Annotated in this window: 51 protein-coding genes and 1 tRNA gene; 32 read left to right on the top strand and 20 right to left on the bottom strand. The window is 49.2% G+C overall.

All coding sequences use genetic code 11. The features are described 5' to 3' along the window. The first annotated feature begins 304 nt into the window (after positions 1 to 304). The 22 genes from GX659_03615 (at position 305) to GX659_03510 (ending at position 17,112) form a co-directional block, all read left to right on the top strand. Positions 305 to 604 carry a hypothetical protein gene (locus GX659_03615; protein NLD27876.1) on the top strand — a complete coding sequence of 100 codons (300 nt, stop codon included), beginning with the start codon at positions 305 to 307 and terminating at the stop codon, positions 602 to 604. Between the two features lie 204 nt (positions 605 to 808). Next, positions 809 to 1,327 carry a hypothetical protein gene (locus GX659_03610; protein ID NLD27875.1) on the top strand — a complete coding sequence of 173 codons (519 nt, stop codon included), beginning with the start codon at positions 809 to 811 and terminating at the stop codon, positions 1,325 to 1,327. A gap of 108 nt (positions 1,328 to 1,435) precedes the next feature. After that, positions 1,436 to 1,849, top strand: a complete 414-nt coding sequence (locus tag GX659_03605; protein ID NLD27874.1) for a tetratricopeptide repeat protein — start codon at positions 1,436 to 1,438, stop codon at positions 1,847 to 1,849. Beyond that, entirely contained in the window at positions 1,846 to 2,802 is a 957-nt protein-coding gene (locus GX659_03600) for a hypothetical protein (GenBank protein ID NLD27873.1), read from the top strand. Before GX659_03605 ends, GX659_03600 begins: the two co-directional genes overlap by 4 nt. A gap of 208 nt (positions 2,803 to 3,010) precedes the next feature. Beyond that, positions 3,011 to 3,436 (top strand): hypothetical protein, encoded by a 426-nt coding sequence (locus GX659_03595; GenBank protein ID NLD27872.1) that lies wholly within the window; start codon positions 3,011 to 3,013, stop codon positions 3,434 to 3,436. A 233-nt stretch (positions 3,437 to 3,669) separates the two neighbouring features. Beyond that, positions 3,670 to 4,551, top strand: a complete 882-nt coding sequence (locus GX659_03590) for a sigma-70 family RNA polymerase sigma factor (GenBank protein NLD27871.1) — start codon at positions 3,670 to 3,672, stop codon at positions 4,549 to 4,551. A 2-nt stretch (positions 4,552 to 4,553) separates the two neighbouring features. Beyond that, positions 4,554 to 5,048: a hypothetical protein gene (locus GX659_03585; GenBank protein ID NLD27870.1), complete on the top strand. Its 495-nt coding sequence runs from the start codon at positions 4,554 to 4,556 to the stop codon at positions 5,046 to 5,048. Positions 5,049 to 5,060: 12 nt separating this feature from the next. Continuing rightward, on the top strand, positions 5,061 to 6,119 hold the full coding sequence (locus GX659_03580) for a hypothetical protein (GenBank protein ID NLD27869.1): 1,059 nt from the start codon (positions 5,061 to 5,063) through the stop codon (positions 6,117 to 6,119). Positions 6,120 to 6,204: 85 nt separating this feature from the next. Beyond that, positions 6,205 to 6,849, top strand: a complete 645-nt coding sequence (locus GX659_03575; protein NLD27868.1) for a hypothetical protein — start codon at positions 6,205 to 6,207, stop codon at positions 6,847 to 6,849. 1 nt (position 6,850) lies between these two features. Beyond that, positions 6,851 to 8,209 (top strand): flagellar protein export ATPase FliI, encoded by a 1,359-nt coding sequence (gene fliI / locus GX659_03570; GenBank protein NLD27867.1) that lies wholly within the window; start codon positions 6,851 to 6,853, stop codon positions 8,207 to 8,209. An 18-nt stretch (positions 8,210 to 8,227) separates the two neighbouring features. Further along, entirely contained in the window at positions 8,228 to 8,740 is a 513-nt protein-coding gene (gene fliJ / locus GX659_03565; GenBank protein NLD27866.1) for a flagellar export protein FliJ, read from the top strand. Between the two features lie 12 nt (positions 8,741 to 8,752). Beyond that, entirely contained in the window at positions 8,753 to 9,538 is a 786-nt protein-coding gene (locus tag GX659_03560) for a flagellar hook-length control protein FliK (protein ID NLD27865.1), read from the top strand. A gap of 54 nt (positions 9,539 to 9,592) precedes the next feature. Then, positions 9,593 to 10,510, top strand: a complete 918-nt coding sequence (locus GX659_03555) for a hypothetical protein (protein NLD27864.1) — start codon at positions 9,593 to 9,595, stop codon at positions 10,508 to 10,510. A 15-nt stretch (positions 10,511 to 10,525) separates the two neighbouring features. After that, on the top strand, positions 10,526 to 11,077 hold the full coding sequence (locus tag GX659_03550) for a hypothetical protein (protein ID NLD27863.1): 552 nt from the start codon (positions 10,526 to 10,528) through the stop codon (positions 11,075 to 11,077). Between the two features lie 10 nt (positions 11,078 to 11,087). Further along, complete coding sequence (locus GX659_03545) at positions 11,088 to 11,468, top strand: FliO/MopB family protein (GenBank protein NLD27862.1); 381 nt, start codon at positions 11,088 to 11,090, stop codon at positions 11,466 to 11,468. Then, positions 11,452 to 12,228 carry a type III secretion system export apparatus subunit SctR gene (gene sctR, locus GX659_03540; protein ID NLD27861.1) on the top strand — a complete coding sequence of 259 codons (777 nt, stop codon included), beginning with the start codon at positions 11,452 to 11,454 and terminating at the stop codon, positions 12,226 to 12,228. Before GX659_03545 ends, sctR begins: the two co-directional genes overlap by 17 nt. 21 nt (positions 12,229 to 12,249) lie before the next feature. Beyond that, positions 12,250 to 12,516 (top strand): flagellar biosynthesis protein FliQ, encoded by a 267-nt coding sequence (gene fliQ, locus GX659_03535; protein ID NLD27860.1) that lies wholly within the window; start codon positions 12,250 to 12,252, stop codon positions 12,514 to 12,516. A gap of 21 nt (positions 12,517 to 12,537) precedes the next feature. Continuing rightward, a complete protein-coding gene (locus GX659_03530) occupies positions 12,538 to 13,443 on the top strand; it encodes a flagellar biosynthetic protein FliR (GenBank protein NLD27859.1) in 906 nt (301 codons plus the stop codon). A gap of 232 nt (positions 13,444 to 13,675) precedes the next feature. Continuing rightward, positions 13,676 to 14,743, top strand: a complete 1,068-nt coding sequence (locus GX659_03525) for a hypothetical protein (GenBank protein ID NLD27858.1) — start codon at positions 13,676 to 13,678, stop codon at positions 14,741 to 14,743. A gap of 177 nt (positions 14,744 to 14,920) precedes the next feature. Then, complete coding sequence (locus GX659_03520; GenBank protein ID NLD27857.1) at positions 14,921 to 15,538, top strand: tetratricopeptide repeat protein; 618 nt, start codon at positions 14,921 to 14,923, stop codon at positions 15,536 to 15,538. Positions 15,539 to 15,577: 39 nt separating this feature from the next. Then, on the top strand, positions 15,578 to 16,528 hold the full coding sequence (locus GX659_03515) for a hypothetical protein (GenBank protein ID NLD27856.1): 951 nt from the start codon (positions 15,578 to 15,580) through the stop codon (positions 16,526 to 16,528). A 14-nt stretch (positions 16,529 to 16,542) separates the two neighbouring features. Then, the gene (locus tag GX659_03510) at positions 16,543 to 17,112 is read left to right on the top strand and encodes a tetratricopeptide repeat protein (GenBank protein ID NLD27855.1); all 570 of its coding nucleotides are present in this window, start codon (positions 16,543 to 16,545) and stop codon (positions 17,110 to 17,112) included. Between the two features lie 235 nt (positions 17,113 to 17,347). On the opposite strand, the gene GX659_03505 is transcribed toward GX659_03510, so the two are convergent. From GX659_03505 to GX659_03465, 9 genes are all read right to left on the bottom strand, one after another. Then, on the bottom strand, positions 17,348 to 18,697 hold the full coding sequence (locus GX659_03505) for a sigma 54-interacting transcriptional regulator (GenBank protein NLD27854.1): 1,350 nt from the start codon (positions 18,695 to 18,697) through the stop codon (positions 17,348 to 17,350). A gap of 65 nt (positions 18,698 to 18,762) precedes the next feature. Then, entirely contained in the window at positions 18,763 to 21,519 is a 2,757-nt protein-coding gene (locus GX659_03500; GenBank protein ID NLD27853.1) for a PEGA domain-containing protein, read from the bottom strand. A gap of 75 nt (positions 21,520 to 21,594) precedes the next feature. Continuing rightward, on the bottom strand, positions 21,595 to 22,218 hold the full coding sequence (locus GX659_03495) for a hypothetical protein (protein ID NLD27852.1): 624 nt from the start codon (positions 22,216 to 22,218) through the stop codon (positions 21,595 to 21,597). 16 nt (positions 22,219 to 22,234) lie between these two features. Beyond that, positions 22,235 to 22,489, bottom strand: a complete 255-nt coding sequence (locus tag GX659_03490) for a zinc ribbon domain-containing protein (protein NLD27851.1) — start codon at positions 22,487 to 22,489, stop codon at positions 22,235 to 22,237. A 140-nt stretch (positions 22,490 to 22,629) separates the two neighbouring features. Continuing rightward, entirely contained in the window at positions 22,630 to 22,911 is a 282-nt protein-coding gene (locus tag GX659_03485) for a DUF167 domain-containing protein (protein NLD27850.1), read from the bottom strand. Positions 22,912 to 22,915: 4 nt separating this feature from the next. Beyond that, positions 22,916 to 23,227 (bottom strand): YggT family protein, encoded by a 312-nt coding sequence (locus tag GX659_03480; GenBank protein NLD27849.1) that lies wholly within the window; start codon positions 23,225 to 23,227, stop codon positions 22,916 to 22,918. A gap of 9 nt (positions 23,228 to 23,236) precedes the next feature. Beyond that, positions 23,237 to 24,223 (bottom strand): flippase-like domain-containing protein, encoded by a 987-nt coding sequence (locus GX659_03475; GenBank protein NLD27848.1) that lies wholly within the window; start codon positions 24,221 to 24,223, stop codon positions 23,237 to 23,239. Then, positions 24,220 to 24,918: a polysaccharide deacetylase family protein gene (locus GX659_03470; protein NLD27847.1), complete on the bottom strand. Its 699-nt coding sequence runs from the start codon at positions 24,916 to 24,918 to the stop codon at positions 24,220 to 24,222. The genes GX659_03475 and GX659_03470 overlap by 4 nt, the downstream gene beginning before the upstream one ends. After that, positions 24,915 to 26,054, bottom strand: a complete 1,140-nt coding sequence (locus tag GX659_03465) for a glycosyltransferase family 4 protein (GenBank protein NLD27846.1) — start codon at positions 26,052 to 26,054, stop codon at positions 24,915 to 24,917. Before GX659_03465 ends, GX659_03470 begins: the two co-directional genes overlap by 4 nt. A 244-nt stretch (positions 26,055 to 26,298) precedes the next feature. Here GX659_03465 and GX659_03460 point away from each other — a divergent pair, with 244 nt between their 5' ends. From GX659_03460 to GX659_03445, 4 genes are read left to right on the top strand one after another with little or no spacing between them, the layout of a single operon-like run. Next, positions 26,299 to 27,333 carry an inositol phosphorylceramide synthase gene (locus tag GX659_03460; protein NLD27845.1) on the top strand — a complete coding sequence of 345 codons (1,035 nt, stop codon included), beginning with the start codon at positions 26,299 to 26,301 and terminating at the stop codon, positions 27,331 to 27,333. Positions 27,334 to 27,378: 45 nt separating this feature from the next. Further along, the gene (locus GX659_03455) at positions 27,379 to 29,802 is read left to right on the top strand and encodes an MMPL family transporter (protein NLD27844.1); all 2,424 of its coding nucleotides are present in this window, start codon (positions 27,379 to 27,381) and stop codon (positions 29,800 to 29,802) included. A 1-nt stretch (position 29,803) separates the two neighbouring features. Beyond that, positions 29,804 to 31,519 (top strand): capsule assembly Wzi family protein, encoded by a 1,716-nt coding sequence (locus GX659_03450; GenBank protein ID NLD27843.1) that lies wholly within the window; start codon positions 29,804 to 29,806, stop codon positions 31,517 to 31,519. Positions 31,520 to 31,524: 5 nt separating this feature from the next. Next, on the top strand, positions 31,525 to 33,138 hold the full coding sequence (locus GX659_03445) for a ChaN family lipoprotein (GenBank protein NLD27842.1): 1,614 nt from the start codon (positions 31,525 to 31,527) through the stop codon (positions 33,136 to 33,138). Positions 33,139 to 33,190: 52 nt separating this feature from the next. Here the strand turns inward: GX659_03445 and GX659_03440 are convergent, their stop codons facing one another. Further along, entirely contained in the window at positions 33,191 to 34,459 is a 1,269-nt protein-coding gene (locus GX659_03440) for an inositol-3-phosphate synthase (GenBank protein NLD27841.1), read from the bottom strand. A gap of 147 nt (positions 34,460 to 34,606) precedes the next feature. On the opposite strand from GX659_03440, the gene GX659_03435 reads away from it, so the two are divergent. Both GX659_03435 and GX659_03430 read left to right on the top strand, forming a co-directional pair. Then, positions 34,607 to 35,467 (top strand): LysR family transcriptional regulator, encoded by an 861-nt coding sequence (locus GX659_03435; GenBank protein ID NLD27840.1) that lies wholly within the window; start codon positions 34,607 to 34,609, stop codon positions 35,465 to 35,467. A 114-nt stretch (positions 35,468 to 35,581) separates the two neighbouring features. Beyond that, the gene (locus GX659_03430; protein ID NLD27839.1) at positions 35,582 to 35,941 is read left to right on the top strand and encodes a hypothetical protein; all 360 of its coding nucleotides are present in this window, start codon (positions 35,582 to 35,584) and stop codon (positions 35,939 to 35,941) included. Positions 35,942 to 36,194: 253 nt separating this feature from the next. On the opposite strand, the gene GX659_03425 is transcribed toward GX659_03430, so the two are convergent. The 5 genes from GX659_03425 to GX659_03405 are packed head-to-tail and all read right to left on the bottom strand — an operon-like array spanning position 36,195 to position 40,676. Continuing rightward, on the bottom strand, positions 36,195 to 36,878 hold the full coding sequence (locus GX659_03425) for a class II aldolase/adducin family protein (GenBank protein ID NLD27838.1): 684 nt from the start codon (positions 36,876 to 36,878) through the stop codon (positions 36,195 to 36,197). A gap of 21 nt (positions 36,879 to 36,899) precedes the next feature. Beyond that, entirely contained in the window at positions 36,900 to 37,916 is a 1,017-nt protein-coding gene (locus GX659_03420) for a flippase-like domain-containing protein (GenBank protein ID NLD27837.1), read from the bottom strand. Further along, a complete protein-coding gene (locus tag GX659_03415) occupies positions 37,913 to 38,635 on the bottom strand; it encodes an NTP transferase domain-containing protein (protein NLD27836.1) in 723 nt (240 codons plus the stop codon). The genes GX659_03420 and GX659_03415 overlap by 4 nt, the downstream gene beginning before the upstream one ends. Next, positions 38,635 to 39,342 carry an HAD family hydrolase gene (locus GX659_03410; protein NLD27835.1) on the bottom strand — a complete coding sequence of 236 codons (708 nt, stop codon included), beginning with the start codon at positions 39,340 to 39,342 and terminating at the stop codon, positions 38,635 to 38,637. Before GX659_03410 ends, GX659_03415 begins: the two co-directional genes overlap by 1 nt. Further along, complete coding sequence (locus tag GX659_03405) at positions 39,339 to 40,676, bottom strand: CDP-alcohol phosphatidyltransferase family protein (protein NLD27834.1); 1,338 nt, start codon at positions 40,674 to 40,676, stop codon at positions 39,339 to 39,341. The genes GX659_03410 and GX659_03405 overlap by 4 nt, the downstream gene beginning before the upstream one ends. 175 nt (positions 40,677 to 40,851) lie before the next feature. Between GX659_03405 and GX659_03400 the strand changes: the two genes are divergently transcribed. From GX659_03400 to GX659_03385, 4 genes are all read left to right on the top strand, one after another. Further along, complete coding sequence (locus GX659_03400; protein ID NLD27833.1) at positions 40,852 to 41,805, top strand: radical SAM protein; 954 nt, start codon at positions 40,852 to 40,854, stop codon at positions 41,803 to 41,805. Between the two features lie 80 nt (positions 41,806 to 41,885). Beyond that, positions 41,886 to 42,068, top strand: coding sequence for a hypothetical protein (locus tag GX659_03395; protein ID NLD27832.1), 183 nt, complete (start codon positions 41,886 to 41,888; stop codon positions 42,066 to 42,068). Positions 42,069 to 42,765: 697 nt separating this feature from the next. After that, complete coding sequence (locus tag GX659_03390) at positions 42,766 to 44,094, top strand: SLC45 family MFS transporter (protein ID NLD27831.1); 1,329 nt, start codon at positions 42,766 to 42,768, stop codon at positions 44,092 to 44,094. A gap of 166 nt (positions 44,095 to 44,260) precedes the next feature. Beyond that, complete coding sequence (locus GX659_03385) at positions 44,261 to 45,724, top strand: hypothetical protein (GenBank protein ID NLD27830.1); 1,464 nt, start codon at positions 44,261 to 44,263, stop codon at positions 45,722 to 45,724. 3 nt (positions 45,725 to 45,727) lie between these two features. On the opposite strand, the gene GX659_03380 is transcribed toward GX659_03385, so the two are convergent. The 5 genes from GX659_03380 to GX659_03360 form a co-directional block, all read right to left on the bottom strand. Next, positions 45,728 to 46,567, bottom strand: a complete 840-nt coding sequence (locus GX659_03380; protein ID NLD27829.1) for an SET domain-containing protein — start codon at positions 46,565 to 46,567, stop codon at positions 45,728 to 45,730. Between the two features lie 243 nt (positions 46,568 to 46,810). Next, a complete protein-coding gene (locus GX659_03375; protein NLD27828.1) occupies positions 46,811 to 48,712 on the bottom strand; it encodes a DUF3990 domain-containing protein in 1,902 nt (633 codons plus the stop codon). A gap of 219 nt (positions 48,713 to 48,931) precedes the next feature. Further along, entirely contained in the window at positions 48,932 to 49,591 is a 660-nt protein-coding gene (locus GX659_03370) for a hypothetical protein (protein ID NLD27827.1), read from the bottom strand. A gap of 51 nt (positions 49,592 to 49,642) precedes the next feature. Further along, positions 49,643 to 49,849: a hypothetical protein gene (locus GX659_03365; protein ID NLD27826.1), complete on the bottom strand. Its 207-nt coding sequence runs from the start codon at positions 49,847 to 49,849 to the stop codon at positions 49,643 to 49,645. Positions 49,850 to 50,146: 297 nt separating this feature from the next. Beyond that, a tRNA-Thr gene (locus tag GX659_03360) sits at positions 50,147 to 50,219 on the bottom strand. Positions 50,220 to 50,449 lie beyond the last annotated feature (230 nt).

Below are 50,449 nucleotides of genomic sequence, written 5' to 3'. Positions count from 1 at the left end.
CAGGACCCCGATGCAAACGCTCTTGGACAATTTACCGGCTGCGAGAGAAAAACTGATCGCGGCTTAAACTGACAGACACCCGGGAGGGTGCCGACTGTCAGATCAAGTCTTGGCTACTACATATAATGAGCAATAATCATGCCGCGTGCGAGACTTTTTCGAGGGCAATTTCTAACACACGGAGATGAAGGATAAAAGGATTATCTGCAATGAAGGGGGGAAAGGTGAGCTTTTTTCATCCTGAATCGACTTCAACTTTTAGTAATCATTGCGAATTGGCGGCGGGTTTGATATTTATCGGGGTATGAAAAATACCAATTCTACCCCAGTTCAGGCGGAGCGCTATGGTCAGGCCGGTTATCCAACCGTAGAAAAACTGATAGATACCGAGGACTTTGATGCCATAAATCTGGCATTTGAGGAGGCCTATGGGGAACTCTTCGAGATGTCCAAAAAGAGGAAGAGTTTCGGCACCCAGCGCGACATCAAACGCATGATGAGGGCGCTGGAGCTCACCCTCGATCTTTTCCGCGAGCTGCTCGCTATAAAATACAGGCTTCAGGATGAAATGGCCAAGGCTAAGAAAAAGCCGCAACAGCCGTGACTGGTGAACGGTCGGAACCCCGCGGTAGCGGCGGCTTAGTGCCGCGGGAATGACAGTGTGGTCGTCCTCCCCGAATGGCGCAAATTAAAAAGACAATAAAAATCAAACAGCTAGGCTGAACGAACTTTTTTTTCGTACATTAGCAACTTGCGCTTTTGCCCCGGCCGATAACACAAGTGGAAGGTGATGCTCTGGAGGTTTCATATGACTTTAGAAACTATAAACACGATGGCGATAAAACAGGGGGCCAAGGCATCCAAGGCCAAGGGTGCATATGGTACCAGCTACGGCGGGGCTTCATCGCCACAGTTTGGCAATGCGATGCTGGATGCAGTCGGCGCCTTTGAGGGAACAGCGGCTACCGCGATGAACCTCTATGGCGGCGTTAATTCTTCGACGGTTCTTGCGGCAGCCTTTTCCGGCGTCAACTCCTATAATGCTCAGGCGGCAGGGGGCGGCGTCCCGTATTTCGCCAGCGGCGGCGGAAACGCGCTTACAGCGCAGGGGCTCCTTCCAACTTCAGGAAATACGCCTGTCATCCCTGGCGCGGAAGGATTCAGCCACATGGATATGATAAACACGATGAACCAGAATAACCTTCAGCTCCTCGAGTTGCAGGCCGTCATGCAGAGCAATATGCAGGGATGGAATACCAAGTCGAACATACTATCTGCTGATCACCGCGCCAGGATGGCGATGATCGAAAAATTTACGACGAGATAATTAAAACAGGGTTGGAATTCCCACCGCGGATTGCATATAATGCAGTCCGCGGTTTTTTATGTGCGCGTCTGGTCGTCACCGAAAGATTCGGCGAATTGGGAGAGGCTCATGATAGAGATGAACAGGGAACATCTGGCAGCGATGATGGAGGCGGGCTACATTTATCTGGGGATGAAAAGGTTTAAAGAGGCCCGCGAGCTCTTCGAGGGGCTGCTCGTGCTGGCTCCTGAAAGCGAAATTCCATCGGTCGCCCTTGGAAATGTCGAGTTTTGCGAGGGAAAACTCGCGCGTGCTATAAAGCATTACAAGGTCGCCCTGAAGAAGGATCCAAAAAGCTATTTTGCGAAGGTCTATTATGGAGAGGCCCTCTTTTTTTCGGGAAAAAGGGAGGAGGCGCTGGAGCTCATCAATGAGGTTGCATCTTCGGACAAGTCAGGCGCGGGGGAGTTCGCAAGGGCGCTCCTTCAGGCGATAGAGGGCGGTTTCGAGCCCAAGAAGGGGAAGGGAAAGGTGTCCAAATGAAGAAAAACAGTTGCGCGCTGATCATCCTATTCGTTGCGGCCCTTTTTCTACTCATCTCCTGCAGTCGCATCGAGCTTTATCAAAATCTCAGTGAGGAGGATGCCAACGAGATGCTCGTTCTGCTCGCTGAAAACAATATCAAGGCTGTGAAGAAAAAAGACATAGTTCAAAATGAGGTTACCTACTCCATAGTCGTCTCTGAGGATGAGTTGGTAAAGGCCCGCGCCCTTCTCGTGCGGCATAACCTTCCGAGAAAGAGGGAGCTGGGGCTTACCGGCGTCTATAAGGAAAAGGGTTTGATACCGACTCCTGATGAACAAAAGGCGCGATTTCTGTTGGCGCTGAAGGGTGAAATAATAAACTCACTTCACAGGATTCCTCAGGTGGTCGATGCCGACGTCGTTTTGAACGTCCCTACGAGAGGGGAATTTGCCGATGCGGAGACGCGCCACCGTCAGAGGCCTACCGCCTCGGTAGTCGTTAAGGCAAAGCCTCTTGAGGGGGGAGAATCGGCCCTTTCCGAGGCAAAGATACAGCAGTTCGTCTCCAACGCCGTGGAGGAGATGAATCCTAGGGATGTCACGGTAATAATAACCTACATCACCTCTGATGGCAGGGTCCCGAAATCCGACGATGTGAAGAGCTTGGGAGCGGCCTCCGTTATGCCATCTCCGACGAGTGCGGTTCGCTCAAGCCAGCCGCGCCCTGTCGTTCATTCCGATGAGCTGGTCGGGCTCAAGATGGATGCCGAATCCAAGGAGAAGCTGAAGGTCTATATACTGATCTTCTTTGTCCTGCTCATATTGCTTTCCTCTGCGCTGATAGTCGTCATCATTCAGGGGAGCCGGATGCGGAGGATTATAGGCCAGTTGAAGAGCCACGTTGGGGATCATCCTGCCATAGAGGGGCATATAATGGATGAAGGACCGAAAGGGCTGCCCCACGGCCAGTGACCCCGATTCCGGGGATACAAGCGGCTTGTCTCCCCAAAAATTGTGCGTTTGCCAGAGATATATTTATAACTCATTGATATTTAATGTTTTTAATTGGTGGCACAGGCGGCTTGTGTCACCGGATTAAATTTTTCAGATTAGCAACTTGGCCTTATCCATTCACCGATAATAGTAGTGAGAGGATGATCCTCTACAGGAGGTTGTCGAAGTGGCGCTGCGTACTATTAAAACTGACTTGGTTAGATATGAGATGCGGATGGTTCAGGGACAGGATCCCAACTTCCGCGAGGCAAAAAAACCAGGGGCCTTTGGGAGATTTCTTTCCGGTTTCGGAAAGGTGCTTGGATCGATGACCATGCCGCTTTCATTTTTATTCCCGCCCGCTGCCATCGGAGCGGCCGGCATGTACGGCGTTGGCGCCATCGGAGATGGGATGCAGAGAAGGGCATATGCCAATGCGGTGGAGAAGGCTCAGCGCGATCAGATGACACAGGTGGCCTTCCCGGGTCTGCAGTTCGGTGCCATGTCGCAGCTTCAACCCGCCGCAGGAACTATGGCAGCCAATGACCAGCAGATCATGCAGGTTCTTGAGGCGCGGGGAGGATCGATGACGGAGATGACTCATAGGATCTGATGTAAGGGATTAAATTTAATGTGCGGGCTCTTTGGCGACCTCCCTTGAAAGAGGGGGGTCGCTTTCTCGTTTTGGTGACTGATCTCTCCATTTGCCCCTTATACGAAGCAAAATCGCCTCCCGAATTTCTGCATAACTTATTGATATCTAATGAAAAAATTGACTGATTTCCCTCTAATTGGGATGGCATGTAAAGTGCATGTATAGCCGCCGAGGGCATTGTAGGGGGGCAAATGTCAAAGACGGCGGTCAAAAATGATAGGAAGTTATCCGCAAAGAGGGATCTCGAAGCCCGCGCCAGGGTCAGGGCCTCTGTCGCCGCTAAAAAGGCAGCAGATGAGGTTAGAGCCCTCTTTGGCAATAAGCAGGCAACCAAGAAGGAGATTGCGGAGCTCAGGCGCAGGGATGATCTTATCAACCAATACATGCCCTATGCCGCTTCAATCGCAAACAGGGTCTGTCAGTCCCTCTCCTCAGCGGTCGATTATGAAGAGGTTCTTTGCAATGCCAGACTTGGACTCCTTGAAGCGGCCAAGCGCTTCGATGACACTCAGGAGGTCGATTTCCGCACCTTCGCGTATTATCGTATCAAAGGGGCCATCTACGATGGCCTTCGCAGGAGCGGATGGCTTCCTAGAACTCTCTACGCCAAGATCAAATTCGAGGAAGCCGCGAACGAATATCTGCAGAATAAATCGCTCAATCATTCCGGGACCATCGCAGCCGAAGCCAGAAGGAAAGAGGGGGATAAGGGCGAGGAAAATGCGGTCGCCGAGACCGTCAATAGCATTGCATCCATATACATCATATCGCTCGATGCCCATGAGGAGATGGAGGTCGAGGATGCCGATGCTGTCAATGTGGAACACCGTGCCGAGTTCATGCAGATTCGCAGACATATGCGCGATGCGATCGGCAGCCTTCCTGAAAAGGAGAAGCAGCTGATTATGATGTACTACTTTCAAAATAGAACTCTGGAAGAGGTCGGCGTGAAGCTGGGGCTGTCGAAGTCATGGACATCGAGGCTTCATGCAAGAGCGCTTTCGCTGCTTTTCAAGAGGATAAGAAACAGGGCGGTTGGCGGGCAGGGCAACGAAGTGATGGATGAGGAGTGATTATGTCAATCGACGCGATTGTTGGAAAACTCAATCAGGAAGCATTGAACAAGGCGGTCGGACGTTCCGAAGGGCTCGCGCAAGAGGTGAGCGGCGGCAACAAGTTCAAGGATGTGATGAGCAAGATGGAGTCCGGCGCGGAATTCGCCGATGCGCTCGGAGTCGGAGCGCAGCAGGATGTAACGCCGGTCAATCAGATGCAGGCCTTAAACGGCGAAGCGGTTTCATTTTCTCCGGCCGATCAGGTCACGGGGCTGTCGCAGCCCGAGACATCCAAAAAGGTTATGGAGATGCTCGGCGACGTCAATCGCGGGCAGATGCAGATGAATAGCCTCGTAAACCACGTCCTTTACAGCGGGAAAAAGTTCAGCAATCAGGAGCTCCTTGTAATCCAGGCCCACGTTTTTCACTTCGCCCAGATGACGGAACTCACCGTAAAGGTCGCGGAGCAGAGTGTGTCCTCTGTAAAATCGGTCCTCAACACACAGGTTCAGTGAGGATAAGCTATAATGGACCAGGCCCTGAATAATAGACAGCGCATCGTTGCGGCGATGTCAGTGCTGGGCGACGGAGAGGAAGCCGCCGCCTTGGCGCATTTTATGTGCGAGAGCGATGCCAGCGCTCATGCGACTCTTGTGGGGAGGTACGCGCGCGAAAACGATCGTGAACTTGCGATGAAGAGGATGGTTAAAAATCTTATCTCCCTCGATTCATTTTCGAGCCTCGCTGAAATACATCCTGCGTGGATACTTGAAAAGTTAAAGGATGAGCCGCCGAGGGTAATAGGTATAATACTTCGCTTTCTGCCGTCGAGTCATGTCAGGTACATTCTCAAGAACCTCTCTCCCATCATCTGCAAACAGGTTCCCAATATGGTTGAATCTTTTTCCGTGCATCCGGACGTTCTCGATACCATCCGCAGGAAATTTGAAGGCAATTTCCTGCCCATGAGAATATCGCGGCTGATAGGCAATCCGGGATTTGAGAATCTTTACTATCTGAAAGAGCCTGAGCTGGAAGAACTGTTTGTGGAACTCGGTTTAACGGAACTCGCCATCGCGCTTTCAGAGATGTCCCCTAACGTCCTCAAAATAATCTACAACAGACTGGATATAAAAGAAGCCAAGAAATTGAAGGCCAGGGTAGATGCCCTTCCGCCTGAAGTTGCGCCTGAATTTGTTAGGCAGGCTAAGGCTACTTTTATGAAATTAGAGAGCGAAAGGATGGGATCGAAGCAGTTCCTGAAGACCATAGGGCTTGGCGCATTTGCCGATGCGATGGATGAAGACACTGTCGATCTGATGCGGCTCATCCTGCAGCGGCTCGATCCCAAGGACGGCTATAAATTGAAGCGCTTCGTAGATGAGAGGCGCATCCGCCATAACTTCGTTTCATCGGAGCAGCGCCGCGATATGGTCCTCAGTGCGGTGAGGTTTCTTGCACAGGAGGGGCGTGTAGATAGAGCCTGGCTCGGGGAATTTGAAGATGGCGGCGATAATATCGAAAATAAGTCCGCGGAATCCGATCCGTGGGAAGAAGAGACAAAAACCCTCCATCAGTTGGCATAAATCTCTCCCTGTGCTATTAATCTACCGATGCGGCCGTGTTTTGGCACCGACTGCGCTTTGATGCTTTGGGAAAGGATTATCCGATATGTCAAAAATCGTTAAAGGTCGTGGGGTTGCACAATCTTCCCCCTCCTCGGATCGCCTGCTCGACTCCGGCGGGGTCATCCATAAAAGGGTTATGGATGCCCGGAGCAAGGCAGACCAGATAGTCAAGGATGCGCTCAAGCAGTCCGCCGATATAAAGGCTCAGGCCGAGTCGGTGCTTGCGGATGGCAAAAAACGGGCTGAAGAGGCGGTAAAGAAGGGGTATGCCGAGGGGCAGTCCAAGGGGCTAGCTGCGGTGACAGAGAAGCTTTTGATGCTTGAGACGTTGAAGGAGAAATTTTACGCCGAGGTGGAATCCGATGTTGTGAAGCTTGCGATGATGATCGCCGAAAAGATAATAGGTGATTTGACAATTCAAAATACCGAACTCGTCAAGGCTGTTGCCAAGCAGGCTCTTGAAAAAACTCTCGGCGATAGAATCGTGATAAGGTTCAACCCCGAGGACTATAAACTTCTCATCGAAGAGGGTTCCGATTTCAGGCAGTATGTGGATAAGACGAAGAGATTGACCATTCGCCCTGACGATGGGGTTTCCAAGGGAGGTTGCATAGTCGAGTCTGAAGTCGGAACGATAGATGCGCAGCTCGAACCGCAGCTTTCTGCCATCAGAAAGGCCCTTTGCTGATATGTCACAACACGACGATCAAAAGAAAAAAGAGAATGATTTGCCGAAGGTGGATTTCCACAAATACAGGCATCTCCTTGCCAATGTTTCCACTTACAATATCAAAGGAAAAGTGACCGAGCTTACCGGGATAGTGGTTCGCGCGGTGGTGCCGGGGGTGAGGATCGGGGAGCTCTGTTTCATAATCCCGCATCATGGACAGGCTCCGATCAAGTCCGAGGTGGTGGGTTTCCGCGATCAGGAAGTTTTGTTGATGCCTCTGGGAGAGCTTGAGGGCATAGGACTTGGAAACGATGTAATACCGACGGGCCACGTCCTCACGGTGCGCGTCGGTCATGGGCTTCTCGGTCGCGTGCTGGATGGTCTGGGAGAGCCTCTCGATGCAGAGACCAATGGTCCTCTGGTTTTTGATGAAGAATATCCTGTTACAGCGAATCCCCCAAAGGCTTTAAAACGCGAGAGGGTTACGAAGAAGCTCTCGGTGGGAATAAAGGCAATCGATGCGATGCTGACCGTAGGCGAGGGGCAGCGAATTGGTTTTTTTGCGGCGGCCGGCGTAGGAAAGTCAACCCTCATAGGCATGATCGCAAGAAATACCGAGGCTGAGGTCAACGTCATCTGTCTGGTTGGAGAACGCGGACGCGAGGTGAGAGACTTTCTTGAGGAAGCTCTGGGCGCGGAGGGTTTGGCCAGATCTGTCGTGGTGGTTTCGACCTCCGATCAACCCTCCCTCGTCAGGCTCAAGGCTGCCTACGTGGCCACCGCTATCGCGGAATATTTCAGAGACAAGGGCAAGAAGGTGATGCTGATGATGGATTCCATCACCAGGTTTGCAAGGGCCCTTCGCGAGGTCGGGCTTGCGGTGGGGGAACCCCCGGCGCGACAGGGATATACCCCTTCGGTCTTTTCAACATTGCCAAGGCTCCTTGAAAGGTCTGGAAACTCCGACAAGGGATCCATAACCGCGTTTTATACAATACTCGTTGCCGGCGACGACATGAACGAGCCGGTTGCGGATGAAAGCAGGTCGATACTTGATGGCCACATTATTCTTTCAAGGGCGCTTGCTACCCGTGGCCATTATCCTGCGATAGATATCTCGGAGAGCGTGAGCCGCGTGATGGACTCGATCATTGATTCCGATCATCGTGAAGCCGCCATAAAACTACGCGAGGTGGTGGCCAATTATGAGAAGGAGAGAGACCTGATCCTCATAGGCGCTTACGAGGAGGGGAGCGATCCCAAGGTCGATTACGCGATCGAGAAAATTGAGGAGGTCAACAACTTCCTCAAGCAGGATAGCGACGAGAAGGTCGATGGCGAAGAGGCCTCACAGATGCTGAAGGATCTTTTTTCCTGAGTTTTGGAGCCTTGAGAAATGGCGAAGCAAAAATACAGGCTGCAGGCTCTTTTAAATCTGAAGGAGCGGCTTAAGCGAAGGGCCGAAATAGCTCTTGCCAAGGCTATAAATGAATTGAACGAGGCAAGAAAAAAACTTGAGCAGCTCGAAGAGGAGAAGGAAAAGATAATCGAAAAGTGGAAGGCAGCCCGAAAAGAGATGCGGATCCAGATGGATCTCGGGGTGGCCGTTGGCAAGGGAAATGTTCATGTAAATTTCATAAAGAAATTGAAAGAGGATCAGGAAGAAAAGGAAGAGGAGATAGAGGATCAGAAAGCAGTGATAGAGGATTGCGAGGGGAAGGTGGCTTTGGCGAGACGAAACTACATAGATGCGGCCAAGGAGCTGCAGGTCATGGAGAAACACAAGGAGCTCTGGCAGAAAAAAGTCAAAGAGGAGTTGAATGCCAAGGAACAGAAGGAGATGGACGACCTGGGTTCGACGATTCATCAATTGAAGAAATGGCGGGGAGAAAAAAACGTTTTCGAATAACGGAGAGAAGATATGGTTGATAGCGTAGAAAGATCCGATCAGCTGAGGGCTGAACGAATGAAGGAGCTTCAGAAGGAAAAGGAGCGGCCTCGCCAGAAGGAGAGCGAATTTGATCAACTTCTCAGGCAGAATCAGGTCCCCGCCAAGCCCATACAGACCAGCCAGGTAGAGTCCAGGGTGGCCACCGAATACGCGATAAAAGAGGCTGTCAAGGAGGAGGATCGTCGCGGCGATGACGGAAAAAAAGATGAGAAGGAGGAGAAGGAGAAGGGGCGCGATTCCAAGCAGGAGAGCGGTCGCGCGGAGGGGAAAGTCGCCGATCAGAAGGTCATAGCCAAGGGCCGACTCAGGCAGGGACAGCAAGGTTTTCAGGGGGGGCGTCAAGGCTACGGCGGCTCGGCGAGTTCGCGCAAGGAGATGGGCAAGAGGCTGGAGAAATCCGGCGCAAAATCCCTCCCGCTCGATCTTCGCGGGAATTTTGCCAGCAAGCTGGTTTCGGCGATGAAGGCAGATGATCCATCCAAAAATCCGGCGATGAGCCAGCAGGTTCTCAATAAGATAGTCCAATATGTCAAGATAGGCATAAATAAACAGGGCGAAAAGGAGATCCAGGTCGATCTCCATGAGAGGATATTCAGGGGGCTTAAACTCAGGGTTATCGCCAGGGGTGGAAAGGTTGCGGTCCGCTTCGCCTCAACCGATCCGAAAAGCCGGGAGGTCCTTGAAAAGAACCGGGATGGGATTCAAAAAGCCCTGAAGGATAAAGGGATAGATGTTGAAGACATTGAAATTACTTGATATAGACGTGTAAGCAGTTTTTGAACTCCCTCTCACTGTAGGGGTCCATATTCGATGGCGATCAGACCGTTCAAGTTCAAGCTGAAGAAAATCACGAAAAGAGAGGGCGATCTCGTCGGCGCTCTTTACGAATTTCTTCCCGCAACTGGCATGAAGGAGAATTTTCTCAGCGGAGTTATAGATGCCTTGGAAAGTCATCTTGGACAGAGCGTCGAGATTTCGATGGAGTCCTTTCACTATCAGCGAGTTTCCGAGTATCTTCCCAATGTCGCGGACAGCAGCGTCGTGGCGACCTTCGGCATGAATCCGGTGCACAGGAAAGCCTTGTGTGAAATAGACCCTTTGATCGCAATCGCCGCGGTTGAGTATCTCCTTGGCGGGCGTCCGAAGGGGGGTGCGATGAGGAAGCTCAGCGAAACCGAACTCGGTGTCTTGCAGTATTTGATTTTGCAGATACTTTCTTCCATCTATCGTCTCTCCGGTCAGAATCCCCGTGTGCATTTTCGCTTCGATAGATTCATCTCCGGCTCGAGGGAGCTCGCCGGAATCGCCGACCCGGAGGATGGGGTGGCAGTTCTTATCTTCAGGATAAGGTTTGGCAAACTGGCCGGTTTTTTCCGGTTGATCCTGCCGGATCCGTTCATAGAAGAGAACTTTCTTCCCGCGCTCCCTGCCGGGAAGGTTGATGCTGTGAGGGGGAATCAGTTTCTGGAAAGCGTATCGCGTTATTCATATGTCAGGTTTCCTCTATACGCCGAAATCGGCAGGACGGAACTCAGCCCGGCGGATCTCGGAAGCGTCGAAGAGGGTGATGTCATAATTTTGGACGAGGCTTATCTTAAACATGCCGCAGAGAGTTCATCGGGGAAAGCGGTGATAAGATTCGGCGATGGCAGATGCGGAGGGATAGAAAGCGAGTTCGAACAAGATGGCCATCTTCTCAAATGCAAACTCATGGGATTTCATGAATAGCTTTAGGAGGTTTCTATGAAAAAACGCGACGGTGATTCTTCGCAGGAGCTTTCACTTGAAGAGGATATGGACATATTCGATGAACTCGAATCCGGCGATTCTTCCGCCGATGACGATATAGATGTTCCAGTCATAGAGGAGGAAAAGACGGAGCCTGATACTCCGCATCTTTTTTCTGACGAAGTTGCAGAAGATGGCGAGGCTGACGATTTCGAAATTACAGAGCAGCCTCCCTTGCCTTCGGAGGAGGGGGCCGGGCACTCCGAAGATTTTGAAGAGGAACCATCCGTATCCGAGAAGATCGCCGATGAACCTGCCAGCGTAGGGCTGGCTCATGAGTTGATGAAGCTCGCTCCAGATATCCCTGTCAACATCGTCGCTGTGATAGGAAAGACTATGAGCAACATAGGCGACGTAGTGAAATACCGCCCAGGTCAGGTCATCGACCTAGCTCGCCCCCCATCTGAAACGGTCGACCTCGTGGCGAACGGCAAGTTGATAGCAAGAGGTGAGCTGGTCGATATGGACGGCAGGTTGGGCGTCAGGATTCTCAAACTGCTAAGATAGGAGTTTTTCGATGATGGCCATGAGCGCTCTTGTGCTGGCTGTTGAAACTGTTCCAGCGACAGCATCTACAGCCGGGGATTTTACGTGGTTGTTCATAAAGATGATGCTCTTCCTCGGCATCGTCACCATAGCTGCAGTTATTATTCTGAAATATGCGGTTCCAAAAATTGGATTTATGCGTCGTTTTCAGCAAGGCAGCTATTTCAGAGTGCATGGGCGATATCAGCTTGAACCGAGGAAAGCGCTCTATCTCATCGAAGTCTGCAATAGATATTTGGTGATTGCTTCCGGAGATCATGCTATAAACTTCATCGCGGAGCTGTCGGCGAAAGATGTCCTGTCCAGTTGCGAAGACGGCCCAGGAAAGATCAGGGATGATAATAAAGCATAAAAAAAGATTCGTTGTCGGCCTCGTGTCGGCTCTTGTATGTCTTGGCATCAGCGCAGGGGCCTATGCACAGACCGCCACCGGAGGGGTGGGGGTTTCCAGGCCGCTTGTGATGCTGATGGTGCTGGCGTCGCTGGCGATGGTCCCATTCATCGTCATGATGGTGACATCCTTCGTCAAGATAGCGGTCGTCCTGGCTCTGATCAGAAACGCGATGGGAACACAGCAGGTTCCGCCAAACGTCATCATCACCGGGTTGGCGTTGATTCTTACAATCTATATCATGGTTCCTGTCGGATACGAAGTTTACAGGATTTCAGGGTCGGTGCTCAATCAGGGTACGAACCAGCCGCTTCTCTCGCAGGCCTCCGTTCAGATTCTGGCGGAGGGGGTGAAGGCCGGGAAAGAACCCGTGCGCAGTTTTCTGCTGAAACATGTTCATCAGAAAGAGCGGGTGCTTTTTTACAATCTAGCTTTGAAACTCAGGACTAGTGAAGAGGATAGGGCTCAGGTAAAGGATGATGATTTTATAAATTTGATTCCAGCCTTCGTTGTGAGCGAGCTTTCGGAAGCCTTCCAGGTCGGCTTTATAATATTTCTCCCGTTCGTAGTGATCGATCTCGTGATAGCCAATATCCTTCTTGCGCTCGGGATGTTCCAAATTTCACCAATTACGATTTCCCTTCCGTTTAAGCTGCTGCTCTTCGTCCTGGTGGACGGCTGGCACATTATCGCGAAGGGTTTGATCCTCGGATACGTTTAATAACGGTGGAGATATTTTGAGATGCCCGAATATTTTATAGGTATTGCTAAACAGGCTCTCTTCCTTTCGCTCATATTGACCGGCCCTCCGGTTATGGCGGCGATGCTCGTTGGTCTTGTCATAAGTATTTTGCAGGCCACGACGCAGATTCAGGAGCAGACGCTTACCTTCGTGCCGAAGCTTTTTACCGTTGTCGCGGTTCTGGCCATCGCGGGTCCGTGGATGCTGGCTCAGATGGTAGCCTTCACCTCTTCGATCTTTGATTCAATTCCAACCTACATTCATTGAGTCTCGGAAAGGCCTTAAGGGATGCAGGAACTTCTACAAAGAATAGGCGTCACGATCGATGTCGCCTTCTTCATAGTTTTTTTCTCTTTGATATGGGTCAGAATTCTGATGATGACCTCAATCACGCCTTTTCTTTTCGGAAAGCCTGTTCCCAGATACGTTCTTGTCGCAGCCTCATTTGTGCTCGCGGCATTCGCATTCCCTAATCTTGTTCCCAAAACCCCGCCCGCGCTTTCCGAAGACAGGTTGCAGCTCGTGATGCTTTTTCTGAAGGAAATTTTTTATGGTCTTTCGATAGGCATGGCCGTCTCCGTCATCTTTCACGCATTTTCATCGGTAGGTCAGATGGTTGACAATCAGAGAGGTATGTCCATAGCCAGGGTCCTCATCCCGCAGCTCGGCGAACAGGGATCGGTGACGGGGTTGTTTCTCTTTCAATTTGCCATCGTGATATATCTTTCAATGGGAGGGCATCTCGTATTTCTCGATACATTTTTTCAGAGTTTCCGCTCCCTTCCTCTTCTAGAATTTCCTGAAGCGGGTCCGGGGATGTTGGCCTTTGCGGACTTCTTCATAAAGCTTACGGGAGAAGTTGTATATATAGCTCTACAGCTTTCAATGCCCGTTATAATAGCTATCTTTCTGGCCGATCTTATCTTAGGGCTTGCCAACAGGATAGCCCCCCAGATTAACGTTTGGATGCTCGGCTTTCAGATTAAAGGATATCTGGGTATATTGATGGTTTTTGTAGCCATTACCATGATAGGCGAACAGATTGAGAGCTATACGAATAAAGCGAATGATTATACGGGGGAGGCGGTTCAGTTTCTCGAGGGGAAAATTCCCGAGGGCTTTGAAGAGATATCCCTTCCCAATGAGGGGATGCCCGACACGGATCTTGGCCCTGTTCCCGTCATCACCAAGTGATTTTTATACCCCTTAAAGGGGGCTTAAGACCCCATTTATAGCCTATCTTATCGGGTCAGGTCTCCTTTCGGATATTTTGTGTTTGTAATTACATGATATCATTAGTAAAATACCTTTCAGGGCGATCGGAGCTTCAAAGGTTTTGGCATTTTGATTGCATATAGGAGCTGCAGCGGGGGAATGCTGATTCGCCGCCCGTCTCTCAGGACAAGGGACGGTAAAGGAGGCAAAGATGGTAAGCCAGATCAAAAAAATAGATACCAACAGAGATGGGCGCATAAGCACCGAGGAATATAAGCAGCACTGGGACGGCGTTAAAGCAAAATGGGATTTGGGCGCCAGGCAGGCCAGCGCCTATAGCAGCTCCTCTTCCAGTTCTGCATTGGGGACCTTTGCGGATCTCGCTGCTGCAAGGAGCCCCACGGCCAATGAGCTATCCAACATAGAAAATCAGGTGCATAGCCTTCTCATGCAGATGGAGCAGACCAAAGCGTCGGACAAGAGAAGCGAAGAGCTCAGACAGCAGTATGAAAATCTCATTTCGCAGTACGACGGTCTTCATCAAAAGAGCGCTAGCAGCTCCGCCAACAAGTCGGCGACCGCCTCGGCTGCCGCGGCGCATGGCAAATCAAAGGGTTTTTTTGGAGCGGGTGGGCTGAGGGGATCCGGAGGGAAGGCTAAGAGCCCTTCTTTGAATCCGGCCTCAGCACAGGAGCAGACCTACGGTTCAGGTTCTTCCAAAGCGTTGACTTTTTCAGCTCCTGCACAATGGGGAGATGTTGATTATGATTTGTCCAGCCCGAATGCCTCGACGCTTCTGCAGAGTTCTTTGATGAAAGAGACATACATACAGAACGCGTGGGATGACGTTAACAATAGCAGTAGAAAGGGCAAAGAGCTGATGATGCTTTTCTTCTATTATGCCCGAATGGCCGAATCAGGCGACATGGGCGCCGTCTATCAGTTCATGAAGTTCATCACCTACATAATCTCCAAGGACAAGGCCAAGCAGCAGATAGAGATGGGCAAAAAACTGATCGAGCTTCAGGAGCTTTCGAGAAGGTGGACCAACAAGCTCCTCAATCTCGAATCAAACTCCACCGACTCGTCGGCCTCCGGCGAACTGATGAAGACGATGACCATCGTCAAGAGCGAGACCGATGCCATTGCGACATCGCAGAAACTCATCAGCCAGATGATGGAAGAGTTTGCGCAGGTCGTGGAAACCCTCACGAATACCACAAAGGGCGCCCTTGAGACGCAGGGCAGGATGCTCAGGACAGTTTCCACATTCAGATAAAATCGATCGGGGGCGGTTGATTTTGAAAAAGGGGGAAGGAGTTTGGGGGGCTCTGCCGATGGGCGGGGCCTTTTCTTTTGGGTGTAAACATTGAGTGATAATATAAAAACCTTGCGGGACTGCGATTTAGATGTTAATTTTCAAATAAATATTAAGCAGTTGGGGAATTTAGCCGCCATGGCAGATAAAAAGACAAAAAAAGTCGCCAAAAAGAAGTGGGAGTTTCCCGTCGGCATCGCCGAAATTTCTCAGGATGAGGCCGATGCCGAGCTCTCCGGGTTTATCAAAAAGCTGGAGGAGCGCTTCAAGGATATCCCTGAAGATGAAATAATCAGGGGCGCTGAAAAAATAAAGGGGTTTGTTAAAGGCGATATCAACTGGGCCGAGCTGTTCAGCTTTACGCCCGAGATGCTCTTCCAGATGGCGGACTTCGGTTTTACCCAATTCAAAGTGGGACGCTATTCCGATGCTGAAAGGGTCTTTAAGGTCCTCACCGTTCTTGATTGGAAAAATCCTTACTACCACTCGGTCATGGGCTCCATTCTCCATAGGCAGAAGAGGTACGGGGAGGCGATTGCCGAATATTCTCAGGCCATAGATCTGGATGATAAAGATATCGTCAGTTACACCAATCGCGGCGAGATTTTTATGCAGCATGGTTTGATGGAGGAGGCCAGGTCCGACCTTGAGAAGGCGGTCGGCCTGGATCCTGAAGAAAAAGATATTTTTGCAGGAAGGGCCCGCAAGCTTCTCAAACAGCTTTTGATTCTTGGCAAGGAGTCCGGGGGGAAGTGAATTTCCAAGGGATGACTTTTTATCCCCGCGGAGTGAAATATGGCGCAGGTTTCAAAGATGAGGACGCTCGGCGAGAAGGATATGAAATCCTATCTCGATCGTATGGAAAATCATATGATCGAAGAGCTTCGTCATGGCGACATCTTCAAAGTATTTGTAAATTCCAAGTTCAAAATTTCCGATTTTCAGGATTTCTTCGCGGATCAATGGAAGATGTGGAAGGGGAACGTCATTCAGGATGAACAGATAATGGCCTCCTATTCCAGTTTTCACGAGCCGAACATCAATCATTTTCCTATTCACAGCAGGTCGAACATCCTTACAAGTGAAGAAAGAAGCGAACTAGCGGCTGGATTCGAGCGGCAGATGACCGGTGGTGGCAAGCTAAGCTCTTCCAGAGTCGTCAAATCAGGTGAGAGCAGAGAGGCCGATGTTGAAGGGGAAGGGCAGAAAAAACAGCATGGCCCGATGGACAATGCCGAGCTCGAAGAAGCTGCGCGAGGTGCAATGAGTGACTGGGATAGCTTTCTGAGTGATATGTGGATAGACATCCTCGACAACCAGATGATCACCGATTATAGGTCCAAGATGGATGAGGTTGAGAAGGAGGCCCAGCGCATTATAACCCTGGCCAAGCAGGGAGCCATAGGTGCTGAATTCGTCCTTGTTGCGCTGGCCAAAGTCAATGCGACGAAAAACGGGGTTTTGCTTAGTTGGGTCGGCAAAAAGGCGTTCGGCGTCAACGAATCTATAAATCGGGTCGCCGATGATCTGAACAAGGTCGATCCTTCGAGTTCGAATTATGTGGGACAGCTGCAGTACGCACAGAATCAGACGCGCGACAAATCGTTTCAGTTGAACCTTCTCACCCAGGATATGCAGAAGATCACGCAGGATATGGCCTCCGTTATGGACCAGTGCAAGTCGATGATGGATGAAATCAACAGAGTAAAACGAGAGATCGTTTCCAAGATCGGCCTCAGGAGCTAGCAGGGGAAGGGAATATGTCCGAAGAAAAAAATGCAGAAGTCGGCCTGCCGCAGGGGAAGAGAAGTCAGATCATCGATCCTTCTCCGATGCGCAGGAAGCATATCACTGAACTCTTGTACGCCTTTCTTGAAGATAAAGTCAGCATCGCCGAATTGAGGGGAATATCGAGGGAGCAGCTTTACCAGCTCGCCGATGCCGGACATGTCAAATTCAAGCACGGAAGGATAGACGAAGCCGAGAAGATTTTTCAGGGGCTTATAGTTCTCGATCACAGAAATGCGTATTTTCACGGGATGATGGGCGCTGTTCATCAGAAGAGGGAGCGTCCCATCGAAGCTATTCTCGAATATACCCAGGCGTTAAAGATAGACAAACGCGACATCGCTACATATGTCAATCGCGGTGAGATATACCTTCGGCATAAGAACTACAAAAAGGCCGCCGAGGATTTCAGAAATGCCATCTTGCTGGATCGCAGCGGTATCAATCTTTGGGCCAACAGGGCCAGATCCCTCGTTATAGCTATCAAACGCTCGATCGACGCCGACAGAGAGGCGCCGGTGGGTGTCAGACGAAGCAGATAAACTGAAATGATCGTCGAATCCTGATCCCTGATCTTTGATCAGCCTTTTGTAAGACTAACTTATATTCGAAAATATCCTTATTAAGATTAAGATCAAGATCAGAATCAGGACTAAGATGAAGATTAAGAATCAAGACGAAGATGAAGATTTCTCCCGCTTTCTAGCTTCTAGCCTCTCGCTTCTGGCTTCTGTTTTTCCCAATCGCGGAATTTTCGGGATGACGAGCGTCATTCTGTTATCCATCATCTTGATCCGTCAGGCCATATTTTTTCAGCAGATTTCGCAGGTGTTTGCGGTCGATTTTGGCTTCGCGGGCAGCCTTTGAAAGGTTGTGACGGTGCTTTTCAAGCAGGCCGGCCAGATATTCTTTTTCAAAATTTTCCACGATCTGCTGCTTTGCATCCTTGAACGGGATATCCGGGTCTACCGTCATCCTCTCGGTCTTATCCTCACCGTGTTCCATTTCAGCGAATATGAAGTCTATGTTGGCTTTTGTTATGGAATTTCCCTCGGCAAAGGATACTGCGCGCTGTATGACGTTGGAAAGTTCGCGCACGTTGCCGGGCCATTCGTATCTGCTGAGGACCTTGAGGGCGTCATCTTCAACGCGCGTGACCATGAAGGATCCGTCCGGCTTCTTGTTGAATGCGCCAGCGCTGAGGAACCTCTCTATTATGAGCGGGATGTCCTCCGGGCGTTCTCGCAGCGGGGGCAATAAAACTTTGACGACGGAGAGCCTGTAGTAGAGATCCTCCCTGAATCTGCCGTCATCTACCTCGCGCCTGAGATTTTTGTTGGTGGCGCATACCACTCTGACGTCTATCTTTACAGGAATATTTCCGCCGACCCTTTTGATTTCGCGCTGCTCGAGAGCACGCAGCAGCTTTGGTTGGAGATCCGATGTCAACTCTCCTATTTCATCGAGAAATATAGTGCCCCCGTTGGCGGCCTCGAAAGCCCCTCGTCTGGCTTTCACGGCCCCTGTGAATGCCCCCTTTTCGTGGCCGAAGAGTTCGGACTCGATCAGGTTCGGTGCGACGGCAGAACAGTCGAAGACGATAAACGGGTTTTCTTTCCGTGTGCTCTGAGAGTGTATCGCTTGCGCGACCAGGTCTTTGCCTGTTCCGGTTTCGCCCTCTATGATGACGGTGGCGTTGGTAGGGGATATCTTTTCAAGGATTGAAAAAATCTGGCGCATCCTCCTGCTTTTGCCGACCATCGCCTCGAACTCCTCCTTGTCGGAGGGCTCTATCTTGACCTTCTCATCGTAGGCGATGAATTCTATCGTGGTGTTTCCAATTTTGATCAGATCGCCGGGCGTAAGATATACCTCCTTCACCTTGGAACCGTTCAAGAAGGTGCCGTTGGTGGAGCCGAGGTCTCTCAGAAGAAAACTGTCTGACGCATATTCGATCTCTACGTGGTTTCTCGATACTGTCTTATCCGCCAGAATGAGGTCGTTACTTTCCCTTTTTCCTACCTTCGTTATATTTTTATTGAGCGTCAGCTTTTTACCCCTGTTGGGTCCGTCTACGACTACGAGCTGGCATTTGCGGAGGGAGACCACATCCGGAATTTCATCCATTTTAAGAAGTTCGGTTTTTCCCTCGAAATCTTTTGCTACCATTTTAAGGCTCCTTTCGATCTATCTCACTGCGGTTCCAGTACCACGTTGAATGATGTGTTGGAACCCGTCATTGAAAAAGTCCTGCTCCAAGCCCTGTAGCCGGGAAGAGTCACGACGACGGTATGCTGTCTGTCCGTCCTAACTTTCCTGATGGTAACAGGAGTTTTTGCCGGAATCGTTTGCCCGTCAAATGTCACTGTCGCCAGTGGCGGGGTTGTAGTTATGCTGACATCGCCATAGAGCTCTCCAAGTTTGATGGTGCTCAGGTTCGTCGTCTGGCCGGGGTTAACCGTGACGGTCTGGCTTGATCTGGAGAGCCCTTCTTTGTTCACCAGAACGTGCGCTGTGCCGGCCGGTGCAGATACGGTTATCGGAGTTTTTCCCTTGTATTCTGAGTTGACGAATACATCCGCGCCCGATGGGTCAGAGGAGATTCTTATCTTTCCCGGTTCGGCGCCTGGTATCTGTTTTGGAGTTGGGATCGCTGACGGAGGGGGCTGCGATGCTATTGGTGCTGTTCGCGTTGCAGGGGGTTCCTCTCTCTTTGTCACCTTGGACTTTAACACGACCGAAACCGATTCTGAGTCTTTCCTCACCGTTTTTTTGCGATACGCACTTTCATATCCATCCAGATCCAGCCTGATGTTATAGGTGGCGCCGAGCTTCAGATCGGCGATGGTCGCGGGGGTTTTCTTGTCCGACGCGCGACCGTCCAGAAATATCGATGCGCCGGAGGGTGTAGAGGTGACCGAGAGTGCGGCGGTTTTTTTCTCGTCCCTCTCGGTTGGCTCTGGCTCCGTCCTTGGTTCCTCTGTGGTCGGTGCTTCTGCTGCCTTTGCAATTTCAGCTACAGCCGCCTTGGTCCTGACCAAATTTATTGTCACGTTTTTCGTTTCGTCAGCTGCGAGGTCGTAATTGGCTTTCCACTCTTCATATCCTTCCATTCTGACCGAAAGGAGATAAGCTCCTGGCTCAATGCCAGTCAGAGTGGCCGGGGTGTTTCTCTTGATATCCTTGCCGTTTAGATATATGGCCGCGCCGGGAGGGGTCGAAGTTATCGAGAAGGTTCCTGCCTGTTCTGATATCTCGATTAATTTGGTGGATATTTTTTGAGGTTTCGACGATGAAAGTTTGATGATCTGTTCGAAGTCTTCAAAACCGGGTTTGGTGATAGTTATTCTTACATCCTGACCCAGCGGAATTTTTTCCAGCATCGCCGGTGTCGAAAGGCCGGTTAGCCTGTTGTCCAACATGATAACTGCGCCTGGCGGGTCAGTTATGACATTTATTATTCCTGTGTGTTCATCCATTTCGAGTTCAACGTCGATCCTGTCGGACGAGGAGACATAGACCTTTTCAGATGCAGGGCCAAAGTCGTCCTTTTGAACAGATATCTCGTAGGTTTTTCCGACCTCGAGGTCCTCGAGCGTCGATGGAGTCGTCAACCCTGAATCCTTGCCGTCTACGAGTATCTTTGCTCCTTCTGGCTTTGATGTCACAAGCACCATGCCGGTTCCCTCATCTGCGACGGGTTTTTCTTCCTTCGATGTCTCATCATTTATTGCGGAGGATATGCTTTCCCATATTCTGGCAATTGGAATATACTTTACAGCGGTATAAACCCCAGCGCCCAACGCAAGGAGGATGAGCATGGCAGCTATGAATTTTTTGCCGACTCTGCGCCCAGCGGTTTCGACGGTAGATGGCATTTCAGGAAGGGGTTGGGTCCCTCGTCTTGTTCCTGTCAGCGACGATTCTCCAAGTGGAGGAGGGGAAGCTGTTTCTCCGCCTTCCGATTGCTCGTAGATATTTTCCCGCTTAACTATGTCAAACTGTTTTGTCTCCTCAGCGACGTTTATGGAACTGGTCATCTCACCTAGTGAGAATCTTCTTGATGCCTCGGAGCGTTCCTCCTTGATCTCTGCTGAAAAAAGCTTGGCCACGAATGAAGAAAGTTTGCGCGGAGAAAAATCAACGTAGGTTGAATACAGGTACTTGGTGAGCTCTATCTGCATGTCGCCGGCGTGCTGAAACCTGTCTTCCGGTCTGTAGGCCAGCGCCTTGGCGACCACCTTCTTGAGTCCGTCCGGTATGGAGTCGGGCAGATTTTTCTCATTGATCTGTGTGGTGCGTATTTTTTTCAGGATTTCAAACTGCGATTCTCCCGTGTAGAGCTTCTGCCCGGTGAGCATCTCGTAGAGAAGTATGCCGGCGGAGAAGATATCAGTCCTTCTGTCCAATGAATGTCCTGTGGCCTGTTCGGGAGACATATATGCGATCTTCCCCTTCAGGATGCCGGCCATGGTATGCGAGATGTTCATCGCGGCCTTGGCTATTCCAAAATCCACGATTTTAACTTCGCCTTCGTACGATATGAGGATGTTTTGAGGGCTTATATCTCTATGGACTATCTCTAGCGGTTTGTTGTTGTGATCCGTTTTGCGATGTGCGTAATCGAGTCCCTTGCATATTTCCGAAGCTATGTAGCATGCGATTTCGGTGGGGAGGATGATTTTTTCCTCTCTGCATTTGTATAATGTGTCGCGAAGGTTGACCCCGTTTATGAGCTCCATCGATATGTAATAATCTTCGCCTACCTTCCCTAGGTCGTAAACCTGTACGATATTGGCGTGCGATAGAAGAACCGAGAGCTTTGCTTCGTCGACGAGCATCGTTACGAAATCCATGTCGGCGGAGCAGTGGGGGAGGATCCTCTTTATACAGAGAAGTTTTTCAAATCCGTCAACGCCATAGGTTTTGGCCACATAGATTTCTGCCATGCCGCCTACAGCCAGCTTCTTCAATAAGAAATATTTCCCGAATTGTTTTGGTTCGAAGTCGTTCATATGTCTGGTTTACCTGTTTACCATGATTCCGATTATTATTGCAGCGACGATCGCTGCGTAAACGATAACTGCCCCCCAGTTAATTTTCCCGGTTTTTCTGTTTATGATGCCCATCGCTGTCATAAGTCCCGGGGAAGTTGTACTTTTTGCGCTGCCAGCATCTGTCATCCCCGAGATTCCTCCCGATGGGAACGGGCCGCTGTGGGCTATATATTGGGGGATGCCAAGTTCGATTTCGTGTTTTTTCGCCCAGCTCTCGCGCGGTATTTCCTGCCCCGCGGATATTCTTTTGAACCGGATGTACTCCTCCATAGATGAGAGCTTCATCAGCGCATCTGGCGTCTTTCTTCCGTCCTTCCACAGCAATGTGACGTGCAGTATGCCGACGCCCTTGTGCAGCATAACGTTCTTGAGCAGCATCGCGGAGATGTTCGCAACCGGAATCTTGATCGATCTTATTATGAATGACCGGTTTTCAAACTTGCTCCAATTCTTTCCCTCCAACTCTTCCTTGTAGCGCTTTTCGGCGTCCTCGCGCGGATTTTGCTGCTGATGCTGATCCTCATGGGTGCCCTTGGACTCCCTGATTTCATAGATCGGCTTTGATTCCGGCCTGTCGACTTTATCTACCATCAGCGCCTTTCAGTTTTTATTTTTCAGAAGATTTTTTGTGTTGATCACATCCGCCCGAACATGAGCATTCTTTGTCTGAGCTCTTGCCCCCCTTGCAGGAATATCCATCCTTATACCAGCCGCCTCCCTTCAGCGCGAAGGATGTCTGGGAGATGATTCTTTCGGCGGTCGCATCGCAAGCTGGACACTTCGCCGAAGGGGCGTCAGTGCTTTTTTGAAAAATTTCGAACTTTTTGCTGCATGACTTGCACTCGTACTCGTAGATCGGCATAAACTGGAAAGCTCCTTTCATTTTGCAGGATTCTCTACCCCATGAAAATGTGGGTTTTGAGACCCCATACTAGTTTATCTATCCATTATGTAAAGACTTTTTAGGAGACAGGCTTTCTCGGCCAATTTTCTGCTGCGCGGCTATTTGAATACGAGATCTTTCTCTGTAACACCTTGGAATAAAACGGACTTATCTCTTCCAGCTAGCCCTTTTATTATGAGTATCCTGCTTTTTGGAATCCCCGTCGATTTGGATAGCAGGCGTATCAATTCCTCATTGGCCTTTCCATCGACGGGGGGGGCGTTTAGTGCCACCTGAAGCACGCCGAGCCTTTCACCTTTGATGGCGCTTTTCTTGGCTCGGGGCGTAACCCGGCAGTTCAGCACTATCCCATCCGAAGTTTTTCTGAAATTCAGATCCATATTTTTAAGGAGCTACGATAGCTGCTGCTGCCATATGGAACAGGCGCATGAGCACGGCCTCGGCTATTGTCAAAAACAGAAGCAGTATAATTGGTGATATATCGATCCTCAGCATACGAAGTCTTGTCGGGAGAAGCCTTCTTATGAATCGGAAGGTCGGCTCGGTGAGCGTCTGCAGCATCCTGACTATCGGGTTGTAGGGATCTGGACTGACCCATGAGATGAGGGCGGCTACTATCACGATCATCGTGTAGATATTTATCGCTAGGCCGAATAGTTTTGCGATTCCCATTATGATGGATGCTAGAAAGGGCATTTCCTCTCCTTAAATTTTATATTCCGATGCAGCGGAGTCATCTGAGATGAGGGCATTTTTCGTTATCCTGACCTTTTCGCCGGCGGTGAGGGAGATCGCGTAGAAAGCCGCTCCCAGTATGGTAGTCGGGATCAGCTGTATCGCATGATATGCTATCGCTATAGCCAGGGCGATGCTTGCAGGAATTCCGAGCCAAGCATATGCTAACACAGCCGCGGCTTCAAAGGGGCCGACTCCGCTTGGAGCGGCCGGAACCATGATGGCCAGATTGATCGCTATGTAAACCAGCGCCGGCACAATAGCGTCGAGCCTCTCTCCAAAGGCCATCTGTGTGCACCATACCATGACTATCTGTGCGATGCACGTGACTAGCGAAACGATGAATGTGTATCCGGCGATTTTTGCGCTAGTCAGGGCTTTGAGGCCGGAGGCCAGTCGCATGAAGAACTGTACTGTCTTGCTCGGTTTTTTTTCTTCCAGCCTTCCGGATCTCGCGAGAATTATTACGGAGGCCGTTATCAGGATGAGGAGTGCGATTGAGAATATGATGGTCCCATCCTTCACCCACTTCGGAAACTGCGACCGAAGCGATATCGCTGCAAAGAGAATCAGCAGGGTAAGGCCATCGAAGATTTTATCGAGCGCAGTGACGGAAAACAGCATCGTCTTGCTCACCCCTTCCCATTTATGAACGAGGAATATCTTTAAAAGGTCGCCTCCTCTTGCAGGGAGGATGTTGTTTGCCGCGTAACCTATAGTCGTTGCCTTGAACATCCCCCAAAAGGCGGTTTTTTTCTGAGGAAGGATCAGTAGCTGCCAGCGAATTCCCTTCAGTGCGAGCACTCCGATATTGATGATCGTAGCAAGGGCCAGATACCATATGTCGGTGCTGGCGAAACTTCCTATGAGCTCCGATATGTTAGCTGTTCCGAGCAGGTATGCCGTCACCGCTATCGAGATGAGCCAGCCGGTTACGGTCAGTGCTTTGCGCTTCATAAATCTCCGATCAGGCGAAATTCATATTCGGATTTTTTGTACTTCTCGATTATCTTAGGGAGAACTTGAACTGTGGAGCTGCGGCTTTCATTCGCAGATGCCTGGGCGATTCCGTCGTGCAGAAGCAGAATCTCAAGCCTTTGAAATTTTTTTGAGAAGCGTTTTAAAAGGAGATCCGGACCTGCTCCGTCGGTATCAAATATTCCTTTCGTCCATGGGACTAGCTGCATGCCCAGTCGCTTGGCCGTTTTATTTATAAAGGGGCGGCGAAAGCCGTGCGGCGTTCTTACCAGACGCGGCATGTCGCCAGCCGCGCCGGCTATCTCGTTCGAGGTAGAGACGAGGTTTAGTGCGATCTTTCTTCCGGAATTGAAGGATATTTTTCTGTGGTCAAATGTGTGATTCCCGATTTCATGCCCCTCCGCGCGGATTCTTTTTGCCAGTTCCGGGTTTTCCCGGACCTTTTCGCCGACAAGAAAGAATGTGGCTGAAACTTTTTCGCGTTTCAGGATGTCGAGGATAGCTGGCGTCCATTCTTCGCTCGGTCCATCGTCAAAAGAGAGCGCTGCTATTTTGTTTTTCCTGTGCTTCCATCTCTTCTTGACCAGCCACCAGTCGAGCTGAGGGATGAAGATGTAGGCGGCTAGGCATGCCGCGATGAAATATATGGCCAGCGATGCGAAAAAGACGTTCATTCTCCCGGCTCCTTTTTACCCCGGCCGTTCAAAATTCTGGAGTAATACTCGAGATGCATATCTGTTACGCGCTTCCAGTCGTATCTGTCAACCCTTCTGGAGGCCCAGGCGCCGAGCGAGGTTCTTAGCTCGTCGTCGTTTATGAGCCTTGCAAGGGCATGCTCCATTTCATCTACGCTTTTGGGATTTATCAGCAGCGCACTTTCCTCGTTTGTGACTAGTTCCGCGAATGGTTCGATATCAGAGGCTATCAGCGGCATCCCGGCGCTCATCCCCTCGAGGATCGTTATTCCGAACGATGCGATTTCCGGAGTGAAACACATTATGTGCGAACTTTTCATGTAGTCACGCCTGGCTTCTAGCGCTGAGCCTTCAAAAAATACCGAGTCGCTGATTTTATCCGGGACGAGGGATTTGAAATAAAAAAGTAGAGGGCCATCCCCTACGACTATTAGCCGTGTTTTGCGAAATCTCCGGTGGATATTTGAAAAAGCTCTTATCAGAATGTCGAGGCCGTTTCTTGTGTCGGGCCTTCCGATGAAGAGGATGTTGATTTTACCGTCGTCGAATTTTCCAATTTTTTTTGCTCCGTTTTTCCACCAGCCGACATCCACTCCGTTGGGTATTATCTCGAAGGGGCCGCCGACATATTGTGCGCTTTCCTCGGCGCAAATTTTGGAGACAGCGATTTTGCCGTCGAGCCTGTCAACTACGGGTCGGATTTTTTTCACATACCACATATACAGAGGTTTTACGTTCATGCAGGTGTGGAAGGTTCCGACCATCGGGCAGCTTGATTGCATCGCGGCGATAAGCGGAAGCGTTGGGAAATGAGGGGAGTGCAGATGGAGGATGTCGAACTGCTCCGCCTCAAGGATCCCGCGCATTCGCTTCGAGAGGTCGAATCCGGTGGAGATCCTCCCGCAGGATCCGTTGAAAAAGGTCGGAATGCTTTTGCCGATGTGGATGATCCTGTCGGATATCTCCTGTCCGACTCCTCTGGATTCTGAGGTTCCTCCGGTGATGAGCCTGATTTCATGACCGCGCCGCAGCAGTTCCATCGCCGTGTGATGGACGTTTTCCGTTATTCCGCCTATCGTTGGGAAAAAATATTCTGTGACTATTCCTATTTTCATCCTGTTATTCCCTAAATTTCGGGTGGTTATCAAGTATGAACGGCGTTTTGTCAAACTGGATTATGATTTATAAATATATTATAAATATGTATAATTAAATATGAATAAGTATAAATTATATTTAAATTATTATAATAAGTCAGCCGGCTTCCAATATATATCTATCTGAAATATTGGCGACTTTTCCTTGTTAGAGAGTTTTTTGTTGTGCTTTCGATCTCCATAGGTAGCATCCGCCGGACTTATGGCTACCGAGGACTTGATTACGGATAAATCCGCACTGAAACCGGGCGAACTCGTTGAGGAAAGAGGGCTGCCTTCTTTTTCCTCATTATTCAATGGGGTCAGGGAGAGGGCGCTCTACCGCCTTGCTGTAGTTGGATTTGACAACGCGATCCTCTTTGTAATGTCACTGCTGCTCGTGGGGAGCGTCCTTGCGATGGGTGGAGAAATCAGGCTTTTTCAGGCGACCGTGATACTTCCCCTCGTCATCATGGCATTTGCGATTGCGGTGAGGGTCAAACGCGATCCGGCGAACTGGTATGCGTCGTCGACCTTCATTCTTCGTGACTGGATTCCATTCGTCCTCGTGGTTTTTATCTATGAGAATATGCACGATGTGGCGGGACAGGTGATGGCGCTGGATATCGCCGGACCAATCATGAAGATGGATATAGCGATATTTGGCGTTGAACCCACGCTTTGGGCGCAGAAAATTTATTCCCCGCTGCTCACGGATATAATGGCATTTTCCTACGCGATATACTTCGCTCTTCCACTGTTTATAATGTTCCTGATGTCGCTTTGGGGAAAGCGCTTCGAGTTCCGCCATATGGCGCTTGCGCTGGCTCTCTGTTTCATATTCGGATTTCTCGGTTACGTTTTTCTTCCATGTTCTCCGCCGCGATATTTCATAGAGCATATGTTCGATTCGCCTGTGCGCCTCTCCGGAATTTTTCTCTATGACTGGCTTCAGGGGCAGTGGGATGGTCTTTCAGTGGTCAGCGGTGGAGCGTTTCCAAGTTTGCATGTCGGGATTTCCTCGATCGCCCTGATATACGCATGGAAATACAGGAATATGAATCTCAAGTGCAAAATTTTATGGTATGCCTATATCCCGCTCGTAACAAGTCTTTGGTTTGCGACCGTCTATCTCAGGCATCACTGGGTTGTCGATATATTCGCAGGATGGTTTGTGGCAGTGGCAGGATATTTTATCTCTAGCTGGGCTATGCCGGTATGGCTTCGCCTGCGCGAAAAATACGGGCTTCCGTTTTAACAAATGGGCAATCGCATACATCGCTTGTTGAATTCTTATATCGATATGGTCACCGGCCATCAGCGCGGGGCTTTGATCGCAACACTTCTCTTGTTTCTAGCTGCAATTTATATTTCAAGCGGGCTAGCTCTTAAAAGTGATCTTAAAGAGCTCCTCCCTCCTGATTATCAAAGCGTGAAAGAGTTAAACCGTGCTCTTGAAAGAATAGGGGGGGTCGGATCGCTTATAGTCGTTGCCCAAAGTCCAAACCCGGATGCAAACAAAAAATTTATGGACGATCTGGCTTCTGCCATAGATCAGCTGCCAGATGGGCTGGTTAGGTATTACAGCTATCGGACGGATGAGGTTCGCAAGTTTTATGAGGATCATTTTCTCTATTTTATAGATGTGGCAGACCTTGAAATTCTGCACGATCGCCTGAAAAGAAAAATAGATTACGAAAAGTTCAAGCGCACTCCTCTGTTTCTGGATTTGGAGGATGGTCAAGATGATGATTTTACCGTCAGGACTGACGATATAAAGGATAGAAACAAGGGGAAGTTCGAAACCCCCGTATCGACCTTTGACGATTATTACGGTGGTGACTGGGGAAGGATGCTGATTATGGTCATCCGTCCTTATGGTGAGACGATAACTCTCGACTCGGCAAGGACGCTAGTTTCCTCCATTGAGGGAATAGTGGATAATCTGAATCCAAAGTCTTTCGATCCCGGGATGTCGGTCGGTTTTTGTGGGAATGTAAAAAGCACTATTGAGGAATATGAGACTCTAAAACACGATATTCTTTCCACTGCTCTTCTTTGTGTCGCTTTGGTCGCAGCTGCTCTCATTATATACTTTCTCAGGGTAAGAGTTATTTTTATCCTCGGACTGACCCTTCTTTTTGCGGTGGCCTGCACATTTGCTCTGACCAGGTTCGTCATAGGATATTTAAACGCTCAGACTGCATTTCTGGGCTCCATAATTGTTGGCACGGGAATCAATTACGGCATCATTCTGGTGGCGAGATACATAGAGGAACGGAAGAAAAATCTTTTACCACCTAAGGCCATGAAGATTGCGCTCAATATGACTCTCAAATCAACATTTCTTGCCATGGCTACCACGATGGTATCTTTCATGGTTTTGTTGATAGCCAGGATCAGAGGCCTTTCGCAGTTTGGATTTATCGGTGCCACAGGGGTTTTCTTATGTTGGCTTTCCACCGTTTTAGTTTTGCCGATATTTATGCTTGCTTCCGAGCGCGTGTTAAGACTTGTAAAACCGAAGTCGACCGTTCAAAGAAAGAGCGCTTTCCTGACTCTGACCGCCCGTTTGGCCTCGAAATCGCCAATTGTGATAGTTGTCACTGGGGTGCTTATGTTTGTATTTGCCGTCTCTATCGCGGTGAGATTTGCTCCTAATAGCATAGAATACGACTTCACCAAGATGAGGAATAAAGTGTCGGTAGATTCTGGCACAGAGGCTCTTGAAAAAGAGGTCAGTAAGCTTTTTAAAAATTCGATGACGCCATCGGTCGTCCTTGTGGAAAGACCGGAACAGGGGCTGGAAGCATGCAATGCTGTTGATGAACAGAATATGCGGTATCCTCCTGAAGAGCGCAGAGTTGGCACATGCCATTCAATCTACGACCTTCTGCCGAAAGACCAAGATGCCAAGCTTGCCGTGATGAAAAAAATCGACGCCTTGATATCTCAGGTTTGGGTCAGAGAGTTGGAAGGTGAGTCGCGGGATGGTATAGATAGGCTGAAAAAATCCATTTTGGGCAGGGCGATGGAGATAGAGGATCTCCCAGATTCCCTGACAAGACACTTTGACGATCTAAAAGGTAATAAGGGTTCAGTCGTCTTTGTCAATCCACGTCCGGGTATGTTGCTTTCAGATGGGCGTAACCTTATAAAATTCGCCGATACGATAAGGGATATACATCTTGCCGATGGAACATTGCTTCATGCAGCTAGCCCCTCGATAGTCTTCTCCGATCTCATCAAGATAATCAAAGCAGAGGCCCCTATCCTTACGCTGGCTTCATTTTTTGTGGTCGTTGCTTTTGTGCTGATCACATTGAGAGGGATGAAATTGTCTTTTGAGATAATAGTCGGATTGATCTGGTCTATTGTAATGATGATAGGCGTTGCTGCGTTGATGGATATAAAAATAAACTTCTTCAACTTTATCGTTCTGCCGCTTACCTTTGGGATTGGAGTTGATTATTCTTTAAATATCGCTGTGCGATTGAGGCAGGAAGGGCCCTCCGGTGTTGCAAATGCGCTTAGAAAAACCGGCCTTGCTGTAGTGATGTGTTCAGCTACTACCACCATTGGCTATTTTGTGCTGACGGTAGCTAACAATCAGGCCCTTGTCACCTTCGGGCAGAGCGCTGTAATAGGGGATGTGGCCAGCCTCATAGCTGGCATTTTCGTGGTTCCTGCGACCATTGTTGTAATAGACAGATGGTTCAGGAGATAAGATGATAAAAATTTTACACCTCTGTTTTTTCTTGTGCATTTTGACAATTTCTTCTTCCTCCTTTGCACATCCGGCGAGCAGCTATGTTCATGTGGGTGATAGGGCCTACAGGGATATAGAGATGCTCGTTTCACATGGGCTTTGCTACCCCCCAATCGTCGATCAGAAACCATTTGCACGTTCCGAATTTGCGAGAATGATCGCCGAGGCCTCCAAAAATTTTGACGAAAATTTTCCACTGTCCAAGGAGACCTTTTCCGATTATCGGGAGTATTCCAAATATCTATCTAAGAGGGCATTTATAGAGTCTGCACTTAGGAGGTTGAAGCGTTATTTTAATGATGATCTTCTCATGGCGGGTTTACTTGAGGAGCCTGCGCCTGATCTTATAATCAAGCCGATCAGGGAGGCCAGATTCGATCTGAACTATCTGAGCGAAGCTCCGTTGCGTATCATCAGCAATAACGGTATTGGAAAAGCTGATGCAGTTGTGAATCCTTTGTCTGATTATGTTGAAGGTCGTCATGCTATTTTTGGATTCCAGTCCGCCATTGAAGCTGATACTTCTTTCAATGCTACCAAATATTTTGCTGCCCAAGCCACTTTCAGGCTTGAAGGCAATATGTACAGAAATAACAGAGGCGAAGATATTATAAAGCCGCTCTTCCAAGAGGGATATGGGGTTCTTCAAGCCGCCGATGCCGCGATCACTTTAGGCAGGGCTCCTATATCGTGGGGGCCTGGCGAGCATGGTGGGTTGCTTCTGACCAACGATCCGCGTCCTCTCGATCAAATAGGTTTTTCGACTCCTTCACCATTCCAGCTTCCATGGGTCTTTCGTCATCTCGGACATTGGAGGATAGGGCTATTTGGCGCTAATCTCGGTCCGAATCGCGATCATCCTTATGCGTGGCTGACAGGATATAGACTTTCCTATCAACCTGCAAAATATGTTGAACTTGGATTTGGGAATATTACTATGATGGGTGGAGAGGGGGCGCCCTCGCTCTCGGCGTTGGATGTATTCGGTGAGTTTTGGGGTTTTCGACCTGCGGGAACCTCGCCAGATTCTACAAACAAGACTAATCATATAATGGAAGCAGCGGTCCTGATACGCATTCCCCCTGCGGCGGGGCTTACTCTCTATGGAGTTCTCGCTAATGAAGATAAGAGAGATACTCTCGTCAGATTTTTTAGAGATGGGTCAAGCTACTTGGCCGGCTTTTATCTGCCGCGAGTAGGCAATACCGGAAAGGTGAGCCTTAGGTTCGAGTTCAAACGAATGTGTGCAATAATGTATAGACACTCGCTTTACTACGATGGGTTTACTCTTGATCGACTGTTTATAGGTGACGACCTGGGTTCGAACGCTCTTGGTACTCATTTAAGGGTTGACATGGATGTAAATGAAAAGGTCTCCGTCGGAGCCGTTTTTGATTGGGATAAAAGGGGTTCTAATATATATAAAAACGCAAGGGATCCTGATGGCTCGCTCGGCGATATAGTCGTGGCAAAAAGGGGGCCTAGCGATATTCGCTATCGCTTCCTCCTCGAACCGGAGTATACTTTGGGCAACGCTTCCTCTATAACCCTAAGGACTGGTTATGAGCGTGCCTTAAATGCGGGGTATGTACAGGGGCTTTCTCGTAATAACTGGATTATCGCACTGTCGCTAAAACTTAATTTGGATTCTAAACTAAACTTTAAATTTTATTAGGTGCCATGACACAATCCCCCAGACAGGAACTGCTCGCGATTCAGAAGAAACTCTGGAAGTGGAATCGCGACATGATCAAGCGCTCGGTGCTTGTCAAGGAACCCGGATTCGACAGATACGAGGCGGCGTATCGTAATGCCGTCAAGGATTTCAAGCGTGTTTCCAGTCAGGATGAGATGATAGATGATGTGATGAAATCCGACATTATCTACGTCGGCGACTATCATACCTGCAACCAGTCGCAGCGATCGTTCTTAAGAATACTCAAGGCCACCGTGAAGCGTACCAAAAAATTCGCGGTAGGTCTGGAGCTTCTTCATAAAAGGCATCAGAAAGTCCTCGACGATTATCTATCAGGCAGGGAAAAGGAGGAGGGCTTTTTAAAGAAGATCAAGCTCAAGGAACACTGGGTTTTCGATCTCTGGGAAAATTTCAAGCCCCTCTTCGATTTTTGCCGTTATCACAAGATACCGATCTATGCCATCGATGCCGCTAAGGATGGTTCCAACGTCAGAAAGAGGGATCAGGCGACTGCAAAGCTAATTGGGGAGATCATCAGCTCCGATCCGGACCGCAGGCTTTTCGTCTTCATCGGCGATTTGCACATAGCGCCCAAACATCTTCCTGCCGATGTAGACAGGGAACTTTCAATTCGCGACCTCGCAAGAAATTCGTTGATTCTTTACCAAAACAGCGAATCCATATACTGGGACCTCGCAAGGCAGGAGGTTGAGGACTACGTCGAAATCGTTAAGTTGAAAGATGGCAATTACTGCAGGATGCATACTCCTCCGGTTGTCGCCCAGCGTTCTTATCTCAACTGGCTTGAGCATGAAGAGGGGGAGATCGACTACTCCGATGCGAAATCCAGCTTTATCGAGCTCGTCGATAGGATCTGCGATTTTCTCAAGCTGGACGTTGGTGCCGCGAAAGATGAGGTCGAAGTATTTACCTCGGGAGATCTAACTTTTCTGCAGAGGCTGAAGGAAAAGGGGGATTTTAGCGGCAAGGAGATCGCCATGATCAAGAAGCAGATCCTCGCCAGCGAGAGCTACTATATCTCCAAGGCGAAGATCGCATATCTTGCAAATCTCTCCATCAACCACGCCGCGGAAGAGGCCTCGCATTTCATAAAAAACGTCTGTTCTGGGCCTGAATCTCCGAGAGAGCTCATCGATGCTTTTTATGCAAACGTACTTCATGAGGCACTGGGTTTCTTCGGATCCAAGCTCATCAATAGCAGGAGAAAATGCTATCACGAGAAGGATTTCGCCAGCCTGCTTTCCTATTTCAAGACGATCAGGGTCCCCCCCTATCGCCTCCTTGAATGTGAGACCGCTCATCTTGTAATTGAATACCTGAAACTGGAGAAAAAAGGCAGACACCTGACACAGGCTGAAGGTTTGTGTAGCAGGATGGATCTTTTTCTCTCAATCACGCACGCGCTGGGCTATATGCTGGGCGACAGGCTCTATTATGCGCTGATCGCGCAACAGATAAAAAAGAAGGATGTGCGTAAACTCTTTTTGGACCCGTGGCGCGGCTCCGGCGTTCCTGTCGATGTCTATATGGCCCTCAGAAAAAAGCTTGCCGCCGTAAAAATTCCCAACAGGATGTAAAAAAGCCCCCTCCTATCGAGGGGGCCTTTGATATTTCTGGTAGCTGTCGATCTTAGATGTTGTAGTACTCCGTTCCGAGATGCGTGATCGGTTCCTCTCCCATCAGATGGCGCAGCGTATTTTTCAACTTCATCTCCTGTATGAATAGATTGTGCTCCGGGTAGAGACCTTCTCCGACCATCGGCGATTTAAAATAGAAGGAGAGCCATTCCTGGATGCCGCGGAGTTCAGCCCTCTTGGCCAGGTCGATAAAGAGCGCCAAGTCCAGCACGAGCGGTGCAGCCAGTATCGAATCCCTGCAAAGGAAATCGACCTTGATTTGCATTGGGTAGCCCATCCATCCGAAGATGTCGATGTTGTCCCATCCTTCCTTCGCGTCGCCGCGTGGAGGGTAGTAGTTGATGCGTACTTTGTGATGGACGTTGCCATAGAGGTCGGGGTTGATCTCGGGCTGAAGTATCGTGTCCAGAACTGAGAGCTTGCTTTCTTCCTTTGTCTTGAATGAACCCGGGTCGTCCAAGACCTCACCGTCGCGGTTTCCAAGGATGTTTGTTGAAAACCAACCCGAGAGGCCGAGCAACCTGGAGCGCAGGCCGGGGGCGAGGATGGTCTTCATCAAAGTCTGCCCGGTTTTGAAATCCTTCCCGCAGATCGGAGCCCTGTATTCGTTGGCTAGCTCCTGAAGGGCTGGGGTATCCACGCTCAAATTCGGTGCGCCATTGGCGAACGGGATGCCGAGCTTGATTGCGGCGTAGGCGTATATCATCGAAGGGGCGATCTTAGGGTCATTGGACTCAAGCCCCTTCTCGAAATTTTTCACGCTCTTGTGAACCTCCTCGATCGGCGTGAAGACTTCAGTCGAGGCACACCACACCATGACGACCCTGGAGCAGCCGCTGTTCTTCTGGAAGGTCTTTATGTCCTCCATGACCTGATTGGCCAGATCCATCTTTGTCCTGCCGTTCTTTATGTATTTCCCATCGAGTTTTTTTACCCATTCCCTGTCGAAGACGCCTCTGAGAGGGACGATCTTTTCAAGCGCCGGCCTTGCCGCTTCGAGATCCTGGTAGTCGAGAACCCCGGCCTTCTTGGCCGCCACGTAGGCGTCGTCTTCGAAGATATCCCATGCGGCTATCTCTATATCCTCTAGCTTTGCCAGTGGCAGGAAGTTGCAGACCTTGGGAATGTTATATTCTGTCCTTTTGCCAAGACGAATCGTTCCCATCTGGGTCAGCGAGCCGTAGGGTTTCGTCCTTCCGCTGCGGATCGCGTCGATTCCGGCGATGAAGGTCGTGCTGATGGCGCCAAGGCCAACGAGCATGATCCCGAGTTTCCCCTCGGCTGGCTTGATTACGTACGGTTTCTGATTCTGTGTCATCGTATTTCCTCCTTTTATTTTGGTTGCCTATATTGGGGATGATGTTATAAGTCAAATTAATTATATTACTAATATAGATAAGGACAGCTTATGGATATAAGAAAACTCGAGATTTTCTGTGAGGTTTACAGACAGAAGGGTTTTTCGCAGGCCGCCAGAAAACTGGGGCTTACGCAATCTGCGGTCAGTCAGCAGATAAAGGGACTGGAGTCGGAAATAGGTGTTCTGTTATTCGATGCCGATGACAGGTCTCATCCGACCGCTGCGGGGGAGTATCTCTCCGTCGAGGGAGGCAGAATTATAGCGGAGATCAGCGATCTCGTTAAGGGGGTACAGGCCGCCGGAGGGATAGCCAGCGGTCAGATACGTTTCGGTATGATAGACGTGGCGGCGATATGGATTATGCCAAAAGTGCTTAAAAACTTTCAAAACGAGCATAAAAACATACGCCTCGATGCGGTGGTCAGGGCCACAGGGGAGCTGGTGGATTTGGTGATGGCACATCAGATCGAGTTCGCTGTCGTCGTCTCCGACGGCCTTCCTGATGCGCTGGAAATCCGTAAAATTTACGCCGACTCGATAGTGGCCATTGTTCCCAAGAAGTTCGATGATAAAGGGGGAGTTATAAGCGTAAAGGATCTGAAGGGGGAGCCCCTGATACTCTATCCCCCCGCCTCCCATTCCAGGACTATAATAGATGAGGCCTTCAGGAGAAACGGCATGGTTCCGACCGTTAGCATGGAGATGCACTACCCTGCGGCGATATGTTCGCTGGTGGATCAGGGGATGGGGATTGGGCTTATATCCGAACTTTCCGCCAAGGAGAGCCGTCTGGAAGGGCAAAAGATTGTTAAAATAGAGGAGCTTATAGAGGCTAGGGGGATAGGCGTCGTTTGGGATAAAAGAAGGAGGCTTTCCCCACAGGCGCGTGCCCTTATATCGATGCTCTGATTCAGGTAGAGGCGCCCTTTCTTTCCTGCGAGAGGAGATTTTCAGCAACTTTTTAAAGGGGGGCACGATAAGAATAATGGAGGCGACGAGAATTTAACAAAAAGGGCAGGGGCCATGAGTATTGAGAAAATTTTAGGCAGCATATTTCAGCAAAGCGGCGTCGAAGCGATCGAGAGAGGTTCAGCGGAGGAGCGCAAAGTTCGCAAGGATGCCAAGCTCGTCGATCTGGCTCATGAGGCCATGTCAAATCGGGCCGCCAGGGACAGCGATGACTTAAATGCGCTCGTCAATATCGGCTGGCCGAATTTGCAGAAGGAAAAATTCAAGAACAAGGTCAGGAAGAAAGTCTGGAATGTCGTCAGCGAGGATTTTGGCGCCGCGGATTCAGAGATGGTCGACGAAATCACCGAAAGAATCATAGATGTTTCCGAGGCGGATGAGTATTACAGAAATATCTTCGATTCGGAAAAATAGTTCAATAAAGTCAGTCATCCCCGAGTGCTTTTGTCGGGGATCCCGTAAAACCCGTGATCTTACGCCTTGAGCCTTACGCCTGATTACCTTTAACCTCAATTCGATATTCTTCCCGGGGCTATTTGCGTTCGGCCCACCTGTTTGGTCTGAAGACGTGGTTGGCTGTCAGGGTGATAACCACAATGATCGCCGCAAGAAGGTTGTATGCGGCGAGCGTCAGCTTTAGCAGAGATGACTTCAGGTTCATTTTGGCTCATTCCATTATTCTGCGCAGGGCGCCTGTTATTTGTTCGCCCAGAGAACGTGCGCGCTCCGCGATCTTTTTGACTTCGTGTTTGCTCATTGGCTCTATTCCGCCCATCGATTTCACCAGATATGCTACGCGTGCGATCTGCTCTAGATGTTCTAGCCTGTTGAATGCGTCTTCAAGGTCTTTTCCGAGAACTAGCACACCATGCCGGCTGAGCAAAAAAGCGTTGTGATCCGGTAAATATGGGATAAGCGCTTCGGGCAGCTCTTCGGTTCCGGGTGTAGCATAGGGCACGATCGGAACCGGGCCTATGTATATGGCGAGTTCCGGAAGTATGATCTTGGAAAGGGAGATCCCAGAAAGAGAACATGCAATGCTGTAGTGCGGATGCGCGTGTATCGCTGCTGCAACGTCAGGGCGCTGTCTGTACACCTCCCTGTGCATCGCTGCTTCAGAAGATGGTTTTTTCGAAGGTTCTAGCGTGCGTCCGTTATCATCGCACAGGACGATATCCTTAGGTCTTACGCAGTCCTTTCGCGTGGATGCCGGTGTTATGTAGAAGCCCGATTCGTGCCGCACAGATACGTTGCCGCTGGTGGCGACGAGATATCCATTTTCATAGAGCCTGTGACAGACCCCCGCGATCGCCTGTTTGGAATTTTTTTTCCAGATTTTATCCGAAAACATTCTCAACTCCGATGGAATGTCCTATACCTCTTCAATCAGCGACTGTTCCTCCCAGATTTTCTTCCTGTTGTGGGCGCCGAGGAAGAAGAGGCCGAGAAGTATCCAGAAAAGGGAGCGTATCCTTTTGGCGATCTGTATCGCTATTCCTATAGAAGGATCGAGGTTCATCAGATACAGCACGCCGCTGTATGCTCCTTCGAGCACTCCAAGCGCTCCGGGGATGAAGGCGAATACAGCGTTTACCATGGGTGCGAGGGCGGTTAGAACAAGAGCTGCAAAGAACGTGAACTTTTCCGATGCAGCTTTTCCTATAACGTAAATTTCGGTGATTCCAAGAAGCCTTCCTACGACGTGATAAAACAGTGCGATCAAAAAACCCCTGTAATTGGTTCTGTAGAAATCTATGATATGCGAATCTAGCTTCGTGAACCTGTCTATCGTTTTTTCCGAGAACTCTTTTTTTATTCCGATGCGCCGGCACAAATTCAACATCAGTCCGAAAAATCCGCGTCTCTGATGTATCAGCACGAAGAGTATGAATCCCATAGAGACGAGCAGGGCTATGGGGACTCCGTATTTTATATTTGCCGGAAGATGGTGAAAGGTAAGAAAGGAGACGATGATTCCGAGAAGTATTACAATCAGAGTTGCAGCGCTGTGCAGTGTTCTGTCGACGACGACCGATGCAGCTCCCTCTGCCACAGGAAAATTTCTCTTGAGAAGGTAGATCCTCAATGGGTCACCACCTATGAAGTTTACCGGGGTGAGGGTGTTTACAGCTTCGCCGGCTATTTTGATCCTGAATAGATCCCAAAAAGGTATGCTGTCGTTCAGGCGCTTTAGGAACTGCATCCAGGCGCCGGTGTAGAGGACGTACCAGCAACCGCTTATTGCGAGAACCGGAACGAACATCCATTTTATCGCTATTATGTTCGATATGATTGTGTCTACGCCGATCTTTCCGATCAGGGCGACGAGCATCAGCCCACCCATCAAAAAGAAAACAAACTTCGCCATTTTTGTCAGTTTTCTTGTCATCTCAGAAGGCCCTCATTCTGTTTTATCGACTCTTCGGCTCTGGCTAGGTCTTCCTGCGTGTCCACTTCCAGCCATCGCATGCCGGAGGCGTCGCATATGTTTATTTCAAACGATCTAGCGCCAAGCCATGCCAGTACATTCTCTGCGCAGGCGGAATTTCCTTTTTCCCTTATCACGGAAGCCACGGCTTCCTTATAAGCGGTCAGGCTTTCCCTGGGACAGAACGTCATGCCGATGTAGCCGCAGTCGAACTGAAGGAGCTTTTTGTCGATGGCGCACAACTGTCCGCGATGATTCAGGCGAACTTTCATGTCGTCCTCTCCGAGTATTCTGTCGAAATCGCAGATCGCCGTGACGCCGTCGACATTTTTCAAGATATAAGGAAACATCCTCCGAGGATAGATGTGATCCGCGTTCATCAAAAGCATGTCGTCATCTACGAGCGGCAGGGCTTTTTTCAGCGAAAGGATATTCCCCAATCTGAAGTCCGGGTTGTGTGCTATAGTGGTTTCTGGAAACTCTTTTCTTACCAACGATTCGATTGTTTCGTTTGCAAATCCGGTGACGAGAATTTTTTTGGATATTCTTTCATTGTCAAGAAAGTCCATGACGTATCGGATAAGTTCGCGCTCGCAAACTTTTACCATAGCCTTGGGCATGCTTTTAGTGAGATTTAAAAGCCGGCTTCCGGTTCCGGCTGCCATTATTATCGCCTGCATCAGCTCTCCTGGCTATTATTGGTGTTGACTAGGATGTCCACCAGTTCCGAGATGTTGGATATCACCCCGGCATCTGGAAAGGTATTCTTGAAACGCTCTGCAGGGAATGTTCCTTCCTTCCCTATGAAGTTCACGCCACAGGAAAGGGCCCGCTCTCCGTCCTTTATCGAATCGCCGACGAAAATTATTTCTTCAGGGCTAGTGCCGAGTTTTTGTTCGATGTGATCGAAGTGATCCTTTCCCTTGGCAAAATTTGGCTTGAAGCCCAATACCATGTCAAATTTGATTCCTATTTTTTCAACGTGCGCATCGACCAGCTCTTGAAAGTTGTTCGACGAAACTACTGTCGTGATACCGTTTCTGCGAAGTGTATCTATAGTTGAAGCGACATCTTCAAAAGCTCCTTTTTCAAGGTAGTCCTTGAGCTTGGTTTTTTCAAATTCATCCGCAGCGGCGCTGTTTTGAGGGTTGTTCGGAAAGAGTTGCTCGAGCTGCTGAAAGAAAGGAACGCCAGATGTTTCGATGTACATGCGGCGTGCATCGCCCTTGGTCACCGGATAATACTTTGGCATGACTTCAGAGGCTATATCGGCGAACGCTGACATCGAATCGACTATAGTGCCGTCAAAATCGAACATGACGACCTTCTTGCAAGTTTCCTTCGATTCGTCGTCGCGATTCCACGCTTCTGATTTTTTTGTTGTCATAAGTTTTTCCCTTCCGATGCGATTACAGTCGGCGTGCGTTTTTTGAGCGATTCCGCGATATTTAGATAGGTGAGAACTATCGCAGCAGATGACGTTCCAAGCGTAGCTAGAAACAGCCACCAGTACAGAACACCGAATATGGCGGAGCAGAGAAACATGAACGAAAAGACGTCTTTCTTGAGCAGATATTTTCCGTACTTGATAAAAATCATCAGAAATTTGGGTTGTTCCTTCAGCTTGCTGAGATACTGCTTGTCGTAGGTAACAAGGGAAGCCGAGTCGGTGTTCTTTTTCAGAAAACGTATCATCCAGAAGAATGTGACTCCGGTCGTGAAAACCAGTATAGATCCGATGTAGAAGGCAACGTAGGAGTGCGTTTGTCTCCAATAGCCGGCGATGAGCCCTGTGATGAAACTTCCCAATGAGAGATTGTCGCATAGCGTGTCGGCGTATTGTCCGAATTTCGTCGCCCTGAAGGTGAGCTTTGCCACCTCTCCATCGCAGCCATCTATTATCGATGCCAGCTGGAAGAGTATCGCGCCGGCGAGTATATAATGGTACCTGTTGCCATCTGCAACGAATACGCCTGAAAAAACTCCTACGATTATATTGAAAGCGGTTATCGTATTGGGGCTTATCCATAGTTTGGAAAGTATGAGGCTTACAGGGAGCGAAATCCTCTTATTGATGTATCTCGCCACGGGGCCGTCTATGCGCAACCGAATGGCTTCTGCCAGCGATTTTTCAGCGACCGCACGTTCGCGGCAGTGGGTGACGAGGAACGTATTTATCTCCGCTGGCTTATTGACTATCGCTACATCGCCCCCTTCGAGCATGATGCGGATCGCGGTCTCGATGGATCTTGGACGCACTGCGACTTCTTTATGGAGCCTCTCTATTGCGTTCGATGATACTTCGTACATCGGTATCGAATGTGCGCCGGCCTTGCATCTTATCGAACCTCCCTGCGGCATCGGGGTTTCCTTGAAGAGGTGGACCAGCTCTTTTTCGAATATCAGGTTGGAATTTATAAGCAGGAGCCTTTCAAAAGCGTTCTCGACGACCTTTTTTGCGAGCTCTTCACTTATTCCGTAGTGTTCTTCATATTCAAGGATTTTTATTTCAGGGAGTACGGAGTCGTTGTACCTGCCGAGAAACCGGACTATCCTTTCCCTCTGGGAAGAGGCTATCAACAGCGAGAGGCTTTTTATTCCCGATTGCTTCAAGGTCATCACCCCTCTTATGATCAGCGGCACGCCGGCGACCTTTCTGGTGGCCATCGCCATTGCCTCCGGGGTGTCAGAGGGGACATATATCAGAGCCTCTGTTTTCATCTTGGTATCTTCGTTCCTTGGGATGGAAAATGCGGTTAAATAAGAGCCCGTAAAGCGCGAATAACTATCAGAAATTTCGGTTACTTGTAAAGTTTTTTCCTCTTTTTGTCTGTTGACGCGCTTCCGTCGGCGTGCTAGGCGAAACCCTTCTCAAATCAAGGAGTTGCCGATATCCATGATACAGAAACGCCCGCCCTGGTACAGAGGGGCATTTTATTACTTCAGGTGCCTTGCCCTGCGGAAGCCGCGGCTTGTAAACTTGGAGCTGACCAAAAAATGCAATGCCAGTTGTTCCTTTTGTACCTATTGGCAGATGGATTCGAAAAATGAGATCTCGGACTATTCCCCAATCATAAAGATGTTCAAGCCGGTCGTTCTCTCGATCACGGGGGGTGAGCCGTTGATGCGAAAGAACTACGACGAGATACTTAGAAAGGTTCGTCCGTATTGTCACTATCTGTCGTTGATCACCAACGGTGCCTTGCTGAACGAAAATTCTGCCAGAAAGCTCGCGGAAGCGGGGGTCAACCAGATCAGCGTCTCTCTCGATTACTTGAGCGATGAGCATGACAGGGTAAGGATGATATCCGGGCTTTTCGATCATATATCCAAAACTCTGCCCAAACTCACGGCTGCCGGATACCGGCTATCTCTCAACACTATAATGATGGAGTCCAATCTGGATCAGATCGTGCCGATCGCACATCAAGCCAAGGAATGGGGGGCCGATGTTTCCTACTCGGCCTACTGCTCACTCAAGAGCGATGATGATTCCCAGATGGTGAAAAAACAGCGTCTGGAGCGTCTGCTGAATGTGGTCGAAGAACTCAAGGTTTTAAAACGCAAGCTTAAGAATATAAAGAATTCCGATTACTACTTTTCGAAGCTGTACCAATATTTTGAGAACGGGTGCGTCCCCGGATGCAAGGCGGGAGAGAGGTGGATTCAGGTTACGCCGGATGGGTACATCCAGCAGTGTTCGGAGTTGCCTCGCCTCTGCCACTATACCGAGTTCAGCAAAGACAAACTCAAAAAGATATCATGCTGCAAATGTTGGTATACCTGCAGGGGAGAGGCGGAGGCCAATCCCCTCGAGCCCAGAAGGCTTTTTGAGCTGATGATGTCGTAGAAGAAAAAGTAATTATCTGTTGCAGGTTTTGGGAAAGGGCTGTATAAGCCTCAAAACTTAACAAGGAGGAGGGGAGTCATATGAAGAAAGTTTTAGTAGCGATGTTGGTTCTTGGCCTCGGGATGTTTTTTGGTTGCCAGAAGAAGGCTGAAGAGCCGGTGGTAGTCGAAGAAGAAGCCGCGGTCATCGAGGAAGTTGCTCCGCCAGCCGCTCCTGAAGAAGTTCCGGCCGAGCAGCCCGCCGAAGAAGCGCCGCAGCAGTAATAATTTTTGCGGACTTCAAAAATATCGCCGTCGTCCCTTTTACAGGGGCGGCGGCGTTTTTTGTCTTAAGGAATCTCTGAAAAGCTAGCTGTAACAATGACTTCGACCATGGACAATTGACCATCGACCGACATCTCTAGCTTCTGTTTTTCCACCAGTCACGGCTGTTGCTGGATCCCCGATAGAATCATTCGGGGATGACACCATGAATGTCATTCCCGCGGTCTTAAGCGGGAATCCCATTCCGACCGCTCACCAGTCACGAGTCACAAGTCACGGCTGTTGCGGGAGGGGGTCGAATCCTGATCCCTGATCTTTGATCCGTCTTTTGTAAGACTAACTTATATCCGCAAATAATCGTTATTAAGATTAAGATGAAGAATCAATCGCATAGCTTTTAGAGGCGCCCTGAATTTGCTGACTTTTCAGAGGTTACTTAAAAAATATAAAGAAAGCTTCTCTTCTTTTGCCGGATACTTTTTTTGGTGATGCTTGGAGATGGATGGCCCTGCCTTGGCGAACATTTCCTTTATCGTCAGATTTATTGTGAGCTGGAGCGAATTATAGTGAATGGGGTTTTATCCGGGGTTTTGTCGCTGCAAAATCAGGGCGGGGCTGCAAGATCCTAAAATTCACGTATATCCTCTTGCCATTTTGTTTTTTTTAAATAGGTTAGCGCGAACCTTGGAGGAAACCAATGATACAGAAGAAAAGAGTTTCGATACTGCGGATAGTCCTGTTAAGCCTTGGGTTTTTTGGAATCCAGGGAGGTTTTTCCATCCAGTTTGCCAGGGTAACCCCGATATTTGAAAAGCTCGGCGCGCTGGCAAATGAGATCCCTTGGTACTGGCTTGCTGCTCCGCTTACAGGTTTCATAGTTCAGCCCGTGGTTGGTTACATGAGCGACAGGACGTGGGGGGCGCTTGGCAGGAGAAGACCATATATACTTTTCGGCACGATACTTTCGGTGTTGGCGCTTTTTATAATGCCAAATACCACCTTTCTTTGGACCGCAGTTCTCAACTTCTGGCTTCTCAGCTTTGCGATAGATTTCTGCATGCAGCCCTTTCGCGCTTTCGTGGCGGACATCCTTCCGGAGGAACAGGTCGCGACGGGTTACTCGATACAGACCATACTCATCGGTATTGGCGGAGGGGTGGGTTTCTGGGTCGCGGCGAGGGACTGGCTTGAAATATTTCCCTCTCTAAGCATCGTGGCGAGCTCCTCGCTTCAGCTTCAGTTTTACATAACGGGAATAATATTCCTGGCCACGATAATTATCACCGTGATTTCAACGAAGGAATATCCTCCTGAGGATATGGAGGCATTTCTGAAGATGAAGGGAAAGTCGAAGGGGATAGGGGCGGAGTTCAAATCTTTTTTTAGAGAACTTTTCGTCAGTTTGAAAGAGATGCCGCCGCTGATGAGAAAGCTTTCGGGGGTGCAGTTCTTCACATGGCTGGGTTTTTTCTGCATGTGGATGTTCTATTCGGTGTCGGTGGCGAAATATATATTTGGTGCTGCTGAAATCGGCAGCGAACTTTACGAAAAAGGGGTTTCCTTCGCCAGCGATACCATGGTGGCATATCAGGTGGTTGCCACGGCGTTCGCCTTTTTGATGCCGTATCTTGTGAAGAAGATCACAGCCGTCGGCGTTCACACATTCGGCCTTGTTGCAGCGGGGATAGGTTTGCTTTCCATTTATTTCATCAGCGATCCGTTCTATCTTTATATAGCGATGATTGGAGTGGGTTTCGCATGGGCCACTACGCTGGCGATGCCCTACACTATTCTAGTATCTTTAATCCCGCCGCAAAAATATGGCATCTACATGGGCATATTTAACTTCTTCATAGTCATTCCGCAGATACTTGCAGCGCTTACCCTCGGCAGGATCATGAAGACCTTCCTGGGAAACAACGAGATGGCCGTCGTTCTGCTGGGTGGGGTATTCATGTTCGTAGCGGCGGTCGTGCTCCAGTCTCTCAGGCGTTACAACAAGAGGGTGGCTGCAGCAGAGCTTTGATTGTATTTCCATATCGACTGATGCGGGGGGAGATGTCGTTCGGGCGTCTCCCCCTTTTTGCAATAATTATTCATTCCCTGATTTTGGTTTTTTCCGCCGATTGAACTTTTTTTAATGAATTTTCTCTGATAAAAGATATCTCTCATGAATATCAGGGAGGGTTCAGATGAGCATTAGGGCCAAACTCACGATTTTCATATTATCCGCGGTCTTCGTCGTCTTTATGCTTCTCACCTGGGCCAGCTTTTCATCGGACAGAAAGAATTTGGAAGCCGAGATAAAGAAGGGTGCCATGACCCTTCTTGAGAAGCATATATTGACGATAGATTCTGAGCTTGAATCGGTTGAGAAAGAGGCAAAGGGGCTTGCCCTTGCCATCCAGTCCTTCGGGGTAGGCACTGACGAACAGCTTGAAAACCTGATCAAATACTTTCTCGACGACAATCCGATAGTCTATGGTTCTACGATTTCTTTTGAACCGCAGCAGGGGAGCTTGAGAGCTCCGTATTACTATAGATCCGGCGGAGATATTCTGTACAGGGATCTTTCCCGTCCGGCGTACGATTATCCAAAATGGGAATGGTTTGCTACCCCCAGGCTCACCGGTAAACCTCTGTGGAGCGAACCATATCTGGATGTTGGCGGGGGGAATGCTGCGATGACGACCTATTCCTTCCCCTTCGATATCGGCGGAAAATTTGCGGGCGTTACCACTGCAGATGTGGCCCTCAGCGATCTGACAGACACGGTAGATCTGCTGCGCGTCGGCAGGCACGGTTACGCCTTTTTACTCAGCAAGAAGGGGACCTTCCTTTCAATGCGCAGAAAGGAATGGAAACTCAAACTCAGCATATTCGATGCGGCAAGCGAATTTGGAAATGAAGAACTGCGGGCTCTCGGAAAGAAGATGCTGGCGGGCGAGACCGGATTCATCTCTCTTTTCGACAGCATGAACAATAAACAGTCTTGGTTTACTTTCGGCCCGATTTCCAAGACCGGTTGGTCCCTCGCGATTGTTTTTCCGGAGGATGATCTTTTGGAACCGCTCTACAGGCAGAAGCTTCGGATCTTTTTCATATCCATTGCTGGGATGGTTGCGATATTCATAGTTGTCTATCTCATTTCATCGAGAATAAGCGAGCCGATATCGGAGCTTGCCGTTGATGTAAGGCGTTTCGCAGCATCTCGCCTTGGCTCTCGTGTAAAGAATGTTTCTACCGGAGATGAGATCGTACTTCTCAAGGGGTCGTTCGAGGATATGAAGGAATCTCTTTCAAATATGCTCGACGATCTTTCCGCTGAAAAGAAGGAACTCGAAAACGTTCTCGATGGGATGCTCGACGGGGTAATTCTTCTCAGCCCCGCCTGGAAGGTGATAAGGCTTAACGCAGTCGCAAAGAAGTCGCTCGGCATGTCGGTCGGGGATCACTTCATCGAGTTCGTTGAGAATGAATTCGAGAGTAGCATAAACCCTTCAGAACTACAGAACCAGTGCAACGAGCGCGCGCATTTCTCGCTGATCAGGAAGGGCACCACGGCGGAGGAGGAGAAACTGGAATGCTCGCTTATGGCCAACTATGATGAGAGAAATGCGATCAGGGAACGCATGGTCGTAGTGCGTGTTTTATGACTTCTAAAATGCCGCGATTTCGCATACGCCATCTTTGCAAAGCCGATATGCGGTGAAATCGTTTTTCTTCATCTGTTTGTCCCAGTAGGACGGACCATAATCGAATCTCAATTCTTCACCCTCGTATATGTCCCGCGTGGCGTGCAATAGCGTGTGAAAAAGCCCAGCGGAAAAAGCTGTGGAAAGCTCCACATTTTCGACGCTGAGTCCGCTGTCGGATATCATCAGTCCAGATGCGGCGTGGTTGATGAATCTGGTTTCATTTCCGCCCCCCTCCGCATCGACAACGAGCGTGGGTAAAAATTTTCGTGTAAAATGATTTACTAACTCGATCCATGGGTTGAAGAGCATGCAGTAGGCGTTTGTTCCTGACAGAAGGCTTACTTCCGATATGTATCCGGTATATTCCCCGATGAGCTCATCTTTTTCGATCTTCGAAAGTGCAAAACAGCCGAGGCCGATCGATTCGTTTATTCTGGCGATTCCAATTTTTTCTGACATGGCATAGCGAAGAGTTTTAGATCCCGTGCTCATGGCTTTTAGAAATTCACGCGCATCATTGTCTTTGCTGTGAGCACTGCAGAGAGATACCTTGTCGGTTGCTGCCAAACACTTTTTACTGAAGGTGGCAGCCTCTTTGCGGAAATCTTCATTTATGAATCCCAGTTCCGGGAGATATGTAAGTCCCATCGAAGCGAAGAAACTCCGCATCCCTGCCCTGTCCGCGCTTGCCGCCAGAAGGGCGGACGACAGTATGGACGGTGGAATAGTTGCCACCACCGCATTTGAGATGAAGGCGGTGCTTGCAAGTCCGAAAGGTGCGCCTGTTCCATGTATCGTCATAAGGCTGATAAACCTCGCCCGGTTTTATCGACCAGGAGGATTTTAAGTTGCTAGCTTTTTATTATGTGTCGCCGACAGCAAATCGATGTTTAAACCGGCTGCAGCTTCTGTGCTTTCAGTGTTCTTGTGTCAAGAATTCTATTCGGATTGATATGCGCAACGTTTTTTAACCCAGGTGTTTCCTCGAAATGCTCGTCTTATTGTCACCTGTGTTCACCTTGACATTGTCGCCTCGGCCGATAGTCAGCTCTCTGCTTCTTTGCCATCTCCAAGCTTGGTATCTCCTGTCGATGCCGGGCTTGGAACCTCCTGCGTTTCAAAAAATTCTGATCTTCTTGGATCTGCGCTGTTTTCCGTGCGGTATGGCGCGTAATCTCTGACAAAAGGGTTGTTTTCCGAAGACCATAGATCCGCTGGCGCATTATTGAAGATCCAATAGGGGTTGAAATCTTTGCCCTGCGCCATTACCGGAATACTTACGGTGCCGAGGGCTTCATCAAAATCTTTTATCGAGCGTTCAAACTTTTTTGGGTTGATTCCCTTTCCCTTTGCGATCCCAGCTCCGAAGATATCCGGTTTTGAAGTGTCGAAGACAAACCATGGTGAAGGATCTTTGTCATCCATAGTTCTTACAAAGCCAAGCGCCGTTGCGGTATCGTTGTATTTTTTTATAGTCCCCATCGTGCTTTCGAAATCATCCGCAGGAACCCGCATGTATTTGCCTTCACCGCTTAGGTAATCCCTCGCGTCCTGTAAGGTCATAAAATAGCTATTGATATCTTCCGAGTTTATGCCGCTATGTGGATATGCCATCCTTACATACTCGCCACTTATCCACTTAAGCGCTTTGCCGCTGCGCAAGGCCTTGCCGAGGAGGAGTCTGCCGACCGCATTTGCCAGCCATGGCAGGGGCGCAACTCCTCCGGAATAACGCCTGAATTCCCTCATCTCACTACTTCTATTCTTATGTCCCTGATACCGATTGATTGTTATCTCGTTATCAGTTTCGTGAAACCCTATGGTCGCGAGGGGCACTTTCATCCCTTCCTTGTTCGTGGAATGTAGGGTAAACTGCAAGCCCGCAGCTCCTTCGTATTTTCCGAACTCAAGCCTTACCTGCGCGCCATCACCGAATTCCATAAAACCAATGGCGCTAGGCATATAGACAAGATTGTGTGATGGGATGTCAAATCCGAACCACTTCCTGACCAATCTGCTTCTGAAAAGAGCAGCTTCAGTCGTCGTTCCGATCTCCATGGTTCCAAAAAATTCCCTGGAAGCGACTACAATGTCATTGAAGGCTCTATCAAGCACCAAGAACCTCACCTCTTCGTATGTTGCGGCCACTCCTCTCTCCTGAAGTGCCCTGCGCATCATGACAAAATTTCTGAGGCATGTGCAAATGTTCGAAGGCGGAGCGGATTTTAGCGGATTTTTGATGGTGGGGTTGTCTATATACTCGGATGGTTCAATTTCTTCCATGAGGCCTATCGCCTCTTTCTGAAAGGCATCGTCAAGATCGAGGAATGTTTGTCTTATCCGCACCAGACTTTCGAGTTCGTTCCTGTAAAATTGCAACCTGTTGCGATGGGCGATGATGAATTCCAGCCACTCTTTTGTATATTTGGAAAATCTCTCTAAGACATCCTTATCCTTTATGGCGCCCTTTAGGGGGGAAAATAGGGATTCGTCCAACTTTAATTCGGTAACTATGAAGGTGCGATTACCATCTTTGCTTATTGACTCTGTTAGTAGATAGATATTTTCGGGTTTTTCCCGATCCATCATTCTCTTCTTTTCACTAGCGGCGCTGAAACTATCAGAGGAAAAAATAACGATCTGCTCGGCGGATTCGGACGACACGGTTTTGCGATTACCTAATACATTTCTTATGCCTCTTATCATGGTGCCTACGGCGTCGGTTATCGCCTGAATGGGGATGCCAGCATAGAGCAATGTATAGCCATCTGGATTTACAGGGAAGGGATATATATCGGACTGTTTTTTCGGTAGTTCCTCCATCTTGCCTCGGGGGGCTCTCTTTCCACAGAGGGTACCGGCCTTGCCCGATTTTTTTCCCTTTAATAGCACTGAATTGTACAGTCCGAACTTGGCTATATCGAAGGAGGTATCCTGCCGAGGCATCTCCTGTTTGAATCCGTGTCGAGGTAGGTGGACAAAACTGGGTGATGTGGAAAAACTCTGCATCCCTGGCCTGGCGGCGCATATGGACACAAGAGCGGGAGAAAATATGGGTTGTGGGATGGTTGCTGGCACCGCATTTAATATGAAGGCGGTGCTTGCAAGCCCAAAAGGTGCGCCTGTTCCATATATCGTCATAAGGGTAATAAACCTCGCCCGGACTTATCGGTCTGAAAAGATTAAGGTTGCTAGTTTTTTATTCTTCCTTTTCAGCTCGTATCTCCCAGATTGATACGATTTGAGATTATCGAATTTCCTTCTGAACTCCGCCATCTCGCAGAGTTTGTCGACTTGTTTGATGAGATCATGATATTCGTTGCCGTACTCGTCGACAAACTGTTTGTGTATGCGGTCAATGGATCGCTTTGTTTCCGTAAGCGCTTTTCTGCCGCTGGCTCCCAACCCGCTGCTTAGGATTGTAGCCACTATGTACGTATGAATAGGCTCTAATCTACCTCTCTCGAGTCTGATTTTCTCTGCCAGGAATGTCGACAATTCGGATTTTTGAGAGTCGCTTAAGAGCCCGAAGTTGAACTGTTCGGCGAACATCCTGAGCTCTGGAAGGGATGTCCTTCTTGCAAAATTTTCGAACATCATCTCTACGGCGGGGAGTATGTTTACCCCCGATAAGTCTATGGCCTCCAGCCTGCTTATTGCCTCCTTTCCGGCGGCATTGATTTCTTCCCGATTTGTTCTTACCCGCCTATAGATGCACCTATCAGTATCAGTATATGATGCGTTTTTGCTTCCAAGTTTTTTGGTTTCACAGTGCACTATATCCATATTCATGAGATGTCGTAGTATCTGTGCGGCCTCGTACATATCTGAGGCGGATCCGCCTATAGATCTGGAGATGCCGAGCAGTCTTTCAGATCACTTGGATTGTTTCATCATCTTGAGCTCGTCGGACGATATTCGTCCGTCGTCGTTCATGCTCTCGGCAAGCATTTTAGCCTCTTTCTGATCGAGACCGGTGAGTTCGGATACGGCTTTTGCCGATACATATCCATCGTTTACCATCGCCTTTATTATCCGGTTGGCATTGTCGGTATCCCTTGCATCTACTTTAAATTCTGACATTTTTAATCCTCCTGTGGTTTTTTGGTCCGTTTTACTTGCCTTAGTTATCGGCACCAAAATCCCCAAGTTGTTTGTCGGAAATTTTTTTTGATCTGTAATTGGGGGGAGGGTGGAGTTGTCCCGAGGGTGAGAAAAGCTTTGCTCTGCCTGATATTATGCTTTTAAGGCCAGCCGCACAATTCGCATCCGCTTTCGCAAGGGTTGCTCTGTCGAACCTGTTATATCCAGTCGTCGCTTATCACCTGTTTCAAGACGCAAAAAAGCTTCGAAACCCGAAAAGGGTTCCGAAGCTTTTTGAGCCGAGAATCGGAATCGAACCGACGACCTGCTGATTACGAATCAGCTGCTCTACCAGCTGAGCTATCTCGGCATTTCAATTGTCAGTTTATGATTACGTCCCTTGCGTAACCGCTCAGCAATAAAAACCATTGCCTCGCACTCCAGGGATTCGCAGCCCTAACGAAACCGTCTGCATGCGCAGCCGCTTTCATAAGGGCTGCCTAAATCAGCTGCTCTACCAGCTGAGCTATCTCGGCATTTCAATTGTCAGTTTATGATTACGTCCCTTGCGTAACCGCTCAGCAATAAAAACCATTGCCT

The organism is Myxococcales bacterium, from assembly GCA_012513515.1.
GTDB lineage: Bacteria > UBA10199 > UBA10199 > 2-02-FULL-44-16 > JAAZCA01 > JAAZCA01.
Note: the sequence above shows the minus strand (reverse complement) of the source record. Positions and strands in the feature narration are given on the sequence as shown.

What these genes read in the sequence shown, in the direction of transcription:
- GX659_03440 (NLD27841.1), bottom strand. Translation starts at nt 34,459, where the DNA reads ATGCTCGTTGGCCTTGGCGCCATCAGCACGACCTTCATCGCCGGAATC.
- GX659_03610 (NLD27875.1), top strand. Translation starts at nt 809, where the DNA reads ATGACTTTAGAAACTATAAACACGATGGCGATAAAACAGGGGGCCAAG.
- GX659_03530 (NLD27859.1), top strand. Translation starts at nt 12,538, where the DNA reads ATGCAGGAACTTCTACAAAGAATAGGCGTCACGATCGATGTCGCCTTC.
- GX659_03385 (NLD27830.1), top strand. Translation starts at nt 44,261, where the DNA reads ATGAGCATTAGGGCCAAACTCACGATTTTCATATTATCCGCGGTCTTC.
- GX659_03420 (NLD27837.1), bottom strand. Translation starts at nt 37,916, where the DNA reads ATGACAAGAAAACTGACAAAAATGGCGAAGTTTGTTTTCTTTTTGATG.
- GX659_03495 (NLD27852.1), bottom strand. Translation starts at nt 22,218, where the DNA reads ATGGTAGATAAAGTCGACAGGCCGGAATCAAAGCCGATCTATGAAATC.
- GX659_03525 (NLD27858.1), top strand. Translation starts at nt 13,676, where the DNA reads ATGGTAAGCCAGATCAAAAAAATAGATACCAACAGAGATGGGCGCATA.
- GX659_03550 (NLD27863.1), top strand. Translation starts at nt 10,526, where the DNA reads ATGAAAAAACGCGACGGTGATTCTTCGCAGGAGCTTTCACTTGAAGAG.
- GX659_03475 (NLD27848.1), bottom strand. Translation starts at nt 24,223, where the DNA reads ATGAAGCGCAAAGCACTGACCGTAACCGGCTGGCTCATCTCGATAGCG.
- fliI (NLD27867.1), top strand. Translation starts at nt 6,851, where the DNA reads ATGTCACAACACGACGATCAAAAGAAAAAAGAGAATGATTTGCCGAAG.
- GX659_03480 (NLD27849.1), bottom strand. Translation starts at nt 23,227, where the DNA reads ATGCCCTTTCTAGCATCCATCATAATGGGAATCGCAAAACTATTCGGC.
- GX659_03560 (NLD27865.1), top strand. Translation starts at nt 8,753, where the DNA reads ATGGTTGATAGCGTAGAAAGATCCGATCAGCTGAGGGCTGAACGAATG.
- GX659_03585 (NLD27870.1), top strand. Translation starts at nt 4,554, where the DNA reads ATGTCAATCGACGCGATTGTTGGAAAACTCAATCAGGAAGCATTGAAC.
- GX659_03390 (NLD27831.1), top strand. Translation starts at nt 42,766, where the DNA reads ATGATACAGAAGAAAAGAGTTTCGATACTGCGGATAGTCCTGTTAAGC.
- GX659_03580 (NLD27869.1), top strand. Translation starts at nt 5,061, where the DNA reads ATGGACCAGGCCCTGAATAATAGACAGCGCATCGTTGCGGCGATGTCA.
- GX659_03450 (NLD27843.1), top strand. Translation starts at nt 29,804, where the DNA reads ATGATAAAAATTTTACACCTCTGTTTTTTCTTGTGCATTTTGACAATT.
- GX659_03470 (NLD27847.1), bottom strand. Translation starts at nt 24,918, where the DNA reads ATGAACGTCTTTTTCGCATCGCTGGCCATATATTTCATCGCGGCATGC.
- fliJ (NLD27866.1), top strand. Translation starts at nt 8,228, where the DNA reads ATGGCGAAGCAAAAATACAGGCTGCAGGCTCTTTTAAATCTGAAGGAG.
- GX659_03505 (NLD27854.1), bottom strand. Translation starts at nt 18,697, where the DNA reads ATGGATGAAATTCCGGATGTGGTCTCCCTCCGCAAATGCCAGCTCGTA.
- GX659_03465 (NLD27846.1), bottom strand. Translation starts at nt 26,054, where the DNA reads ATGAAAATAGGAATAGTCACAGAATATTTTTTCCCAACGATAGGCGGA.
- GX659_03395 (NLD27832.1), top strand. Translation starts at nt 41,886, where the DNA reads ATGAAGAAAGTTTTAGTAGCGATGTTGGTTCTTGGCCTCGGGATGTTT.
- GX659_03485 (NLD27850.1), bottom strand. Translation starts at nt 22,911, where the DNA reads ATGGATCTGAATTTCAGAAAAACTTCGGATGGGATAGTGCTGAACTGC.
- fliQ (NLD27860.1), top strand. Translation starts at nt 12,250, where the DNA reads ATGCCCGAATATTTTATAGGTATTGCTAAACAGGCTCTCTTCCTTTCG.
- GX659_03510 (NLD27855.1), top strand. Translation starts at nt 16,543, where the DNA reads ATGTCCGAAGAAAAAAATGCAGAAGTCGGCCTGCCGCAGGGGAAGAGA.
- GX659_03370 (NLD27827.1), bottom strand. Translation starts at nt 49,591, where the DNA reads ATGTACGAGGCCGCACAGATACTACGACATCTCATGAATATGGATATA.
- GX659_03575 (NLD27868.1), top strand. Translation starts at nt 6,205, where the DNA reads ATGTCAAAAATCGTTAAAGGTCGTGGGGTTGCACAATCTTCCCCCTCC.
- GX659_03435 (NLD27840.1), top strand. Translation starts at nt 34,607, where the DNA reads ATGGATATAAGAAAACTCGAGATTTTCTGTGAGGTTTACAGACAGAAG.
- GX659_03490 (NLD27851.1), bottom strand. Translation starts at nt 22,489, where the DNA reads ATGCCGATCTACGAGTACGAGTGCAAGTCATGCAGCAAAAAGTTCGAA.
- GX659_03500 (NLD27853.1), bottom strand. Translation starts at nt 21,519, where the DNA reads ATGGCAGAAATCTATGTGGCCAAAACCTATGGCGTTGACGGATTTGAA.
- GX659_03600 (NLD27873.1), top strand. Translation starts at nt 1,846, where the DNA reads ATGAAGAAAAACAGTTGCGCGCTGATCATCCTATTCGTTGCGGCCCTT.
- GX659_03590 (NLD27871.1), top strand. Translation starts at nt 3,670, where the DNA reads ATGTCAAAGACGGCGGTCAAAAATGATAGGAAGTTATCCGCAAAGAGG.
- GX659_03425 (NLD27838.1), bottom strand. Translation starts at nt 36,878, where the DNA reads ATGTTTTCGGATAAAATCTGGAAAAAAAATTCCAAACAGGCGATCGCG.
- GX659_03400 (NLD27833.1), top strand. Translation starts at nt 40,852, where the DNA reads ATGATACAGAAACGCCCGCCCTGGTACAGAGGGGCATTTTATTACTTC.
- GX659_03415 (NLD27836.1), bottom strand. Translation starts at nt 38,635, where the DNA reads ATGCAGGCGATAATAATGGCAGCCGGAACCGGAAGCCGGCTTTTAAAT.
- GX659_03515 (NLD27856.1), top strand. Translation starts at nt 15,578, where the DNA reads ATGGCGCAGGTTTCAAAGATGAGGACGCTCGGCGAGAAGGATATGAAA.
- GX659_03555 (NLD27864.1), top strand. Translation starts at nt 9,593, where the DNA reads ATGGCGATCAGACCGTTCAAGTTCAAGCTGAAGAAAATCACGAAAAGA.
- GX659_03460 (NLD27845.1), top strand. Translation starts at nt 26,299, where the DNA reads ATGGCTACCGAGGACTTGATTACGGATAAATCCGCACTGAAACCGGGC.
- GX659_03520 (NLD27857.1), top strand. Translation starts at nt 14,921, where the DNA reads ATGGCAGATAAAAAGACAAAAAAAGTCGCCAAAAAGAAGTGGGAGTTT.
- GX659_03430 (NLD27839.1), top strand. Translation starts at nt 35,582, where the DNA reads ATGAGTATTGAGAAAATTTTAGGCAGCATATTTCAGCAAAGCGGCGTC.
- GX659_03405 (NLD27834.1), bottom strand. Translation starts at nt 40,676, where the DNA reads ATGAAAACAGAGGCTCTGATATATGTCCCCTCTGACACCCCGGAGGCA.
- GX659_03545 (NLD27862.1), top strand. Translation starts at nt 11,088, where the DNA reads ATGATGGCCATGAGCGCTCTTGTGCTGGCTGTTGAAACTGTTCCAGCG.
- GX659_03445 (NLD27842.1), top strand. Translation starts at nt 31,525, where the DNA reads ATGACACAATCCCCCAGACAGGAACTGCTCGCGATTCAGAAGAAACTC.
- GX659_03365 (NLD27826.1), bottom strand. Translation starts at nt 49,849, where the DNA reads ATGTCAGAATTTAAAGTAGATGCAAGGGATACCGACAATGCCAACCGG.
- GX659_03380 (NLD27829.1), bottom strand. Translation starts at nt 46,567, where the DNA reads ATGACGATACATGGAACAGGCGCACCTTTCGGACTTGCAAGCACCGCC.
- sctR (NLD27861.1), top strand. Translation starts at nt 11,452, where the DNA reads ATGATAATAAAGCATAAAAAAAGATTCGTTGTCGGCCTCGTGTCGGCT.
- GX659_03375 (NLD27828.1), bottom strand. Translation starts at nt 48,712, where the DNA reads ATGCCTCGGCAGGATACCTCCTTCGATATAGCCAAGTTCGGACTGTAC.
- GX659_03455 (NLD27844.1), top strand. Translation starts at nt 27,379, where the DNA reads ATGGTCACCGGCCATCAGCGCGGGGCTTTGATCGCAACACTTCTCTTG.
- GX659_03615 (NLD27876.1), top strand. Translation starts at nt 305, where the DNA reads ATGAAAAATACCAATTCTACCCCAGTTCAGGCGGAGCGCTATGGTCAG.
- GX659_03605 (NLD27874.1), top strand. Translation starts at nt 1,436, where the DNA reads ATGATAGAGATGAACAGGGAACATCTGGCAGCGATGATGGAGGCGGGC.
- GX659_03410 (NLD27835.1), bottom strand. Translation starts at nt 39,342, where the DNA reads ATGACAACAAAAAAATCAGAAGCGTGGAATCGCGACGACGAATCGAAG.